Genomic DNA, 56,906 nt, shown 5'->3' with positions numbered 1-56,906 from the left:
CAACGGTGAAGAGGTCTACTCCGTGCCGATGTACGCAGCCGACCTCGCGCTTCCCTTCATCTATCCGCCTTTCGGCGCGCTGATTCTAGGCCCGCTCACACCGTCCTTTATCTCGGATGCTCTTGCCGGCGACATCATGGTCGTCATCTCCGATATCTTGCTGCTGGTGTGCGCCTACTTTGCTTTCAAAGCCCTGCTGCCGGAAGCGGACCGGGGCTTGCGCTGGTGCTTAACGACGATCGCCTGGGTCGCCAGCATGTTGATTGAGCCGGTGGTGCTCAACCAGGGATATGGACAGATCAATATCGTGCTGATGACGCTGGTGTTCATCGATCTGGTGCCGCGTAAGCGCTACCTGCCGCGTGGCTTCTGGATTGGAATCGCCGCCGCGATCAAAATCTCTCCACTGGCCATGTGCTTGTATTTCCTGCTGCGCAAGGAGTTTCGCGCCATCGTCGTCACCGCTGTCACCGCCGTGGGTGCCACTCTGGTTGCCGCTGCGGTGCGGTGGGATGCCACAGTGGAGTACTTCTCTGTCACGCTGCTGGGCATGAGTTCTGGGAACCAGTTTGGCGTAGATTCCGCCTACCAATCGAACAGCTCGATCAAGGGGCTGCTCATGCGCTTTGCGGAGTCCCAGGAGCAGCTGGAGGCCCACGGCCTGTTGCTCAACGTGGCGTGGCTAGTGCTATCGCTGGCCACGATCGGGCTGGGTGCGTGGTTGATGGTGGCCTTGATGCGCCGCGACATGCACGTGGACGCGATCTTGGTGAATTCGGTGATCATGCTGTTAATCTCGCCAGTATCCTGGTCGCACCACTGGGTGTGGATCGCGCTGATCCTGCCAGTGGCTACGTGGCGCCTGCTCACCATCCTCAAAGGAAACACCGCCCTAGCAGCGGTCACTGCACTGTGGGCGGCGCTGGTGCTCACCATTCCCCCGAAGTGGTGGTTCGGTGATGATATTGCCAAGTTCGAGCTGGCAATCTGGCAGAAGATTTTGGTCAGTGACTTCGTGTGGCTGGCTCTGGCCGCGCTGATCGCGCTGGCGGTGGCCATCAGGCAGGTGCCTTTACGCGACCGGGTTAAAGCCGGTGCCGAAGATCCACACGGCGATCAGGGCCACGATTCCTAGGACAATGAAGATCCAGGAGCTGGCCAGCGGACGACGCGCCCAGCTGCGGCCAGTATCAAAGGAGTAGAGGCCTGGGCCGGTGAACTGCAGAACCACGGACAGCCCCAGCAGAATGATGCCGAGCCAGACGCTCTCTGGCCAGGCGAAGACATTGAGTCCGCCGCCCTCCGACGCAATCGCGTGCAGGGCCATGAAACCGGTCGCCACCGTCGCCACCATCGCTGCCACCGGTGTGATTAAGCCAAGCAGCAGGAATACACCGGCTGCCAGCTGCGCGGTGGGAAGCGCGATGGCCAAGATATCGCCGTACGCATAAGCAGAAAAGTCCCGCTCCAACCCGGCCAGACCTTCGTTGCCACCCAAGCGGAAGAAGGTGGCCACCGAGGTCAGGATGAGGAATCCGCCGACAAGGATGCGCAGCAGCAGCAATCCCAGGTCGGTGGTTCCGCGGCGTGCATCGTCGACACGCGTATCGACGACCACCTCTTCCTCCTCATAAGCCGCGGGAGTCCCGGTAGCCACCGGCTCTGAGAGCAGTGGCTCACTGCTGAGCGCGGTGGATGGTGCTGGCTCCGCGGGCCTTTCGAACTGCGTGGTGTGCGCGTCGAACTGGGTGGTGTGCGCGTCCGCAGGATCGATCCGCTCGGGTGCTGCTCGGCCGGTGCGATCGTAAATGGATGTGGTCGGGTTCTGTGCATCGTAGGATGGCACGTCAAGGTCGTCGATCTCGTCGACGTACTCTGGTTGCGTCTTGCGGTCATTGTCGCGGGGAAGTTTGTCACTCATAAGCCCAAACTTAGGCGAGGTCGAGGCTAAGGTCCGGCAGCGTGAACGGCGCGCCGGAAAATTCAGTCATTGACAGTTCACCTTTTCACCCTTAGAATTGTTGACATAACACCAAATGAATGGAGTGAGCACATGTCTACCTCAGACCATGACGCACCTGCACAAAACGCCTCACCGGATGGCGAGTTCGTCCGCGACACCACCTATATCGAAGATCGTATCGTCGCCGATGTCCCTGCCGGCGCGGAGCCGCAGCAGCAGGAGAACGGAACTTTCCACTGGCCGGTCGAGCCAGGCCGTTACCGCTTGATGGCTGCCCGCGCCTGTCCGTGGGCACACCGCACCATCATTACCCGCCGCCTCCTCGGGCTGGAAGACGTGATTTCACTTGGGCTGGCCGGCCCAACGCACGGCAAGAGCTCCTGGAAGTTTGATCTTGATCCGGAAGAGAAGGACCCCGTCACAGGGCTGCACCGCCTGCAGGAGGCCTACTTCAACCGCTTCGCCGACTACCCGCGCGGAATCACTGTCCCGGCGATTGTTGAAGAGAACACCGCGAAGGTAGTGACCAATAACTTCCCCCAGATCCCGGTTGATTTCATCGATCAATGGTCCGAATTCCACCGCGAAGGCGCACCTGACCTCTACGCGGAGCACCTGCGCGAGGAGATGGAGCCAATCATCACCGAGATTTACCACGAGGTGAACAATGGCGTGTACCGCTGTGGCTTCGCCGGTTCGCAGGAGGCATATGATGCCGCCTACGAGCGACTCTGGAAGGCCCTGGACTGGCTGGAAGAGCGCTTATCGACGAGGCGCTTCCTCATGGGCGAGCACATCACCTTGGTGGATATTTACCTCTTCCCCACCCTGGTGCGCTTTGATCCCGTGTACTACTCCCACTTCAAGTGCTCCCGCCACAAGATCACCGAGATGCCCAACCTGTGGGGCTACCTCAAGGAACTTTTCCAGACTCCAGGCTTCGGGGATACCACCGACTTCCAGGAGATTAAGGAGCACTACTTCATCACCCACGCTGAGGTGAACCCGACGCAGATCGTCCCCGTCGGCCCCGACATGTCGTCGATCATGGAGCCACACGGACGCGACCACCTGCCAGGTTCCCCCTTCGCGGAGGGCACCGTCCTACCGGGACCGGTTCCTGCCGGCGAGGAAGTGAAGCACCCAGAGCCTTTCCAGCGCTCCTAGGCGAATGGTGCGCTTGCCGCGTCGAGGGCTTCCACGTCCTCCTTTGACAGTGGGAGCTCAGCGGCAGCCATCAGCGCGTCGAGCTGATCCACTCGCGATACCGATGCCACTGGGGCGGTGACTCCTTTGGCCAGTAGCCAAGCCAGCGCAACGGTGGCGGGTTCAGCTCCGGCTTCGTCGGCACGCTCGACGAGCGTATCGATCAGGGCAAAAGCCTCGTCGCTGACGTAACCTTCAGCCATTCCTTGTCGCGCGGCCCCACTGAGGTCGTCGGCGCTGCGGTACTTTCCTGTCAACATGCCCGAGGCCAGCGCGAAGTACGGGAAGACGGAAGCACCAAACTCTGTAGCGATCGGCTGATAGCCTTCTTCGAATTCCTTCCTGTGCAGCAGCGAGTACTGGTTTTGCATCGCCACCGGCTGCGCGCTGGTCCCCTCAGAAGCTTGGAAGAAAGCCCGCATCCGCTCCGGCGTGTAGTTCGACAGCCCTAGGTAGCGGATCTTTCCCGCCTCGATCAGGTCATTGGCGATGGCGACCTGCTCGTCGATCGCCACCTCTTCATCGTCCCAGTGGTAGTAGAACAGGTCAATCGCCTCGACACCGAGGCGGCGCAGCGACCCTTCGACGGCCTCCGTCGTCGCGCGACGAGAACGGCCGTTTACGCCATCAAGTCCGCCGGACTTTGTCGCGACGCTAAAGTTCTGCGGTTTACGCGACGCGAGCCACTGGCCGATGAGTTCCTCCGACTCTCCCCCGGAATTGCCTTCAGCCCAGTTCGAGTAGGAATCTGCCGTATCGACGAAGTTGCCTCCCCGCTCCTTGAAACCGTCCAGGATGGCGAATGTGGCATCTTTGTCCGCGGTCCAGCCGAAGGGGTTTCCGCCGAGATTGAGTGGATAAATGTCTATGTCAGTATTGGTGATATTAGCCATGCCCCCACCCTAACCACTATTATTTAAGATTCAACCGAATCCGGCTTATGATCTCTGTATGAACAAGACCCGCTGGTTAAACGAGAATGAAACCGACACCTGGCTTGCGCTCTGGGCCGTCTCATCATGGATGCCCACTCGCCTGGACGAGCAGCTCAAGGCCGACAGCGAGATGAACTTGCACGATTACTTCACGCTCGCGCAGGTATCGCTTGCCGACGAGGGACGCCTGACCATGACGGAACTGGCATGCCGCACCCAGATGTCGCCGTCTCGGCTGTCCCATGTGGTGGGCCGCTTAGAAAAACGCAACCTGATGCAGCGCACCCCGGATGAGGAGGATCGCCGCACAAATATTGCCTCGATCACTCCCCAGGGCTGGGATTTTCTAGACTCCGCGGCACCAGGGCATGTGGAACGTGTGCGCGAAATGGTGTTTGACGCGCTCACCGCCGAAGAAGCGCAGCAGCTTGGGTCGCTGCTGCACAAGATTCTGGAAAAGCTGAATCCGCCGACCCTCCCCCGCGCCTAGAGACTAATCTCCGTGGGTGCGTGAGCGTGTGGCACCAGCCCAAATATTGATACCAGCGTCTGTCGCCACCTCATCGATCGCGCTGAGCTCCTCCTCCGAGAAGTCTAGGTTGTCCAGCGCATCCAGGTTATGGTCGAGCTGCTCGGCGCTAGATGCGCCAACAAGAGCGCTTGTGACGGTTTCCTCGCCTTGGTCGCGCAGCACCCACGCGATCGCCATCTGCGCCAGCGACTGACCACGTTCCGCAGCAATATCGTTCAGCGAGCGCACCATGGTCAAGTTCTCGTCGCTCAGCATCTCCTCGGATAAGGACTTGCCGGCGGCTGCGCGCGAGTCCGCAGGCACGCCGTCCAAGTAGCGGTCGGTGAGCAGCCCCTGAGCCAGTGGCGAGAAGGCGATCACGCCCAGCCCGTTAGCGGCTGCCGATTCCAGCAAGGACTCATCGTCCTCACCAGGTTCCTCCACCCAGCGGTTCACCATGGAGTAGCTGGGCTGATGGATCAATAGTGGGCAACCTTCCTCGGACATGAATTCGGCAGCCTCCGCCGTCAGCTCAGGGCCATAGGAGGAAATGCCCACGTAGAGCGCCTTCCCGCTGGCCACGATATCGCGTAGCGCGTAGAGGGTCTCCTCCAGCGGGGTGTCCGGGTCTGGGCGGTGGTGGTAGAAAATATCCACATAATCCACGCCGAGGCGTTCGAGGGACTGAGCCAGCGAACTCATCAGGTACTTGCGCGACCCGCCGAAGCCGTAGGGACCATCCCACATGTTCCACCCGGCCTTGGAGGAAATGATCATTTCGTCGCGATGCGCCTTGAAGTCTTCGCGCAGGATCCGTCCGAAGTTGATCTCCGCGCTTCCGGCTGGCGGACCGTAGTTGTTCGCCAGATCGAAGTGGGTCACGCCGCGGTCGAATGCACGGCGGATCGTGGTGCGCTGCGAATCCAGCGTCTTGTCATCGCCGAAGTTATGCCACAAACCAAGAGACACCCCAGGCAGTTTGAGCCCGGAGTGTCCCACGGTGCGGTAGTCCATCTCGGCGTAGCGATCAGGGTGCGGGGTATAAGTAGTCATACCTCCATAGTGCCGAAAGATTACGACTTTTTCATCGAGGTGGAGCCTTCGTCGTCAAGCGCCATGTCCTCGGCAACATCCTGCTGGACAGACTCCCACAGCTGCTTGCCATCCACACGGGAATCGCGCGCAAGTTCGCGGACCTCCTGCTTTTCCTCACCACTGAGGTCTGGGGTCTCTGGGTCAAGCTTCTGCTCGGCCAGCTCGGTCAGGCGATCGCGCACGTCCGCCTCACGGTTGATGCGCGCGCGGTTCTTGATCCAAGAGATGGACGTGACGACGATCATCACCATGCCGATATAACCGATGACCGGGTAGACCCAGCCCAGCAAGTTGGAGAAGCCCAGGAACGAAACAACGAAGCCGGCCAGGGTCACCGCGAAGAACACGACGCGGAATTTTTCTGGCCTGTTCGTCGTAATGCGACGCGCCAGGGCGTAGAACATGCCGATCGCGGTGTTGTAGATCATCGCGTAGATGATCCAGGACACCACGAAGCCGACTGCTGGGTGCAGTGAATCGAACACGCCGAGCAGCGGCAGGTCCAAGCCACCAACCTCGTCGATGTTGAAAAAGATCACGAACGCCAAGACCAGCAGCATCGCGGAGAAGATGATGCCGCCCAGGATGCCACCGCGGAAAGCGGCGCGTGACGACGACTGGTTGCCGCCAATCACCAGCATCATGGAGACACCCAGCATAAGTGCCATGGCGGTGTAGTTCACAGCAGACAGGAGCCAGTGCCCCATCGCGGAGTCTTGCTGCATCGCAATCTCATTGAGGTGCGAGGTGTCGTCCGGGAAGTTCATCAAGGTGATCACGAACGCCACAATGATGGCGATGATGATAAACGGCGTAATCGCCGAAATCACGTTGGTGATCTTGTCCACGTCGAGCAGCCCCGAGATCAAGACGAGAACCGTCATGATGCAGGCGCCGATCCACGTCGGCCAGCCAAACTGCTGGTTCAGGTTAGAACCTGCGCCCGCCAACATGACGAAGCCGATTGCAAAGAGGGTGATCACGGTAGTGATGTCCAAGAACTTCGACACGTATGGGTGCGAAACGTTCTTGAACACCGTGTTGTGGTCACCCGCAAGGAAGTGTGAACCCAGCTGGAAAAGTACAGCACCGGAAAACACCATGACGATGCCGGCGATGACCACGCCGATCAAGCCTTTATAACCAAAAGAGACGAAGTATTGCACAACTTCTTGGCCGGTAGCGAAACCGGCACCAACGAGAAGTCCCACAAATGCCAGGGCAATAGTGATACTTCTTTTCACGAATTACCAATCCTTCGAAATAGAGAAAAATGAATTTTTAACGTTAACCAACGTACAGCTTTTCCTAAGACTTCGCGAATGATTAAAGCCCGTGCGCTGCTACGATCTTCTTTTTACAGGCTCATCAGGCAGTTCATCGACCTTTTCCAGACTGAACAAAGGCGCCAAGCGGACAGGTCCGCGGTGACTGGTTCGGGTCCCCGATCCAGTGGCGGGTGCAATGACCGGAGAAGGATGCTGATTGAAAACAAAAATCGCCCGCGGGTTTGAAAAATTACAGGAACCTTTAAGGCTTTCCGCAATTCCGCGGGCGATTTTCTTGATTGGTTAGGCCAATTTCTTCGCGATCAGCTCATTAACCTGCTTCGGATCGGCCTTACCCTTCGTCGCTTTCATCACAGCACCGACAATCGCACCGGTGACCTTCGTGTTTCCGGCCTTGTACTTTTCGACGATATCCGGGTTAGCGGCCAGCGCCTCGTCGACAGCAGCCTCGATAGCGCCGTCATCACGCACAACCTCCAGGCCGCGCTTAGCGACGACCTCATCAACGTTGCCCTCGCCCTCGATCACACCGTCGAGCGCTTGGCGCGCCAACTTGGTGGTCAACTTGCCATCCTTGACAAGTGCGACGACGCGGGCCACATCGGCCGGGGTCACGCCGAGCGCATCCAAGTCCTTATCCAGTTCATTGGCCTTACCCGACAAGTAGGACACCCACCACGCGCGTGCCTCATCCGGGGTGGTGCCAGCTTCGACCGTATCGACGACCAAGTCCAGCGCACCAGCATTGACCAGGTCGCGGAACTCAGCCTCTGGCAGCTGCCACTCCTCCTGAATGCGGGCGCGACGCACCCACGGCATCTCCGGCAGCGTGGCGCGAATCTCTTCGACCCACTCCGCAGGAGCAAATACTGGAGGCAGGTCGGGATCGTTGAAGTAACGGTAATCGTCGGAGTTCTCCTTCGGGCGGCCCTTCGAGGTCGTGCCGTCGGTCTCCTGGTAGTGACGCGTCTCCTGGACGATCTCCTCCCCATTGACAATGGCCTGGGCCTGGCGCTGCATCTCAAAACGCACCGCCTGCTCCACAGACTTCAAGGAGTTGATGTTCTTAGTCTCCGTGCGGGTACCGAACTCTTCCTGGCCGTGCGGGCGCAGGGACACGTTCGCGTCGCAACGCATCGTGCCCTGGTCCATGCGACCATCCGACACGCCGATAGCGCGCACGAGCTCACGGATCGCACCAACATAAGCGCGTGCGATCTCCGGCATGCGCTCACCTGCACCGAGGATCGGCTTCGTCACGATTTCAATCAGCGGCACACCGGCGCGGTTGCAGTCCACCAGCGATGCCGTCGCGCCGTGGATGCGGCCGGAGGTGCCACCGATGTGGGTGAGTTTGCCCGTGTCCTCCTCCATGTGGGCGCGCTCAATTTCGACGCGCCACTCGGTGCCATCATCAAGCAAAACGTCCAGGAAGCCGTCGTAGGCGATGGGCTCGTCGTACTGCGAAATCTGGTAGTTCTTCGGCTGGTCCGGGTAGAAGTAGTTCTTGCGCGCGAACCGGGAGGATTCTGCAATCTTGCAGTTCAATGCCAGTCCGATCTTGATGGCCCACTCGACGCCCTTGGCGTTGACCACAGGCAGCGCGCCGGGCAAGCCGAGCGACACCGGGTCAATATTCGAGTTCGGCTCTGCACCAAAGTGGGCGGAGGCGGTCGAGAACATCTTGGTCTCTGTTGCAAGCTCGACGTGCACCTCAAGGCCCATCACTGGGTCAAACTTTTCGAGGACGTCGTCGTAATCCATCAGGTCATACGCAGTCATGGCAGATAGTCTAGTTCCCGCCTACTCTGCGTGCTGCGTGAGGGTGCCACGTTTTGCGGCGCGGTTATCAATGCTGCGGAACACCATCGCCACCACCGCACCTGACAGGTTGTGCCACACCGAAAATACAGCGGCCGGCAGCGCGGCCAGTGGCGTCATGTACTGGGTGGCCAAGGACGCCGCCAAGCCGGAATTCTGCATGCCCACCTCCACGGCCATCGTGCGGCGTGTGGTTTCCGGTTGGCGTGTGAATTTGCCGGTGAGGTAACCCAGCAGGTAGCCGAAAGTATTGTGCAGAATCACCGCGATCAGCACCGTCAGCCCGGCGGTGGCCAGCTGATCACGCGAGCCTGCTACGACGATTGCAACGATCATCGAAATAGCGATCACCGATGCCCACGGCAGCACCGGCAACACAGCCTTGACTACACCAGGCAGCAGCAGGCGCACAACGAGCCCGGCAACGACCGGGATCAACACGACCTGCACGATCGACCACGCCATCGCGCTGGCAGAGACATCCATCATCTCCCCAGCCAGCCACAGCGTGAGCAGCGGGGTCAAAATTGGTGCGAGCAGCGTGGACACGGAGGTCATCGTCACCGACAACGCAACATCACCGCGCGACAGGTAGCTCACCACATTCGACGAGGTACCACCCGGAGAGCACCCCACCAAGATCACACCCACCGCTATCTCCGCGGGAAGCCGGAGCAGCCAGACGACGATGATCGCCAGCAGCGGCATGATCACGAACTGTGCCACCACGCCGATAAGCACCGGCAGGGGCCGCTTGAAAACGAGGGCGAAATCCACCGGCTGCAGGGTCAGCCCCATACCGAACATGATGATGCCCAGCAGCGGGGTCACCCAGCCCGAAATGGGTGCCACAACATCAGGCACGAGGTAGCCAATCAGCCCGCCGACGATCACGAGGGCCGGAAATCCTAACGTAGCGATATACGCCGAACGATCTTGCTGAGTATCCATGAGGTACTACCTTATCCCGGCGCGGACAACGCCCTACCTTGGCATCATGGCTACCTCTCTCCCAGCGCACATCATGCGCGGTGAGGTGTTCGTTTAGGAGAACATGGCCTTCGCGGTCTTGTACCGGTGCGCAGGTACAGTCTTAAGCTCGCCGACGGCCTCTTCCAAGGACACCAGCTCAATGTCTTCGCCGTGCAGTGCGACGGAGGTACCGAAGTTACCTTCGTGTGCTGCACGTGCTGCCGCGACACCATAACGGGTGGCAAGGACGCGATCATAAGCGGTGGGGGTTCCGCCGCGTTGGATGTGGCCGAGGACGGTGGTGCGCACGTCATAGCCGGTGCGCTTCTGGATCTCGTCCCCGATGATCTGGCCCATGCCGGTAAACTTCTTGTGGCCGAACTCGTCCTCTTCACCCAGGCCGGCGTCCATGGTGCCTTCCTTGGGCACAGCGCCTTCGGCGACGACGATAATGCCGTACTTTTCACCCATCTGGAAGCGACGTTCCATAGCCTTAGTGATATCAGCGATATCGAAAGGCTCCTCAGGGATCACCGTGTAGTGCGCGCCACCTGCCATGCCGGCGTGCAGGGCGATCCAGCCCACGTGGCGCCCCATAACCTCGACGATGAGGATGCGGTTATGCGATTCCGCGGTGGTGTGCAGACGATCGATCGCGTCCGTGGCGACCGACACTGCGGTATCGAAACCGAAGGTGTAGTCAGTCGCGTTCACGTCATTGTCAATCGTCTTTGGCACGCCGACCACGGGAATACCGTTATCGGAGAGCCACTTCGCGCCTTTCAGGGTGCCTTCGCCACCGATGGCGACGAGGGCGTCCACCTCTGCTTCGGCGAGGTTTTCCTTGATCTGGTCCAGTCCGGCTTTGAACTTGTCTGGGTGCAGGCGACCAGTGCCTAGAATCGTGCCACCGCGCAGCAGAATAGAGTCAATGAAGTGATCGTCGTAAAGCTGCATGCGCTTATCTTCCAGCAGACCTACCCAACCGTCGAGGTAGCCCACACAGGTGGACCCAAACTCGGTGTTGGCGGTGCGGACAACTCCGCGGATTACAGCGTTGAGGCCGGGGCAGTCGCCACCGGATGTAAGTGTAGCTAGTCGCATAAGTTCAACCCTAGCGCTTTCGGGGCTGAATGTCCGAGCGGAAGAAGAATGAGGCTATCAATCCCACAAACATCACAGCGGCCATGATCAACATGGTGTCCGCCGTCGCCTGTTCAACGCCAAGTTGCGGCAGCCACGCGCTCATGGCACCACCAATGATGGCCACACCCACGACACTGCCCACCTGCCGCACCGTGTTGTACGCGCCTGAAGCCGCACCCGCCATGTGTTCAGGAATCGTCCGCATGGTCGTCGCCGCGTTTGGCGCCCAGATGAACGCGCTACCCACGCCTTTGAGTGCGGTGATCCCGATCATCCACCACACCGATCCGCCAGTGCTCATGATCCACCACGCCCACACCATGGAGGCAGTCATCGTCGCAAAGCCAATCGCCCCAAGCACCTTGGGATCAACCCTGTCCGCGGCCTCGCCGACGAAGGGAGTGAGTATGAGGGCGACGATCGACATCGGCACGGTCAGCAACCCGGCCGTCACCGCGTCGACGCCACGACCGTCCTGGAGCCAGTACATGATGGGGATGAACTGCGCCGCCACGGCAAAGCCCATCGCGGCGATCCCCACCGAGCCGAGGGTGAAGTTGCGGTTGGCGAACAGTCCCAGCGGCAAAAGCGCTTGGTCTCCCCCGCTGCGCTGCAGCCAGAAAAATACCAACAATGCGAGCGTGCCGACGATCACTGTCACCCACGAGCCGTACTGGATCCCGTACACCACACCGCCAAGACCAACCAGCGACACGATTACGCTTGGAGCATCGATGCGCGCGGGTGTCGTCGATAAGCGAGGTACCCACGCAAAAGCCAAGCCAAGCGCAAGAATCCCGAAAGCCACCTGTGCGATGAACGTTGCGCGCCAGCCGGCGCCATCGACAACCGCGCCCGCAAAAACCGGCCCGATCAAGGAACCCACCGAGCCGACCACACCCCACACCGCATAGGCGGGCCCGCGCGCCTCTGCGGGAAATACGCGGCCAATCACGCCGAAAGCCTGCGGCAGGAAAGCGGCAGCGCCAAGGCCCTGGATGGCTCGTGCGATGATCAGAACGCTCAACGACGAAGAACCCGCCGCCAATGCCATCCCCACTAGATAGATCGACAACCCCAGAAGGTACATGCGGCGCTGGCCGACGCGGTCTCCCAACCGGCCGGTCACCAACATGGGAACCACGGTGAACAATAGGTAGACGCTGGTGATCCAGACGGAGTCGCCCACACCCGCCGGCAGATGTGGGGTGATAACGGGCACGATGGCTTGGTCGGCCATCACCAAGAAGTAACCGAGTGAGAGCGCACTCAGCGCCTTCCACCGGCTATTCTTCCTCTTCGTCGTCTGGGACATCCTGGGCCTGATCTTCTTCCTCCACGAGGACACCGTCGACATCCCATATTATGCGGTCCTCGGGAAGCAGCTCTGGGTGGGAGGTGCTGATGATCACAACCCCTGGGTAATCGGCCACAAAAGCGAAGAACTTCTCGATCCCCTCTTGGTCCAGCTGGTGATCCACATCCTCGAAGACCAGCAGCGGCGGGTCGTTGATGATGGCACGAGCCACCTTGAGCCGCATCACATCGCCAATGGTCCAGGGCGCGCCGTCGTTTTTCAGCTGGCGGGCCAAGCCCTTTTCGTCGTTAGCGACGGTCTCAGTCAGATCGACTTTCGCCAGGATATCGGCCACCTGCTCATCGGTGGCGGAAGGAAAACGGAACTTCAGCAAGCGGGAGACCGACCCGCGCTCCAGCGGAATGTGATCCGAGGCGAACCCGACGAGAGCACGCCGCGCCTTCTCCGGGGCCAGACCGAAATCGAACCCGTCCACATAAAACTGGTCCTCCACATGCGAGGAAAGGAGGGCGGAAAACACCATGCGAACCTGCGAAGGGTCCGAGGCCACGATCTCCACGACCTCACCCGCTTTGGCGTGCAGGGGGTCCACCAGATAATCGTTGACGACGAGGTGATCCACGTTCACTGGGCCGAAGTCCAACGTAGAAAGGTCCGCGCCCGTCTTATCCCAAGCGCGCTGACGGCGCTTCTCCCGGTCCTTGAGGCGATCGGCCTTCTCCAGGAGTGGGCCAAGGATGCGGGTGGCAGCCTTGTAGTTCTGGCGGTATTCGACAACGCGCCCAAGGTCTGTCACCGGCGTTGCCAGAACGCCCAGCAGAGTCATCGCGGAGGCCACCGTTGCGGCGTCCGCCAAACCCCGGTCGGCCACCAGCACGACGAGGACGGTGCAAAACGATGCCGCCATGGCCGTCAGCGCGCGCGTCAGCCCAGTAATCCACGCGCGGTCCACAGCCGCACCGACTACCTTGTCGGACTGCTTATCAATCTGCTTCAACTCGCGAGCAACCGCACCAGAGGCACGCACCGATTCGCTGGCCATGACCGTATCCGCGATGCGAGCAGAGAGTCGGCCACGCTGTCGTCTTAAAGCGCGCGAACGTTGGAAAGTCACCTGAGACAGGATCGGGATCGCGGCCCCGATCAGGATCAGCGGGATGGCCACACCAAGCCCGATCTCGCGGTCCAAGATCAGCAGGGCAATCACGACCACACCGATCAGCGGAATTCCTGTGACCAGCGGGACAATGCCCATGGCGATCCAGTTGCGCACTGCCGTGAGATCATTGGAGGCGCGCGTCACCGTCACGCCGAGCGAACCCGAATAATCGGAGCCGCCTACCGACGAGGTGATCAGACGATGCCTCTGCTCGAATACATAATCCTGGCCAAGGTCCTCGGCGACCACGCGTTCGATCCAGCGCGCCACGCCGATGCCCACAGCAGATCCGATCAAAGCGGCAATGTCCCACGTATCGGTCTGCACATTCGCGCTCAATAACGCGTCAACAGATAGCGCCATGATCAGCGCGAGAACGGCTTGCAAAACGCCGAGGGCAACCAAGGCAACAAAGAGTCCTCGGCGCCGCCCGGCCCAAATAGGAGGCATCTTAGTCACGGGACAGCAGCTTAGCAGCGACTTTCTTAATCGTCAGATCAAAAGTTCCATGCACGGGCACATTGAGGTCCTGCAAAACCTCTGCCGCTTCCTTGGTGGCCAATGGCGACGCGGTCATCACACCCGTCGCGCACGCCACCTCCAGCCCCGCCTCCTGAAGGGTCTGAACTCCGGCGCGAGCGCCCAGCGCGTCGACTGCCGAAAACACGACCTTATCGACGACATCGTGGAAGAGTTCGTCACGCACCAAGCGTGCGTTCTCGGTCTGGTAGACACCGTCAGCAATCTCGACGATCACGACGTCGCAGCCCTTCTCCTTGGCCAGCACCTCCACCATGTTCACTGTGAGGTCACGAATCTTTTCGAAGTCCATCTTGAAGGTGGTGCCGTAGCCGAAGTCCGTGAAGTCGATGACTTCTTTCGCGCCAGCATCGTGGTAGATCATGCGGTCATTGCCCGCACCGGTGCCGGTAATCTTGCCGGCGCCGACCTTCTTGCCAGCTTTGGTCAGGCCATTGGCAAGGCAGGCCATCGTGGTGGACTTGCCAGAGTTCATGGAGGTGCCCAGCACGGCGATGACCTCTGGCAGGCCTTCTGGCTTGCTGGTGCGGGTCTCATTGGAGTGCGGAGCATAATCCTTGATGTTGACCACGCCGTCCTCGGTAGCGAGCAGGCCCAGCGGCTCAATCAGGGTCGGGTCATCCATATTCGCATGGGACTCAGTGACCACGCCTGCGATGCCACCTGCCGCCACCAGATGGCAGTAGTCAAGGTTGTCGGGAACATGAGCCAGGAATTGATCCGCGGCGTAGCGGTGACCGTAGGCAAGCAGGATCAGGTTGCGGTCGAACAGGATGGCCTTGCGTGACACCTCGGTCTCCACACGCTTGTGGTTGTGGATCCCCACCACGCGTGCCAAGACAACGTCCCCGGCGCGCGGAGCGACATCTGCGCCCGCGATCAGGTGGTAGGCCTCACGGTTCGCATGGTACGGCTCTGTGATAAACCGGCACGTGTACGAGTTTTGGATGTGCTGCTTCGGCAGGGGCTCTGTGCGTCGCTCCCCCTGCGAGGCTGCCGCCGGGCCGGTGGGGAGGTTTTCCTCGTTGAGCGCTTCGTTCAGCGCGGCCGTCTGACGCTGGAGCACACCAGCCTGTACCAATTGAGCTGTCATGGACTTATTCCCTTCTAAACTTTTGCGGATTAACATAAATCTTAAAGGGCTTAAGTGAATGTGTAGTGAAACAAACATGAGAAATACTTCATCAAGCAAGCAGTACATTTACGCAGGTAAAACAGTAAATTGAGTACACGGCTACCTAAAGTTCACCTAGGTTTCACCCAAAAATAAACTCCGATAGACCCAGTCAAGGTCTATCGGAGTTCACAGCGCAGATTTTTACTTATGCGTTGCCTCATAGGCTGCGCCCACGCGGTAGAGGCGATCGTCATGGAACGCCGGCGCCATCAGCTGCAGGCCAACAGGCAGCTGGGTATCCGAAGCCAAGCCCACGGGCAGGCTCATGCCCGGCAGTCCGGCCAGGTTCAGGGGCAGCGTGTACAGGTCGAAGTTGTACATCGCCAGCGGGTCATCCACCTTCTCCCCCAGCTTGAACGCGGTCGATGGCGTAGTGGGGGCAGCAATGATGTCAACCTGCTCGAAGGCCTTCGCGAAATCGTTGGCGATCAGCTGGCGGACACGCTGTGCCTGCAAGTAGTAGGCGTCGTAGTATCCAACAGACAGGGCGTAGGTGCCCAGCATGATGCGGCGCTTCACCTCATCACCAAAGCCGGCTGCGCGCGAGAGCGCCATCACCTGGTCGGCGGAGTGGTTACCGTCGTCGCCGGCGCGCAGGCCGTAGCGCATGCCGTCGAAACGCGACATGTTCGAGGACACTTCAGACATCTGAATGATGTAGTACGCGCCCATGACATCGTCGAAATGCGGGCAGTCCACCCACACCAGCTCCGCGCCCTGCTTCTCCAGCTCCTCGAATGCCTTGACTACGGCCTCGCGCACGGACTTCTGGTTGCCCTCGCGGTCGAACTGACGCACCATACCGATCTTCACGCCGCTCAGGTCACCAGATGCGCCTTCACGTGCAGCCTGCACGACTGGTGCGATGGGCTTATCGACGCTAGTAGCATCGAAAGGATCCGCCCCAGCCGTCACCTCGTGCAGCATCGCCGCATCAAGCACGGTACGTGCCGAAGGTCCGCCCTGGTCCAGGGAGGAGGCAGCCGCGATCATGCCATAACGCGAGACGGTGCCGTAGGTCGGCTTCACACCAACAGTTCCGGTCAGGGCCGCAGGTTGACGGATCGAACCACCGGTGTCGGTACCGATGCCCAGCGGAGCCTGGCCGGATGCCACTGCTGCAGCCGTACCGCCACCGGAACCGCCCGGGCTGCGCTCAGTGTCGTGCGGGTTGCGGGTCACTTTGAACGCGGACAGCTCGTTAGAGGAACCCATCGCGAACTCATCCAAGTTGGTCTTGCCCAGAATCGGCAAACCAGCCTCGCGCAGCTTGGTGATCACCGTGGCGTCATAAGGCGAACGGTAACCTTCCAGCATTTTCGACGCTGCCGTGGTCGGCGCGTCGGTGGTGACGAACAGGTCCTTCACGGCCACGGGAACGCCAGCCAAAGCAGACGCAGGCTTATTGCCCGCCTTGATCTGCTCGTCGACCTTGTCAGCGGCAGCCAGCGCCTCTTCGGTACCGACGTGCAGGAAAGCACCCAAGTGGTCGTCGGTCTCCGTAATGCGGTCGAGGTGCGCCTGGGTAGCCTCACGCGAGGTGATCTCACCGGCGTGGATTTTTTCAGCTAGTTCGGAGGCGGAGAAGCTGGTGATTCCGGACGTTGGAACGGTGTACTCGGTCATTTTTATTCAGTCTCCCCCAGGATTTGTGGAACTACAAAGCGATCGTCTTCAACCTCAGGTGCTTGGTCCAATGCCTGCTCCTGGGTCAAGGTTTCGACAAAAACATCCTCCCGCATCGGCGCCTTAATGGCATGCGGGTGGCTCATCGGCTCAACACCGCTGGTATCCACTTGGGCCACCTTGGACATGGCTTCCATGATCTGATCCAGCTGGTCAGCGAATGTATCGAGTTCCTCGTCCGTCATGGCGAGACGAGCAAGGCTGGCGAGGCGATCAATATCCTCGCGGGAGATGTCAGACACGTGAATATCCTTCTTTGCACTTTGCTTCGGTTAACCGATCCTATGATACGGCACGAAAGAATATCTTCCTCTGTCGGGAGCACTGGTAAATTGGCTGCCATGTCTTATCTGATCCGAGTCGTGCTTCCCGACGAACCTGGCAGCCTTGGCGAATTGGCCCAGGCGTTTGGCATGTTGGACGCCAACATTGAGTCTGTCGATGTCGTGCAGACGCTTGACGACGAAGGCTCTGTACTTGATGACATTGTCGTATCCCTCCCGAAAGACGTCATGGCCGATGGTCTGATTACCGCAGTCGGGGCGGTCCCTGGAGCCGAAGTGGACTCAATCCGCCCCTTCACCGGGCGCGTGGACAGGCGCGGCCAAATTAAGATGTTGTCCCGTGTGGCACGCTGCGCCCACGACATCCCCGCGGCGATGGAAGAACTTGTCAACGTGATGCCGCAGGCAATGACCTCCTCATGGGCGATCGTCCTTGAGGAAGCCGCAGAGGGAGTGACACGTGTCGCTGCTTCCCAGGCTGCCCCCGCCGACGACGGGTCCTCCCCCGAACTCGCGCATGTAGAAACGGCCCGAGTCCTCGACGCAGAAGTCGAAGAATGGATTCCCGAGGGCTGGGGCATCCTGGACTCTGCGCTGGCTGCCACCCCGATTGCCCACACCGACATGATCCTGGTCATGGGCCGGATTGGCGGGCCAAGTTACCTCGCCTCCGAGGTCGCCCACATCGGCGACCTCGGGATGATTGTGGGAACGCTAGTCCGCAACGCCTGACTCTAAGAGTCGCTGGAACCCAGCCTCGTCGAGGATGGGCACGCCAAGTTCGAGCGCCTTATCTTCCTTCGACCCAGCGTTGTCCCCGGCGACCACATAGTTAGTCTTCTTCGATACCGAGCCGGCGGCCTTTCCACCCCGGCTCAGAATTGCTTCCTTCGCCGAATCACGGGTGAAGTTTTCCAAGGTACCGGTCACCACCACGGTCAGCCCCTCCAGGGTCTGTTCCGCCTGATCAGTGGTGTCGGCCTCCATCGTCACGCCATCTTTCGCCCAGGCGTCGACGATATTGCGGTGCCAGTCCACAGTGAACCACTCTTTGAATGCCTCCGCGATAATCCCGCCCACCCCGTCGGTCTCAGCGAGATCCTCCACGGGGGCGTCGATAAGCGCCTGCATGGACTTGTAGCGCCCGGCCAATGCCCGTGCGGCGGTGGGCCCGACGTGCCTGATGCTTAGTGCGACGATGACGCGCCACAGGTCCACTTCGCGTGCGGTGACCAAGTTCTCCAGCAGCTTCTTGCCGGTGGCGTTCAGCTTGCCTGCCTTGGTTGTGTATTGGGTGGTTTTCAGCAGGTCCTCTTCGGTCAGGGCGAACAGGCCGCCTTCGTCGATAAGCACACCCGAACGAATCAGGTCCGCGGCCGCCTTCTCACCCAACGCCTCGATATCGAAAGCTCCGCGCCCGGCGAGGTATTCCAAGCGACTGGCCAGCTGCGCGGGACAGGAGCGTGTGTTCGGGCAGCGCCAGTCCACGTCCCCTTCCTTCTGTGGTGCCAAGCGCGTGCCGCACGAAGGACACAGGGTGGGGAAAATGAATTCGCGTTCGCTGCCATCGCGCAGGTCGGCCACTGGCCCCAACACCTCAGGGATGATCTCGCCGGCTTTTCGCAGCACGACCGTATCGCCGATGAGCACGCCTTTGCGCTTCACTTCCTCCTGGTTATGCAGCGTGGCCATCGACACTGTGGAGCCAGAAACGAAGACAGGTTCCATCACTGCGAAGGGGGTGACGCGACCCGTACGCCCCACACCCACCTGGATGTCCAGCAGCTTCGTGGTCACTTCCTCCGGCGGATACTTATAGGCGATCGCCCAGCGTGGCGCACGCGACGTCGCACCCAACCCGCGTTGCTGCGCGATGGAATCGACCTTGACGACGACACCGTCCATCTCATGGATCGCATCGTGGCGATGATCGGCCCAATACTTCACGGCCTCCCGCACCTCTTCGGCTGTGGTGGCCTGCTTGGTGTACTCGCTGACCGGCAGCCCCCAGGACTGCAACGCTTCATAGGCCTCGTGCTGGGTGGCGGGTTCGAAACCCTCGCGGGCGCCGATGCCGTGGCAGATCATGCGTAGCTTTCGCTTCTTCACATCCTCCGGGTTCTTCTGCCGCAGTCCCCCGGCCGCTGTATTACGCGGGTTGGCGAAGGGCTTGCCGCCTTCCTCGATGCGCTGCGCGTTCAGCTCTGGGAAGTCTTCGGGGCGGATGAACACCTCGCCGCGCACTTCCACCAGCGGCGGGTAGTCTCCGCTGAGGTTGTGCGGGATATCGTCGATCACGCGCGCGTTAGCGGTGATGTCCTCTCCGGTGGTGCCGTCGCCTCGTGTCGCGGCACGCTCGAGCTGGCCGTCGCGGTACACCAAGTTGATCGACAGTCCATCAATTTTCAGTTCGGTCAGATACGGCCCCGGCGTGCGCGCCAGCCACTCGGTCAGCTCCTCGTCGCTAAACACGTTGTCCAAGCTCATCATGCGCTCGAGGTGTTCTACGTCGTCGAATGCACCGGAGACGGGCGCGCCCACTTCTTTCGTCGGCGAGTCGGGCACCGCCAGTTCTGGGTGCTCTTCTTCCAGCGCCTGAAGCTGGGCAAAGAGCTGGTCAAACTCGGCATCGGTGATGACGGGCTGGCCGTTGTAATACAGTTCGCGGTGGCGGCGGACGTCCTCAGCGAGATCGTCCCATTGACGGCGGAGTTCAGCAGATTGTTCGGTCACAGCGTCCAAGTCTAGCTAGAGTAGAACCCATGCCAACGTTTAATGCCTCCCGGATGCTCTCCTTCGACCTTGAGACCACATCAGCCAATCCGAATGAGGCGCGCATCGTCACTTCCGCGACCGTGAAGATCGACGGAAGTAACGTGGACGCGCGCGAAGAGCTTGCAGATCCAGGCGTAGAGATTCCCGAAGAAGCAGCCAAAATCCACGGCATTTCCACCGAAAAGGCGCGCGCGGAGGGGCGCCCTCACGACGAGGTTTTGGCCGAGACCGTCGAGATCATCAAGAAGGGGTGGGAGGATGGCCTCACACTCGTCGTTTTCAACGCCCCTTATGACCTGACGGTGCTGCGGCGCCTGACCGGCGATTTCACAGTGACCGGCCCGGTGTTCGACCCGTACCTGATAGACCGCATGATGGATCGCTACCGCAAGGGCAAGCGCACCCTCACCGCGTTGTCGGAGTTTTATGGGGTGGAGTTGGGCAATGCTCACGAGGCTACGTCGGATGCGTTGGCTGCCGCGCGCATCGCATGGAAGCAGGTGAACAAGATGTGGCCTGAGCTTTCACAGGTTGATACTGACAAGCTCATGGAGGAGCAGGCCGTCAAGCACTATGAGCTTCAGGATGACCTGCGCAAATACCTCGAGTCCCGCGGCCGCGATGCATCAAACGTCTCCCTTTCATGGCCGATGATTAACTAAGGAAATCCCTGCGTAGCACCTCATCGCACTCGCGCGCCCGCGCAAAATTCCGTGCCGTCTCCTGCAACGTCTCCCCCGACTCGGCATATACGTCCAGCAGGGTATTTGTCGGGTCTAGCTGAAGCTTATCGACGAATTCTCCTACCTGCTTCGGTTCTTTCGGGGCAATGGCAAACTTGTGACCTCCCGCCAACGCGGCACCAGCCCGGTCGAGTACCTCCGTGGAAGTAAGTTTGTCGAGGTCCACCGTCAGCCACGCGGCGTCGAAAAGCGGCGCACTGGTGTGAAGCAGATGCTCCCCGAAACGGTCGAGCCGGCCTAGGATGTCGTCGTCACGCACTGCCTTGATCGTGTCGAAGTCCGTTGTGCCCTTGATCTTGCCGGCGCGGATTTCAGGTAGCCGTGGTTCGTCGAGCTGCAAGATGACGGCGGCGTCGAAGCGGCGCGTGAGGTCGTCGATATGCGCCCGCGCCGTCTCAATTAGTGCGGAGGTGAGGTCCTCGAGCGCGCCATCGTCGGATAGCATGCGGTGACCGTTGCCCATCTCGATCTCGGCTGCGAGCGTCCACGGGCCAACCAGCTGTGTTTTGATCTGCGTGAGTTTTCCGGCCCAGAGCTCCTCGAGCAGGTCTAAATCCCGCTCCATCTGGTCCGCCGCGCGACGAGTAAGCAATTGCGGGCGCTTCGTCACCCGCCACGAGCGCGGGCCTCGATCCACATGGATCGGCAGCAGAGAGGCGGTGCGTCCCACCAGGTCCGAACCCAGGCCACGCGCCGGCAGCTGCGGAATATGAGGCAGAGGCGTCTCCGAAAAAGCGATATCCGCCGCATGCGCCAAATTTGTTCCGGGCATCTCCCCCAGGCCGAAAGAAGTCATGGTGTGCAATCCTAGCAATTTTTGGCGATTCGAACACGTTTTCGAAGGTATGTCAGGCCATGTCCGAGGCATGTTTTATAGTGATAACGAAACATCCACAAGACACCTAAAACACCGCATGAACAGGGCATTCTCGGGAGGGCCTCATGCTTAAGACACTAGAAAAACCGCCTTTAGAACACTCACCAACACTCATTGACCAGTACGGCCACGAGCTCAACGAGTTATCCGCGCGCATAAACGACGAAGAGGACTTCGGTGATCTCGGAGAGCTCCTCGAATCCGTGGGCTCGCTGAAAAAGTTTCTTGACCAACTCATCTGCGTGGTGCTCGTGCGCTGCGAAGACCAGGGCAACGCCGATTTTTCCGATGCCCAGAGCCGCGGCGCTGCAGCCCTCGCTCTGGGAGTCACCAGCCATCGCGTATCGACGATGGTCAACGTGGCCCGCGACGTCACGCAACCGACACGATTCCAGAAACAGTTTCTCGAAGCTGAGCCCAACTTCCCTGCCACCACGGAGGCTTTCCAGCGGGGCGCCATTAGCTTTGATGCCTGCAAAACCATCCGGGACATCCTGGGCGATGTCGAACGCAGCCCTGAGTGGTACGCTCTCGAAGCCCAATTCGCCGCGATGGCCGTGCACATGCGTCCCGATCAGCTCCGGGCTCACGCCAAAATGATGATCATGGCCCTCGGCATGGGCACCAACAAAGAAGACCGAGAGGCACGCCGCAGCGTCGGCATCGGTGAGCAGAAGGCCGATCTCATGTCTACTCTCTTTGGAGAGGTGGACGACCAATTGGCAACGCTGTTGAAGAGATTGTTCTTGGACTACGGCAAGCCCGGCGCGCTCCTCGAGGAGGGAGCTGACGACACTCGCACCAAGGTCCAGCGCCAGCACGACGCCCTCAAGGCTGCCCTCATGGTCGCCTTGGAACAAGGCGGCCCAATGGCACCGAAACGTGGGGCCGCTTCGGTTGTAGCAACAATGACCGTCGATCAGCTCGCCGCACTCAACGGGGTTGCCATGACTGATGTCGGCACCGTGGTCAGCGTCGAGGAGCTCCTAGAAATGGGGGCGGCGAAGCATTGGTACTTAGCGGTCCTCGACGGAACCACAGGTAACTTGCTCCACCTGTCACGCACGCGAAGGGGCGCGGACATGGCCATGTACCTAGGCTTGCTTGCCTCTCAGGGAGGTGATCAAACTCCAGGTTCCAACGTTCCCGCTGCTCAGTGTGAAATCCATCATGCGATTGCCTACGCCATGGGTGGAGAAACTTCCGAGGACAACCTCATCTTCATCTCCCCCTGGACGCACCGCAAGGTCGATGACAAAAAGGAAAATGAGAACAAGTACTGGACTGTCGTCGAGGACGGAAAGATCTACTTCCGCGAACCACGCTATGTCAACCGGGATCGGCCGTTAGCGACGAACTGTGCGCCTTGGTTGTACCTCAACCCCGGCCAGCAGATCCGTTACGCGGCCAAGGGACAATCACGCAGTTGGTTTGCCCACATCACCGACGATATCGACCCGTTAAGCCGTTCCGCAGATCGTGCCTGATCCCAATACGATATCGCCCTTACCGTCCGGGTCTGGCAAGTACAACACTGCTGCCTGCCCTCGAGCAACACCAGAAAGGGGTTCCTTCAAGTCCAGTACCATCGAATCCTCGTCGATACGCGCCCAGCATGGGACGACTGATCCGTGCGCGCGGATCTGCACGTGTGCTTCGAATTCACCGCGCATGTCTGGGTGCAGCACTTTGAGGCGATCGGCCTTGATCTGACTGACCTGCAGAGCCGAACGTGGCCCCACAGTCACGGTGCCGGTGGCTGCATCAACATCGGTGACGTACCGCGGCTGCCCGTCAGCTGCCGGGACTTTGATGTCCAGGCCGCGGCGCTGCCCAATCGTGTACTGGAACGCGCCATCATGTTCCTTCAGCTTGGTGCCGTCTTGGTCCACGACCATGCCGGGGCGCATACCGATCGAGCGCCCCAGAAAGGCTTGCGTGTTTCCATCAGGGATGAAGCAGATGTCATAGGAGTCCGGCTTCGAGGCAGTCGCGAAACCATGTTGCTTCGCTTCCTCTCGGATCTCGGGCTTCTCTGTATCCCCGATCGGGAACAGGCAATGGTCAAGTTCGTCGCGCGTCATCACACCCAGCACGTAGGACTGGTCCTTATTCGGGTCGACGGAGCGCCGTAGGTTGCCTTCATCGTCGACAATCGCATAATGGCCGGTGGCGACAGCGTCGAAGCCGAGTGCCCGGGCGCGTTCCAACAGCGCCGAAAACTTGATCTTTTCGTTGCAGCGCAGGCACGGGTTCGGTGTTTCGCCCGCGGCGTAGGACTCCACGAAGTTATCGATGACTTCGAGCTTGAACCTGTCCGAAAAGTCCCACACATAAAAAGGGATGCCAAGGTGGTCGCACACTCGGCGTGCGTCGGCCGAATCCTCCAGCGAGCAGCAGCCGCGGGCGGATTCGCGCGTTTGTTGTGCGTCCTGGGACAACGCCATGTGCACGCCGACGACATCGTGGCCGGCTTCCACGAGACGGGCGGCCGCCACTGAGGAATCGACGCCGCCTGACATAGCTACAAGAACACGCATGTCAGGCAGTGTACCCTTTGTTGCCATGGCCCGAAAACAGCAGGAAAACCAGACTTATGAGATCGATACTGGCATCGCCGAGGTGGTGGAAGAACCCGACGGGTCGGTCACCCTGCTGGTCAACGGGGTCCCCTCGTCGAACAATGTACCGGGTGATCCGGAGCGTCTTGAGTTCGAATATATGCGGTGGATCGTCGCGGCCATCGAGGAGCTGCCCCCTTCACAAGCGAAGCCGCGGCTGACCCACTTGGGTGGCGCGGGTTGCTCCCTGGCGCGTTACTTCGCGCACCTGTGGCCGGCTTCGCGCAATACTGTCGTCGAGATTGACATGGAGTTGGCGCAGCTGGTGCGACAGATTTTCGACATCCCCAAGTCCCCCGCAGTGAAGATCCGTGTCGGCGATGCGCGGGAAGAGACCGATAACTTCTATCCGGCAAGTAGAGACATCCTCATCCGCGACGTGTTCGCCGGCGCTACCACACCCCGCAGCCTCACGACGGTCGAGTTTTTCGCAGCCGCGCGGGCATCGCTTGCCGACGAAGGCCTCTACGTGGCCAATTGTGGTTCGCATGCGGATCTCACCAATGCCAAAGATGAGCTGGCTGGAATGCTGGAAGTGTTCCCCCATGTGGCAGCCATTGCCGATCCACCCATGCTGAAGGGACGCCGCTACGGCAACATCATCTTGCTGGGGGCGAACTACCCGCTAGAAGATACGGGTGCTCTTACTCGGCGGCTTCTCCAGGGCGCGGTGCCGGCTCATTTTAAGGGTCACGCTTGGGCACGGAATCTCGCGGCAAAAGGCACGGCACGACGAGATATAAAGTCACGCTAATGCATATTTAGTCAACTTAGATGAAACCAAGATTAAACTCTATTCATTTAAGCCATTTCAAGTAGACATGTCATTTCGGCAGGGATACAATCCAGATTGTCCTGAATAATATCTATATACAAGGTAAGAATTACCATGCCTTTAGTCCTTTCGACGCTGGTTCTAGTGATCTCTTTGGTCTCTCTTGGAATGCTTTCCCGCCAGCGTTTTCGTCGCACGTTCAAGCGCTCTCTCCGAAAGCCGGAGCAACACTTGTGGCTACTTAATACAGGCTTTCTCATCGCAGCCGTCTGCAGTGTCCTTCACCTGATCACAGAGAATGGCTGGTTGGTTGTCGCCGCGGTGCTGGTCTTGATCCTCACGCTTGCCGCCTTCGCCGTCATCAACCTAGAGTTCCGCATCCCGGAGCGTGCGCCTAGCCGTCGCACCAGCATCCTCTTCGTAGCCGCGCACCCAGATGACATGGAGATTGCGTGCGGATCGACGATCGCAAAGCTGGTGGATACCGGCCACGAGGTCCACGGCATTATCATGTCGGACGGCTCCGACGGCGGGGACGCGTCGTTACGCCCCGACGAGGCACGCGAAGGCGCGAACTTCCTTGGCTTATCAACGCTGAGGATCATGCACATGACCGACCGCGCGCTCAATTCGCACATGAATGAGATGATCGCCGTGATTGAAGAGAGCATCGTGCACCACAACCCGGATATCATTTTCACCCATTCGAAGAACGAAGTGCACCAAGATCACCTAGCCGTGCATCAGGCCGTGATGCAGGCTGGGCGTAATCATCACTCGATTCTGTGCTTCGAGTCCCCCTCCGTCACCACTGATTTCAAGCCGACTGTCTTCATCGATGTCATGGATTATTCGGACGTCAAAGCGGAAGCAATCGCTGCGCACGCTAACCAGTCCGGAAAGCCGTATATGACGCGCGAGATTACCGATTCGATCACCACATTCCGCGGACGCCAAGCACGTGTGCGCCGCGCGGAAGGCTTCGAGCCGATGCGCCTGAACTTGAACGACCCACTGCCCCTCTAAGAAAGAATTTTTGTGACTACTTTTCTCATTACTGGTGTTGGTGGGCCGGCGGGCTCGTCGTTAAGCGCACAGCTGCGCGAGCGCGGGCATGATGTTGTGGGCGTGGACATGGTCGAGCTTGAAGGCGTCCTGCAGGGCCCGCGCGCCGATTCGCCGGAACTGATCCCTTTTCTGCGCCGCGTGATCGAAGAGCACAACGTGGATGTCTTCATCCCCACCGTGCAGGACGAGCTACCTTTTGTCGCCGCCGCGGCCCCACTGCTGCCCTGCACGGTGGTGTTGTCGGATCCGCTGGCTATCGGGTTGGCCCACGACAAGTGGTTCACCGCCCAGCACTGCGCGGACCATGGCCTATCGGTGCCTGAGACAGTGACGGGCAGCGCCGATTTCCCGCACTTCCCCCATGTGGTCAAGCCGCGGGTAGCTCGCGGCGGTCGCGGGGTTATCGTCGTCGATACGCCTGAGGAGGTCGGCCCTGATCGTGATGACGCGCTGATCCGCCAAGCTTTCGCCCCTGGCGAGGAGTACTGCCCGCAGCTCTACATCGGACGCGACGGCGAGATCGTGTGCAGCAATCTGCGCAAGACCAAACTGCGCGACGGCCGGGTAGGCAATGCTGACGGTGTGGAGCGGGCTACGCACGGCGCCGTCGAAGACCTTGCAAAACAGGTAGCGGTCCTGTTCAACCTGCGTGGGCCGGTGGATATGGATATCCGGCTGAACGACGACGGCACCCCATTACTCTTAGAAATTAACGCGCGCTTCGGCGCAAACTCTGCCCATGCCCCGGAGATTCTGGACGCACTGCTGGCGGAGGTGCTGTAGCCGATGATGGCTTTCTATATCTTCACGATGGGGCTGCTGCTGTTCCGCCTCCTGTTCGTGCCTTTGTCCTTGGCTCATGAGTATTTGGCGCGTCGTCGGCAAGCCCGTGGCAACTTGGGCGTGCTTGACGACGAACCGACCGTCTCTGTGGTGGTGCCTGCCCACAACGAGGAAACGGTGCTGGAGGCGTGCGTGCTGTCGATTCTGGGCTCCGGCTACGAGAACATGGACGTAGTCATCGTGGACGATGGCTCAACCGATCGCACCCGCGAGATCGGCGAAGCACTTGCCGCCGAGCACGAGAAGGTGCGCTACATTTACCAGGAGAACGCGGGTAAAGGTGCTGCACTTAACCATGGGTATCGGGAGTCGACCGGCAAATTCTTGATGTTTATCGACGCCGACAGCGTCTTCACCCCGAATACCGTCCCAGAGATGCTCAAGGCATTCCACAACGTCAACGTCGGCGCAGTATGTGGCGATGACCGCCCTTCTAACTTGGACCGCATCCTCACCTGTTTCCTCGCGCTGATTACACACGTAGGAACGGGCTTGGTCCGCCGCGCTTTCGATATCTTACGCGTGGTGCCCGTCATTTCAGGCAATTGCGGTGCTTTTCGACGATCGTGCCTGGACGAGGTCGCTCTCACTGATCCGGGCAGGCCGCTGCGTGAGGACACAATCGGTGAAGACCTTGAACTGACGTGGAAAATTCACCGCACCAGCTGGCGCGTCGTCTTCGCGCCCTACGCTTTGGTGTACGCAGAATCGCCATCGAAGGTGAAGGCCCTGTTCAAGCAGCGTGTGCGGTGGGCACGTGGTTTCCTCCAGAGCTTCAGGTATCACTGGAAGTGCATGTTCACCTTGCGCTATGGCTCCTTTGGACCGTTCCTCTGGTTCTCTGTAGCGACGATGGTGCTGCTGCCGATCACCCAGGTTGTGCTCCTGGTGTGGGCTATTTGGGATTTGCAGAACGTCCAGTGGGCGACGTCCGCCGGGGAGTTCTGGGCCGGGGCGTGGGGTGTGCTGGTGGCATCTGGTTTGGTGTTGTCCGTCATCCTGTTGGTTATCGCAATGGCGCTGTCGAATTCGCTGCGAGACCTGCGCCATGCGTGGGCGCTTCCGCTGTGGCCCTTCTATTCCGTGCTGATGTCGTTTACGATGATCCGGGCGCTGCATTTAGAGATTACCAATGCAGAGCAAGTCTGGAATAAGCCAGAACGTACAGGCGTGATTTCCCATACGAACACCACGCAACTGCCCGCGAATGCCGTGGCAGCTTAAGCCTGAGGAGGCTCCCACAACTTGAGTAAAAACGTAATTGCTGCAATCGCCGTAGCAGGTCTTGGCCTTGCCTCGTGCGCCTCTCCAAGCCAAGCGGTCGCCAACGAGCTGACCATCGGGATCGGGTGGGAGTCAATCTCCGACGATTCGGTGGACTGGACCAAGGTGCGCGAGCACCTCGACGCTTCCGACGCCGACGCGATCACGGTTGGGGTGGGGCGTTCGGACTTCATCGGTTTTCCCGCCGCCGGCCAGGAAGAGTACTGGGCCGCCGATGTGGAGGCTGGCGAAGACAGGGTCCGCGATGTCGTCGATACGCTTACTGCGGACACTGACCGGACGGTGACCCTCACGATCGACGTGATGGCCCCAACGATCGTCGAAACCAACCCCGATTATGTCGGGGCTTTCGCTGATAGCTCGACGTCGGAAGATTTCCCGTCGGCGACTGCGCTGCACTCAGGCGAGGTGGGTGACCGAATCGAGTCCATGTGTGCGGCGGTCGACGAGCGCTACTCCCCTGACGCGATTGCGTTGACCGAACTGATTGGCGATACGTTCTTCTCTTCTGCGGACGAGCAACTCTACCGCGAAATGACGGGCGAGCCAGAGTTTCCCCGCAACGATGATGGTGAGGTCAACACTTCTGATGACACCCTGAATGATTGGCAGTCCGGGATCATCACTGATGTGATCGAGCGTTGCCAGGACGCTTCGGGCAACCAGGTAGTGATGGACGCGCGAGTTAATTGGGATGCGCCGGGCGAGAATCGCTTCGACTCCGGCCACCGTTACGACGATATCTTGGCCACCGGCGCCGACCTCAGCCTGTGGGCGTACACGAGCTTGTCGGACGAAGAGCCGGAGACGGTTGAGGCAATCGCCGCGGGTTTGAGGGAGCGTTTCGACGAGAGCGAACAGGACCGCATTACTCTCTCGCTAGGCCTGTGGGGTGACTTGACGCCGAGGCAGCTAGAAACGGCAGTGGGATCCACCGGTGATTTTCACACTTCGGTGACTCCCCTGTCCCTGATGACGGATCGGCACTGGGCCGTGCTAGAAAACTAGCGCATCGCCTTATTTGCGTTCTCGAGCAGGATCAGCAGGTCGCCCACGGTGTAATTGCCGACTGCCATGTTCTCGAGATCGTCGAGCGGCAGCGCGCCACTTTCGATTTGCTCCACCACGGTGGCAGTGATATTCGAAGCGTCTTCTGCATCGAAGCCGACGGACTGCGCGGCTTCCTGCAAGGCTGGCGAGGCGACGATGCCCAGACCTACGGCGACGATCGCAGCGACGAGCGCGGTGTTGTCTTGGCCTAAGACCTCTAGCGAGGGGTTTTCCGGTGCCTGAACAGTTTCTAGGACACCGCCTGGCGAAGCCAGGTTTCCAGCAGAGAACGAGTTCAGCTGCGAATCGTTACCGTTGAACAGGTTCATATCCACCGGGGTGTCAATACCGGCGACACGGCCGTTTCCGGAGCGCTGCCAGAATGAGACTGTATCCCAGCCGCCCACCGGATTGGGCGCGTGGTTCTGGTACGCCGCGAGCCATAGCGGATACTCCGAAAATTCACTGGTATTGCCCATGTCGACCTGCCAGAAGTAGCGGTAGGTGTAGATCATCGGGGTCTTGCCAGTCAAAGTCTTCAGTTCGGTGAGGAAGGTCCGGGTCCAGCCGCTCAGCTGAGAAGGTGACAGGCCTTCGGAGACCTCAATATCCAACACTGGTGGCAGGCTTGTCTCTGGTGCTTGTGCCATGACAGATGCGAAGTGCGCAGCCTGCAAGCGAGGATCCGTTGCCGGGCGGGCGTAGTGGTAAGCGCCCGTGAGCAAACCTGCGTCATTCGCGGCCTCGACATCTTGAGCGTAGAAGTCATTGGTGAAGTCAGAGCCCTCGGTAGCCTTGACGAAGGCGTAGCGCTGGCCGTCGGCAGCAACGGTGGACCACCTGATGGGGTTTCCGCCAGGGTGCTGATGGCCAGCGACGTCCACACCGGAGGCCGCAAAGGGGTTGGCAATCGCTTCGGCACGTGGGGCGAATGGGACCGCGATTAGGGCAAGGGCCATCGCGACTGCGACGATGACTGAGTTCAGCTTAAGGGAAATGCGCATGCGTCAACCCTAAACGAGTTATGTCACATCTGCCACTTACGAAACACCTGTAACTTTATAAGCTTCCAGCAACACGCGCCTTCGCCACAATGTCCGCGATATGGTCCACCACAAAGCGCACGTCTTCCACGGTGGTCGTCCGGCCCAACGTGAGGCGCAGGGCCCCCATCCCAGTCTGGGCATCCACCCCCATCGCCTCCAGAACATGACTCATCCGATTCACGCCACTAGCGCAGGCAGAGCCTGTCGACGCTGCGATCCCTGCAGCATCCAGCAACATGATCAGCGAGTCACCATCTGCGCCCGCGAACATGAAGTGGGCGTGGGTCGGAAGCGCTGGTTCACTGGTAGTTACGATCACATCGTCGATACGCGAGGTGACACCGGAAATGAGCTGATCACGCAGAGTCCCAATCCGTTCCATGTCGGCGGCCATGGAGTCTGTCGCCTCCCGCAATGCGGCAGCCGTCGCGGCCGCGGAGGCGACATCAACGGTGCCGGGACGAATGCCGCGCTCCTGTCCCCCACCAAACAATGTGGCGGCAGGGACTGGGGAGCGTCGCGCCAGCAGCAGCCCCGTGCCGCGCGGTCCGCCGAATTTGTGGGCACTAATTGCCAAAGTCGTAGCACCTAAGGCATGAAAGTCGATGGGCAGCCGACCGGCCACTTGGACGGCGTCGATATGCACGGGTGTGCCGACAGTCGAGGCGCGCGCTACTACCTCTTCGACGGGTTGGATGGCACCAGTCTCATTATTTGCCCACATGCACGTCGCCACGGCGGCCGGCAGATCAAGTGCCGCGAGGTCTGAGACATGCCCGGATTCGTCGACAGGCAGCCACTCTACGTTCGCCCCCTCAAGGGACTGCACAGTTTCCAGGGCTGCGGGGTGCTCGATAGGCGTCGAAACCACCCGGTCAAGGCTAGAGGCCTGATATAGGCCTCTGATCGCGATGTTATCCGCCTCGGTACCGGAGCCAGTGAACACTACCTCTACCGGGTCTGCGCCCAAAAGCTGCGCGATTTCCTCGCGAGCCTCGGCCAGAACCTTATTGGCATGCCGGCCGTCGGCATACTGTCCCCCTGGGTTTAAAGCGCCAGCATGTTCCACCCATGCGTCAATCGCGGACTGGCGCATGGGTGTGGTGGCCGCGTGGTCGAAATAGTGACTCACTTGCGCTTGTTGAGCTCCGCGATCAGCGCGGGCACGATCTCTTCGACATCGCCCACAACACCGATGTCAGCGATCTGGAAGATGGCTTCGTCGGAATCCTGATTCACAGCGACGATGGTGCCGGACGTCTGCATGCCGGAAGTGTGCTGGATCGCGCCGGACACACCCAGCCCGATGTACAGGTCCGGGGAAATGGTCACGCCAGTCTGGCCGATCTGCGCACTCGCGGGTGCCCAGCCCTCGTCGACAGCATCGCGGGTCGCGCCCACGGCAGCCCCCAGGGCGTCAGCTAGCGGCTCGACATACTCTTCGAAACCGCTCTCTGAAACACCGCGCCCGCCAGCGACCACCACGGTGGCCTGGTTCAGGTTCGGGCGATCGCCGCGCTCAGCAGGGCTGAAGGACGTGACGACGACATCCTTGCCCGTCGCGGTGGGGAGAGGCATCGGCGCCACCTGACCGGCTGCCGCCTCCGGCACCGGCTTCACGGAGCCTGGGCGCACAGTGTAGACGGGGCACGCACCACCGGCTGCGGCCGTGGTCACCACGGAACCGCCGAAGATTTCGTGGCGGGCAGCGCCGCCGGCCTCGATGCCGACGACGTCGAGCAGCACGCCCGACGCAAGCCGGGCAGCCAAGCGGCCAGCGATTTCATTGCCGCTAGCGGTGGCCGCGATGACGATGGGAGCCGGGTTCGCCGCGCCCAGCGCGTGCAGGGCGTCGACCTCAGGCAGGATCAAACGCTGGCTGTAATCCTCCGCGGTAGCGTCAATGACCTGGGCGGCGCCGGCCTCTGCCAGCGCGGGGGCAAGCGCTTCGGCCTGCCCGGCCTCGCCGACAACCACGGCGGACACAACACCCAAGGGGCGCGCTGCGGTGATCAGTTCGTTAGTAACAGGGTCAAGCTGGCCGGAGTTGTGTTCGACCAGAACATATACGTGCGACATGTGGCCTCCTAAACCAGGTTCTTTTCGACGAGCTTGGACACAATCTGAGCTGCAATATCTTCCGGCGAACCGGAATCAATAATCTCGCCCGCGGTACGTGCTGGCACCTCAGTGGTGGCCTGCACGACGGTGGCAGAGTTGTGCAGGCCGACCTGGCCCGCATCCACACCAATCGCAGCCAGATTCAGCTGCTGGATCTCTGCCTTCTTGGCAGCGGCCAGGCCCTTAAAGTTCGGAAAGCGCGGGCTGGCGGCCTTCTCCGAAACGGAGAGGACTGCAGGCAACTGGGCCTCGAGCTGCCAGGTGCCCTTCTCGTCGTAACGCGTGGCGGTGACCTTATCGCCTTCGATAGCCACCTCGCCGAGCTCGGTCAACGCCGGGATCTGGCGGTACTCGGCGAGCAGGCCGGCCATCACGCCGCCCTGACCGTCCGAGGACTGGTTGCCACTGACGATGAGCACGACATCCTCAATGGTGTTAATCGCCTTGGTCAGAGCCCACGCGGTGGCAACAGCATCGGAGCCGGCCAGGCCCTCGTCGGAAAGCAAGATCGCGTCATCGGCACCCATCGCAAGCGCTTTACGCAAAGCCTCGTCGCTGCCCTCAGGCCCCATGGATAGGGCAACGACGCGGTAATCGCCGGCCTCCTTGAGCTGCAGGGCAGTCTCGACTGCGTATTCATTAATCTCATCGATGATCGAATCAACATTCGTGCGATCGAGCGTATGGTCCGGCTCCAGGACTTTCTCAGACCAGGTATCCGGAACATTCTTCACCAGCACCACGATGGTGGCCATGAATGCTTCACCTCTCCATTGTTGCTTTATTTTGTAACGCCCTACAGTAGCCTAGTCCGAAAGTTGGGAAGAACGCTCCCCCGCCCATTCGCGCGGCCCACACACGAAGGCCGCGGCCGAATTTCCGATCCGAGCGATCACCACCGCCATCGGCTTCTTTCCTTTAAGTTTCATCTTTTTCCGCAGCTGATCGGGGTCAACGTCCACCCCCCGCACGAGGATTTCCACGCTCCCGGCGCCGTGCGCTTGCAAAGCCGAGCGAAGCTTCTTCAGCGGCACCTCCTCGATGAATGGAAATCCGCTCCAACCCTCCGGGATCGCGTCGCCGGACACAAACGCGATGTGTTCATCGAGCATCCACAAGCTGTGGCGCGCCGCCCAGCCACGCACCAGCCCGGCGCGAATCACGGCACCGTCCGGCTCGACGATATAGCGTCCGGGGGCTGCCACGTCCACGTCGTCCGGATCGCGGTCGGTGACTTTTTCTTGGCGCGCGCCGAGCATAATCGCTTCACGACGATCGCCCGTGCCCAACCCTGGCGTGTAGAGGCAGGCCTCTTTCACCGCGCCGTCGACGCTGACCACGCTGACCAAACCATCCCACTCGGAGTAGTCGAGGCCGGGCGCGCACTTAACGGCAAGTTCGCGGCCCGGGTAGGCGTTGAGCAGATCAGGCAGTGGCGGTAAAAGCTGGGCGGGATCGGTGATGCGGCGCCCACCTGCGCGGCGGGCGGGGTCAGCGACGATGACGTCGGCGGTGCTGGTCGGTGTCAGTGCGTCGGCGCGCAGCAGCCAGGCCTGGTCGCCGAGGTTGTGGCGGGCCATGTGCAGCCGTTGTGGGTCGAGGTCGCTGCCGATCCACTCCATGCCGCGCTCCAGGATGGGTGGGGCTTCCGTGCCGATGGAACAGGTCACGTCGTGTACTAATCGCGCCCCCGTGGCGTGGAGCTGTGCGGCCCGATATTCCGCAACGGCGTGTGGTGTGGCCTGCTGGGCTGTGTCGGAATCTACCAGCCAGTGGTCCGGGAACTTTCCAGTTCCCGCGCGGCGGGCTGTCGCTAGCTCGATGACGGCACGGGTGTAGTCACCGAAGTGCTCGCGGGCCACTTTGTGGTCGGCCAGCATCGATTTCTTTGTCAGGTCAAGATCGCCGGTGACCTCGTCGATAAGCGTGCTGTGCTCGCGCAGGAAGCGAATTTCGTTGTCAGTGAAAGCCACCGATTTTGCCAATTCTGTCTACGGGGGTGTGGGTGAAAAAGTCAGCGTAGCGCGGGATGTGGGTGGGGTCGCCAACAACGGGGCTTAAGTCCTGTTCGCGCGCCGCGGCCTGGACCTCGGCGACGGTTTCGAAACGCGACAGGTCCAGCAGCTGTGCCCACGTCGATACGGCGAAGCGCACAAGACCCACGCGCCAGCCCTCGATGAGCAGGCTGGGAGGGAACCAATTCGCGTCATCGGCCTCCCCGGTGTCGCCGTCCGGGGTCTGGCCCTCCGGCACCGTTGCTACAAAAGAGAAGGTGTCAAACCAGTTGCCCACCTCAGACTGGCCGACCCACCGGCCCCACGGCTCAAGCTTGTCGGCGTTGACCTTCAGGTTGTTGGCGCGCAGCACGTCGGTCAGGGACGCCTGGTGGGAGACGAGCTTGTCGCGCGCGTCCGAAAAAGGTCGGGTGTCGGACAACATGGTGCCGTCGGAATCGGCCACCAGCAGCGTGCCGGTCTCCTCATAGATTTCGCGTACGGCGGCAAACACCAAGGCGTGCGCCTTGTACTTGTTTAGGCCAAGGCGACGGGCCATGGAGACCACGCTGCGCCCCATCCACAGGTCGCCCGAGTCCCAGGACCGGGGCGGGAAATCGCGGCTGTCCACGCCTCCGCCGGGAAACACAGTCATCCCCGGATAGTTCCGCATGGTGCGCACGCGCTCTTGGGCCCACACTTCGAGCCCGTTGTCCCCGTCGCGCAGCAGCATCACCGTGGCGGCCAGACGCCCGCCGTTGAAGCCGGTAGTTTCAGTGGGGTCGATGCGGTCGACATTGTCCGCCGAAAAGGCGCCGCGTGATCTGTGCATTCACCCACCTCCTCTTCCTATGCTCGGTGCGCTCCTCCCCGACGTGACCTACGGGCGAAGTACCGGCCGTCTATGCGCTCCAGCTGAATGGGCTGGTGGTAGGCGGTGGTCAAGTTTTCGCTTGTGAGAACGTCGTCGATAAGGCCTTGGGCCACCACGTTACCTTCATCCAGCAACATGGCGTGGGTGAAACCATACGGAATCTCCTCGACGTGGTGGGTGATCATCACGATTGCGGGCGCGTCTGGGTCCAGGGCGAGGTCGCCGAGGTAAGCCACCAAGTCCTCGCGCCCTCCTAGGTCCATGCCGGCGCCTGGCTCGTCGAAAATGAGCAGCTCCGGGTCGGTCATGATGGCGCGGGCCACCAAGACGCGCTTGCGTTCACCTTCGGACAGTGTCCCCCAGCGCCGGTCGATCAGGTGCAGCGCGCCGATCTGTTCGAGCTTCTCCGCCGCCTGGTCATAATCCATCTCGTCGTACTGCTCGCGCCAGCGCCCCAAGATCGAATAACCGGCGGAAATCACCAGGTCGCCGACCTTTTCATCGCCGGGGATGCGGTTGCCTATCGACGAGGAACTCACACCGATCGAGGCCCGCAGGTCGCGCATATCGGTGCGTCCAATCTGCTCTCCAAGCACGAAAGCGGTGCCAGAAGACGGGTGGACTTCCGCCCCCGCCATCCGGATCAGACTGGTCTTGCCAGCCCCATTGGGGCCGACGATCACCCAGCGCTCATCAAGTTCCACCTGCCAGTCCACGGGACCTACCAAGGTGTTGCCGCCGCGACGCAGTTCGACACCGCGGAAGTCGATCATCAAATCGGGATCAGTTTCGAGCTGGATGTCATTCATGTCTCCTATTGTGACCTATTTTCCATCACCACGGTGTAAGTGACACGTTTTGACTAGGATAGAAGACGAATCATTTCCTAGAGATGGAGTTATGAAAAATGACTGGACGACTTGGGATCGATGACGTACGGCCACAGATTTCTGGCCGCACCCTACCGGCGAAAGCGGTAGTCGGGGAGGTTGTACCGATCTCCGCGCTGGTCTGGCGCGAAGGGCATGATGCAGTGGCCGCCACCGTGGAGATCACGGGCCCGAATGGCGAACGTGATTCCATCCTCATGCAGCAGGAGACGTTCCGCCCTGACAACGTCCATGCCGTGTTTGTACCCGAGTCTGTCGGCCTCTGGCGCTTCTGCATCGATGCGTGGTCGGACCCCATGTCCACGTGGCGCAACGCTGTGACGAAGAAGCTGGACGCCGGCCAGTCTGCCGAGGAAATGGCTAATGACTTGCACCATGGCGCCGAACTGTTCGAGCGCGCGGCGGAGAACGCCCCGGATGCGGACGCTGGGGTGTTGCTGGAGGTTGCGCGCACGCTTGACGACGATTCCCTGTCCGTCGAAAAGCGCGTGCAAGCAGGGCTGACTGAGGAAGTATTGGACATCCTGACCGACTACCCGCTGCGCGAGCTTGTCACCCGCGGCCCCATCTGCGATATCGCGGTGGAGCGTCGCGATGCCCTTGTGAACTCCTGGTACGAACTCTTCCCTCGCTCGACTGGCGGCTGGGACGAGGACGGCAACCCAGTCCACGGCACCTTCGAGACCACTGCCGCTGCGCTGGACCGGGTCGTCGCAATGGGCTTTGACACCGTCTACTTCCCACCAATTCACCCGATCGGCGAGATCAACCGCAAGGGCAAGAACAACACCCTGACCACCGTGGAGGGCGACGTCGGTTCCCCGTGGGCGATCGGTTCGTCGGCAGGCGGCCACGATGCTGTCCACCCAGAGCTGGGCACCGAGAAGGACTTCGCCCGGCTGATCGAACGCGCCGAGGAGCTGGGCCTAGAGATCGCGCTCGACCTCGCCCTGCAGGCTGCGCCGGACCACCCATGGGCCGTCAACCACCGCGAATTCTTCACCGAGCTGGCGGACGGGACCATCGCCTACGCCGAGAACCCGCCGAAGAAGTACCAGGACATCTACCCCATCAACTTCGACAATGATCCGAGGGGCATCTACAACGAGGTCTATCGCGTCGTCATGCACTGGGTGAACCTGGGTGTGACCACCTTCCGCGTGGATAATCCACACACGAAGCCGGTGAACTTCTGGCAGTGGCTGATTAAGCGCGTCCACGAAACCCACCCCGAGGTCATTTTCCTGGCAGAGGCCTTCACCCGCCCTGCGCGCATGTTCGGCCTAGCCAAGAGCGGCTTCTCCCAGTCCTACACCTACTTCACGTGGAAGACGTCCAAGGAAGAGCTGACGGACTTCGCGCTGATGGTCGCAGGTCTTGCCGATGTGTCCCGCCCGAACCTGTTCGTGAATACCCCAGATATTCTGCACGAATCCCTGCAGAAGGGTGGCCGCGCCATGTTCGCCATCCGCGCCGCGTTGGCTGCGACCATGAGCCCGCTGTGGGGTGTGTACTCCGGATATGAGCTCTACGAGCATGTTCCGGTACAGGAGGGCAGCGAGGAGTACATGAATTCCGAGAAGTATGAGCTTCGCCCACGCGATTACGAGGCAGCCCTGGCGAACGGCGACTCCCTGCAGCCGTATATCACTCAGCTGAATCAGATCCGCCGTGACAACCCGGCCCTGCAGCAGCTGCGCAATATCCACTTCCACGAGATCGACAACCCGAACTTGATCGCCTACTCCAAGGTGGATGCCGTCACTGGCAATGCCGTCTTGGTCGTGGTCAACCTGGATTCTTATGGCATGCAGGAAGGCATGATCAACGTGGACATGGAGGCAATTGGCCTTCGCCAAGGCGACTCTTACCTGGTGCGTGACGCCGTCAGCGGAGCTGAATACGCCTGGAGCGACCGGAACTTCGTGCGCCTCGAGCCGTTGAAGGATGTTGCCCACATCTTCGTCCTGCCGGATGTGCTCCCTGAGCGCCGCGAAAAGCTGGCGTGGCGCGAGATCCCTGAGCACGACTATCGACCATAGAAGTGTCCCCGGGGGCATTGGGGCTTCACGCCAATGCCCTCGGGTAACTTCATTATTGAATACCTTTCACTATCGACCATCGAAGGAATACCCATGACTGAGGGCCAGAACATCGACCCCGCTCTGTTGATCCCGGACGCGGACCGTGAGCGACTGCGCAATTGCAGCCACCACGCACCACATGATTTCTACGGCTGGCACTCCACCTCCACTGGGTCGGTCGTGCGAACCCGCCAGTTGGGCGCGGAACATGTGCAGCTGCTCATCCACAATCAGGCGTTCGACATGACCCCCATCGGCGACGATATCTGGGTCTACGGGCTTGACGACGAGCTCACCCCGGACTACCGCCTGAGGATCAAGTACCCGGATGCAGAACCCGTGATCATCGCGGATCCCTACCACTTCCTCCCCACCTTGTCGTCTTTTGACCTGCACCTGATCGCAGAAGGCCGCCATGAGCGGCTGTGGGAAGTTCTCGGCGCAAACGTACGCTCCTACGAGACCACGATGGGCTCGGTCAGAGGCACCTCGTTTGCCGTGTGGGCACCTAATGCCCAGGGTGTCGCCGTGATCGGCGACTTCTGCGCCTGGAACCCTAACCAGTACCCGATGCGCGTGCTGGGTTCCACCGGCATTTGGGAGATTTTCATCCCTGGTATCGAGCCGGGTGCCACCTACAAGTTCGCTATCCAGACCAAGGAAGGTCATCGCCGCGATAAGGCCGACCCGATGGCAAAGCAGACTCTTGCCCCACCAGAGACCGTCTCCCAGGTTGTGGACCAATCCCTCTACCAGTGGGGCGACGCAGAGTGGGTCAAAAACCGCGATGCCTGCGACACCATCAACGCCCCGATGAGCATCTACGAGGTCCACTTGGGCTCGTGGAAGATCGGTAAGGGCTACCGTGAACTTGCCGACGAGCTTGTAGATTACGTCTCCGAGCAGGGCTTTACCCACGTGGAGTTCCTCCCCGTGGCTGAGCACCCCTTTGGTGGCTCCTGGGGCTACCAGGTCACCGGCTACTACGCCCCTACCGCGCGCTGGGGTTCTGCCGACGATCTCCGCCTCTTGATCGACAAGCTGCACCAGGCAGGCATCGGAGTCATCATCGACTGGGTGCCTGCGCACTTCCCGAAGGATGATTGGGCTCTGGCGCGTTTCGACGGCACCGCGCTCTACGAGCACCCTGACTGGCGCCGTGGCGAGCAGAAGGACTGGGGCACCTACGTCTTCGACTTTGGCCGCAATGAGGTGCGCAACTTCCTCGTCGCCAATGCCCTGTACTGGCTGGAGGAGTTCCACATCGACGGCCTGCGCGTGGATGCTGTGGCGTCCATGCTCTATCTCGACTACTCCCGCGACGACGGCGAGTGGCTGCCTAACCAGTACGGTGGCCGCGAGAACCTCGATGCCGTGCAGTTCCTCCAAGAAATGAATGCTACCGTCCACCGCGAGCATCCAGGCGTTGTCACTATTGCAGAGGAATCCACCTCTTGGCCAGGCGTGACTACCCCCACCGAGCAGGGTGGCCTGGGCTTCAGCCTGAAGTGGAACATGGGCTGGATGAATGACACCCTAGAGTTTTTCAAGCTGGATCCAGTCCACCGTTCCTACCACCACAATGAGATCACGTTCTCCATGGTGTACGCCTTCTCGGAGAACTTCGTCCTGCCGTTCAGCCACGACGAAGTCGTCCACGGCAAGGGTTCTCTGTGGGGACGTATGCCGGGTGATGATTGGAACAAGGCCGCCGGCCTGCGCACCTTGTTTGGCTACATGTACTCCCACCCAGGCAAGCAACTGCTGTTCATGGGCCAGGAGTTTGGTCAGACCGGTGAATGGGATGAGGCACACTCCGTCGACTGGTCCAATCTGGAAGGCTGGGGCTCCGAATTCCACCTGGGCATTCAGCGCCTAGTTCGCGACCTCAACGTCATCTACAAGGCCCAGCCGGCACTGCACTCGCAAGACAACACCCCGATGGGTTTCCAGTGGGTCAAGGGCGACGATGCCGCCAACAACCTGCTGGCGTACATCCGCTGGGGAACAGACGGCACCCCGATCTTGGTGACGATCAACCTGGGCGGCACCTCCCAGCAGAATTACCGCCTCGGAGTTCCTCGCACGGGTGCGTGGGAGCTGCTGCTCAACTCGGATGACAAGGTCTATGAGGGCGCAGGCAATGACCTGCCCCATACCGTTTACACCTCACCCGAGGCGTGGGACGGCCAGGACCAGTTCGTAGAACTGCACATCCCAGCGATGAGCGTGCAGTACTACATTTTCAAGGGTTAAAACAGTGAAGAGGCCAGGCGCGTCCTGGCCTCTTTTACGCGCTCATCAGCAGAATCAAACAGGCTGAACAGCTCGAGAAGGCGCGCCTTCGCAGCCTCTTTCTCATCGCCAGCGCTGCGCTCCATGAAGGACAGCAGGCGATCAAAAGCCTTTTCAGGGGCGCCAGCGACGACCTCCGCGTCGGCAGCATCGAGTTGCTTATCGACGACATCTGGGTCCGCCTCCGCCTCTGCAATCGGATCCGTCGTACGGTTTTGAGGGTCGAGGCGCTTCACCACCGCAACAGTTGCCTTGGCCTGCTTGACCTCTTTGTTCGTCGGGTCTTCGGCGAGGATCTCGTCGTAAATGCGCGTGGCCGCGTCAAAATCGCCAAGGTTCAGCGCTGAGGTTGCTGCATCCAAGCGCGGATCCTGCGGTTCCTCCTCCTCGGCAGCGCCTGGCAGTCCTTGGAGCTGCGGGCCAATCTGCTGGACCAGGGTATCGACCCACTGCTTCAGCATGTCCGCAGGCTGGCCGCCTTCGAAAGAGGTCACCGGGCGGCCTGCAGCAAGCGCCAGCACGGTGGGCACGCCACGCACGCCAAGTGCCTGGGCGATCTGCGGGGTGGTATCAGAGTCGACGTAGCCCACGACGAAAGAATTATTGCCCTGCGCGGCAAGCTGCTGGAAGGTGGCCTTCAGGTCCTCGGAGTCCTCAGAGCGTGCCGAGCCGACGAGCACTACTACGGGCACTTGGACGGAGCGCTGCAAAACGTGCGACTCCAAGTTTTCTTCCGTAACAGTGAAAAAGCTCTCCACAGCACTTGAGGCCAACTTTTCGCGGGCCTCTGCCTGCTGCTGGAGGCGGCCAAGGTCAACGGCACCATGCGGGGTAGTCATCTAGTTCTCCTTCTTCATAGCTTTTTCGAGCGAGTCCATTTTCTGATGCAGCTGGTCCGTGTACCCTTCGCGAATATCGGCCTTGATCACCAGCGAAACCCGCGGGGAGACAGCGCGAACCGCGTCGGTTGCGCGCTTGATCACGTCCATGACCTCGTCCCATTCCCCCTCGACGATGGTAAACATCGCGTTAGTCTCGTGCGGCAGGCCGGAATCACGCACGACGGCGACCGCTTGGGCCACGGCATCCGCCATTTCGGCGCGAGGGTTATTGGTCACGGTGGGAGCTACAGAAAATGCAACGATCATGCAGACCAGTGTAACCAGTTCTGCTTATCGACGATCCCAGCAGTGCCGATGCCAGTGGCGACGGTCATCTCCCCTACCGCCGTAGTCACGCGGCCACGCCACGATGTGCGCCACACCTGGCGGAATGTTCTGGTTGCACCCCGGGCACACATAAAACTTGGTTGCCCGCGAGGAACCAATGTGTCGCATCAAGAAGATCTCACCGTGCGTCCAGCGCGGGCCTTCCACCTCTTGGGTGCCCAAATAGGAGGCGCCGTCGCGTGGCAGTTCGCGAGCGGGCCGTGGGGAGACTCCCCTGCCCCGCCTGCGTGAAGGACGATTACGACGAGGCACTTAAAACAGCCTCAGCTCATTAGTCTCGATCCCCCGCAGGTCATCATAATCCAGCACAACGCAACGGATCCCCCGGTCCTCCGCCAGTGTCCGCGCCTGTGGCTTAATCTCCTGGGCCGCAAATACACCGGACACGGGCTTTAACAACTCGTCGCGGTTGAGCAACTCAAGATAGCGCGTGAGCTGCTCAACGCCATCAATACCGCCACGACGTTTCACCTCGACGGCGACGTTTGTGCCGTCAGCTGCCTGCGCCAACAGATCGACGGGGCCGATCGCCGTCGGGTACTCCCGGCGCACGAGGGAATAGCCTTCCCCCAAAGTCGTGATGTGTTCAGCCAGCAGTTCCTGCAGATGGGCCTCAACACCATCTTTCACCAGCCCAGGATCCTCACCGAGGTCGAAGGATTTCTCATGGTACATCTCCTCGATGGTGATGCGCAGCTGCTCCCCTTTGGGGTTTTCGACGATCCATAGCACCTCGCCAGTATCGTCCCCATCGATATCCATGATGGCTTCTTCAACCACGGTGCACGGCGGAGTCATCCAGTTCAAGGGTTTGTAAGCGCGATCGTCGGCATGCACGGACACGGAACCATCGGCTTTGACCATGATCAATCGATCAGCCATGGGCAAATGGGCATCCAAACGGCCGACGTAATCCACAGAGCAACGGGCTATGACAAGACGCATGTCCTCTACCTTAACCCTGCTGGCGCGCCCGCCCAATCCGCTGGGATAACACGCGGTGGTCTTCCTTTTCTTTACGCACATCAGACGCCGATTCCAGCCACGAAGTCAACGCCATAATGCCCCGGCGATCCGCAGCGATCTCATAGGAGCGGTCTTCGACCAACAACTGCGTGATACGTGTATCCCGAGGCATGATTTCAAATTCTTCCGCCGTTGGCGTCCGATGCGCTTCTACGACGGTGTGGCGGCGATCGATGACCAAGTCAGCGCGCGGGGCAATGGAGCGCAGCTTGTAGAAATAGACCAAGTCGGTCTTGTACCGGATAGAACCGTGCCGCCATGAGTAGGTGTTTTTCGCTGGATAGGGACGAACCAGCACAGTCGTGCCACGGGACCGAAGCGCGAGAAACCGCCACGCAGCGAGAGCTAAGCAGGCTACTGCGAGGATGAGCAACACCCAACCGACTAACTCCATGACGGTTCTCCTGAAAGTCCCATTGAAGGTTCTATAAAATTCAATTACAAAAGATACTACCCTCCCCGCGTCAACACTCCAATCGCCTTTTTGGTGTATGTCCTAAAGCACATCTGGGGAGAGAAAAACCCGGGCCCTACCGCACTCTGTGGCGCGGTAGGGCCCGGGTCAAATCTATCCGAGAAGGAAGAAAGGCTTACTGCCTTTAGTTATTGCTGCTGCGACGAACAGCGGCCAGCTCTGCTTCGGAACGGGCCTTGAGGGTGTCGTCGTCACTGTCCAGAGCAGACTCTGCCTCAGCGGTGTCAACCTCTTCGGCGAAGATGGCGTAATCCGCGAGGATCGTCACCTTTTCCGCAGTGACCGACAGGAACCCACCCTGGACGGCGGCAATGATCTTGTCGCCGTCGACAGGGGTGATGGTCACGACGCCGTTGTCCTTGAGCTGGCCCAAGATTGGCTCGTGGCCTGGCAGCACACCGATCTCACCCTCGGTGGTCTGAGCGGTAACGATGCTGGCCTGACCAGACCAGAGCAGGCGCTCCACTGCAACCAATTCAACGGTGATTTCAGCCATGTGCTTCTCCTACTTCTCCTGCATTGCTTCGTACGCCTTCTCGACGTCGTCCAAGCCACCCAGACCATTGAAAGCCTGCTCTGGGTAGTGGTCGAACTCGCCATCGCAAATGCGCTCGAAAGCTTCGATGGTCTCCTCGAGAGGAACGAAGGAACCAGGGTTGCCGGTGAACTTCTCTGCAACGAAGAAGTTCTGGCCCAGGAAACGCTCCAGGCGGCGGGCGCGCTGAACGGTGAGCTTATCTTCCTCACCGAGCTCGTCCATACCCAGAATTGCGATGATGTCCTGAAGTTCCTTGTTCTTCTGCAGAATGTTGATCACGCGCTGCGCGACCTCGTAGTGCTTCTCGCCAACAATCGACGGCTCGAGGATACGAGACGTGGAGGTCAGCGGGTTCACTGCCGGGTAAATACCCTTGGAAGCGATACCACGGTCAAGCTCGGTGGTCGCATCCAAGTGGGCGAAGGTGGTCGCTGGAGCCGGGTCGGTGTAGTCGTCGGCAGGCACGTAAACGGCCTGCAGAGACGTAATCGAACGGCCCTTGGTGGAGGTAATGCGCTCCTGCAGCACACCCATCTCGTCAGCCAGAGTTGGCTGGTACCCCACAGCTGAAGGCATACGGCCCAGCAGGGTCGACACCTCCGAACCTGCCTGGGTGAAACGGAAGATGTTGTCAATGAACAGCAGAACGTCCTGGTCCTGCACATCGCGGAAGTACTCCGCCATGGTCAGGCCCGACAGAGCGACACGCATACGCACGCCTGGTGGCTCATCCATCTGGCCGAAGACAAGCGCGGTGTCCTGCAGCACGCCCATCTCTTCCATCTCGAGGAACAGGTCAGTACCTTCACGGGTGCGCTCGCCCACACCAGCGAACACGGAGGTACCGGAGAAGTTACGCGCAATACGGGTAATCATCTCCTGGATAAGAACGGTCTTACCCACACCTGCACCGCCGAAGAGGCCAATCTTGCCACCCTTCATGTACGGGGTCAGAAGGTCAATGACCTTAATGCCCGTCTCCATGATCTCGGTGGAGCCTTCAAGGTCCTTGAAGGCTGGTGGCTCGCGGTGGATGCCCCAGCGCTCACCGTCGACGCCCACGGATGGGTCGTCGAGGCAGTCGCCGAGGGCGTTGAATACGTGGCCCTTGACCTGGTCGCCCACCGGAACGGTAATCGGGCGGCCGGTGTCAACGACCTGGGCGCCGCGGACCATGCCGTCGGTTGGGCCCATTGCAATGGTGCGCACGAGGTTGTCACCCAGGAACTGGGCGACCTCAAGCGTCACGGTCTTTGCGACTGCCTCGAGAGTGATCTCGACATGCAGCGCGTTGTAAAGTTCGGGCATCTCGTCGCGTGGGAACTCCACGTCAACGACTGCACCGATGACGCGAACAACGCGACCGGCAGAGGAACCTGCCTGGCCCGTGTTCTGCTCATCAATCTGAGCTGTAGTCATGATTTAGTCACTTTCTCCGCTGTCGGACAGCGCGCCAGCGCCGCCGATAATTTCGGTGATTTCCTGGGTGATCTGTGCCTGACGGGCCTGGTTCGCCTCACGAGACAGGTCGTTGACCAGTTCGTTAGCGTTATCCGTTGCCGCCTTCATCGCAGTACGACGTGAAGCCGACTCACTTGCCGACGACTCAAGCAGGATCGCGTACAGCGTCCTCGAGACGTAGGTCGGCAATAGAGCGGTCAGCAGCGTGTCTGGATCCGGCTCGAATTCCATGTCAGCCTGTACCTCGCCGGAAGACTCCAGCAAGGACTCCTGGCGGACATCGACTTCTTCGATAACCGGCTCGATCGGCAGAATCTGGTTCACGGTTGCTTCCTGCGTCAACATGGAAACGAACTTGGTGTACACCACGTGCACCTGGTCGAAACCAGGTACCGGGGTGCCTTCCTCAGTGAACAGACCTTCACGCCACTTGGCTTCACCTTCGGAGCTCGCTTGGAACCCGTCGATGAGGTGACGACGCACATCGTGTGTCGCCTCCCAGGTTGGATCCTGTGACCAACCGGTCCAAGCACCAGCAATATCCATGTTGCGGAATTTATAGTGCCCGACGCCCTTGCCACCGGTGACGTAACGAACGACCTCGTAGCCACTTTCCTCGAGAAGCTTCTCGAGTTCTGCGGCCTTCTTCAGGACGTTGTGGTTGTATCCGCCGGCCATACCGCGGTCAGAGGTGACCACGAGAACGGCAGCGACCTTTCCATCCTCACGCTCACGGAGCATGGGGTGGTCCAGGGAGCTGGCGGCTGCGAGCCGCTCCATGACGTCTTGCAGTTCGTTCGCGTAAGGCTTGGATGCCTCAACACGCTGCTGGGCCTTGGTGATGCGCGAAGTCGCGATCAGCTCCTGGGCCTTCGTAATCTTCTTCGTGGAGTTCACGGACCTAATGCGGTCACGCAATTCGCGAAGTGTTGCCATGGTTTACTCTCCTCCCTTCCTTGTGCTTAAGACGGTGAGTAACAAATTTCTTACTTCTTGACAGTCTTACGCTGGACGGAGAGTTGAGACCTTTCGATGTCCTGTTCATCCAGTGCCTCAGCCTCTGGCTCGCGCACGATGCGCTCGCCCGAAGTGGTCTGGAAGGTCTTCGCGAAGTCTGCGTTGGCCTTCTCGATCGCGTCCTTGGACTCGTCGGAAAGCACTGCGCCACCAGCGATCTGCTCGTATACCTCTGGGTTAGAGGAACGCAGATGCTCCTGGAAGTCACGCTCGTAACGACGAACGTCCTCGACGGGAACGGAGTCGAAGCCGCCTTCGTTAGCGAGGTGAATGGACACGATCTGGTACTCCACCGGCTGCGGGGAGGACTCAGGCTGCTTCAGCAGCTCAACCAGGCGCTCACCGCGCTCCAGCTGACGCTTGGAAGCGGGGTCCAGATCGGAAGCGAAGGTAGCGAACGCCTCGAGGTCGCGGTAAGCCGCTAGGTCAAGACGCAGGTTACCTGCAACCTTCTTCATGCCCTTGGTCTGTGCTGCACCACCGACACGGGACACAGAGATACCCACGTCGACTGCAGGACGAACGCCCTGGTTGAACAGGTCGGACTGCAGGAAGACCTGGCCGTCAGTAATGGAAATGACGTTCGTCGGGATGAAGGCACCCACGTCATTCGCCTTGGTCTCAATGATCGGCAGAGCGGTCAGGGAACCTGCGCCCAGCTCATCATTCAGCTTTGCAGCACGCTCCAACAGGCGAGAGTGCAGGTAGAAAACGTCACCTGGGTATGCCTCACGGCCTGGAGGACGACGCAGCAGCAGCGAAATAGCACGGTAGGCCTCTGCCTGCTTGGTCAGGTCATCGTAGATCACCAGAACATGCTTGCCCTGGTACATCCAGTGCTGTCCCAATGCCGCACCAGAGAAAGGCGCCAGCCACTTGAAACCAGCGGAGTCAGATGCCGGAGCTGCCACGATGGTGGTGTACTCCAGCGCGCCATTGTCTTCAAGGGTCTTGCGCACACCAGCGATGGTGGAACCCTTCTGGCCAATAGCGACGTAGATGCATCGGACCTGCTGGGATGGGTCACCGGTCTCCCAGAAAGACTTCTGGTTCAAGATCGTGTCAATACAGATTGCGGTCTTACCGGTCTTACGGTCGCCAATGATCAGCTGACGCTGACCGCGACCGATTGGGGTCATCGCATCGATGGCCTTGATGCCGGTCTGCATTGGCTCTTCGACCGGCTGACGGTCGAGAACACCTGCAGCCTGCAGCTCAAGTGCACGCTCTTCGGTGGAATTGATTGGGCCCAGGCCATCAATTGGCTGACCCAGTGGGTTGATTACGCGGCCAAGGAATTCCTCCCCGACCGGGATGGACAGGACCTCTCCGGTCCTGCGTACCTCGTCACCCTCTGCAAGGGTCTCGAATTGCCCCAATACCACGACACCGATGGTGTCGGTCTCAAGGTTCTGTGCGACGCCGATGACGCCATTGGGGAACTCGAGCAGCTCATTCGCCATGCAGCCTGGTAGCCCGGAAACTTGGGCAATACCGTCTGCTGCCGAAATGACCACGCCGACCTCCTCTCGGGAGGCCTCCGCGGAGTAGCTCGAGGTGTAGTTCGCTATCGCGCTACGGATCTCATCGGAGGAGATCGTCAGCTCCGCCATGTTCTTCCTGCTCTCGGTAGATTCTTCCAGCATATGTGTTCTATTGGTCCTTAGTAGTTGGTGGAGGCGAGGTTGTTGCGGAGACGTGTGAGCTTGCCACGCGTCGAACCGTCGATTACCTCGTCACCCACCCGGATGATTATCCCTCCGAGGAGGCTGGGGTCAACCTCGGAATGAATGGCCATCTCTTGACCATAAATGCGTCCAAGCTTCTCGGCGAGTGCCGAACGCTGTCCTTCGTTCAGTTCCTCCGCAGTCTTCACGTGCGCCGCCGTACGCCCAGTCAAGGCTGCTGCCTCGACGGCGAGGTTCTTCACGTCGTCTACGGGGTTGTGCTCTGGTCGGCCAATGACCTGCAGAGCCAGTGCTTCAGTAACGGTAGTTACTTTTCCGTAGAGGACGTTAGCCAAAAGGCCACGACGACGCTCTGCGGTTTCTGTGCGATCGGACAGCAGCTGCGTGAGCTCGCCTTCGCGGTCGAGGATTCGAGACAGCTGGAAGAGTTCCTCTTCCACCTGCTGAAGCTGACCTTCGGCTTCGGCGCCGCGCAAAAGTGCTCGACGGCCAAGCTGGATTAGTCCGGTGCGCATTTCGCGCGGTGTGGACCACTCACTTTCGGCCGCTGTACGCAGCACCTCGAGGGTGCGGTCTGCAACCTTGCCCTGGAACACTTCGGTCATAATGCCTGTGCGCTCGTTGCTCTCCGCGGAGGAGTTGGCAACTGCGACGCGCAGCTGGCGGTTCTGATCGAGCTGTTCCACAGCGAGGAAGAGTTCGGCGCCAAGTTGCTTAGCCAGCGGCACGTTGTTCTCTGAATTCCAGAGCATCGTGTCAATGTGCTCGCTGACCTTTGCTAGTGCTTCGCGACTTGCTGCTCGCATATCGCCTACTTTCGTGCCTGTGAGACGTTGTCGAGCTCAGACAGGAACTGGTCGATCGTGCCGGAGCGACGGCTGGAGTCCGAAAGTTCGGAGCCCAGCAGCTGCTCTGCAAGGTTGATCGAGTTCTGTCCGAGTTCGGTACGCAGTTCTGCAACAACCTGATCACGGGATGCCTGCAGCTGCTTCTCACCGGCTTCGACGATGCGACGGGACTCTGCTTCTGCCTCTGCACGCATATCAGCCTGGATCTGCTTGCCCTTTTCACGGGCTGCTTCGCGGATCTCAGCGGCTTCAGCGCGTGCTTCTGCCAGTTGCGAGTTGTTCTTTTCCAGGGCAGCCTTTGCTTCAGCCTGAGCGGCTTGAGCACGCTCAATGCCACCCTTGATCCGGTCTTCGCGCTCAGCCATCATTTCCTGGAAACGTGGAAGAACGAACTTCCACATGATCAGAAGGATGATGACGAAAACTACGGCAGACCAGACGACATCGTACAGCTTAGGCAAAAGGATGGAGTTGCCGCCTTCGAGTGGCAACGTCTCAGCCTCCTGCGCAAGGTAATAAATGACGTTCGTCATAGGTTGCTCCTGTTTCTAAAAAATGGACTGTTACGGCGTTTTTTAGAACAGGAAGCCTGCAACGAGGCCGATCAGGGCAAGAGCCTCAACGAAGGCGATACCCAGGAACATGGTGGTACGCAGCTGGCCGGCCATCTCAGGCTGGCGAGCCATGCCTTCGACGGTCTTGCCGACGAGGATGCCGATGCCCAGGCCTGGGCCGATGGTTGCGATGCCGTAGCCGATTGCGCCAAGGCCAGTCACGGAGGTTTCTGCAGCCTGTGCCAGGATGATCTCGTTCATGTGAAAGTCGTTCCCTTTCTAGATGTCCGATAGCGATTTGATTGTTAGTGCTTCGGACGATTGTGACGAAGTGGTGTGGGGTATTCAGTTGGTCACGCGCGAACGCGTTTTGTTAATGCGAATCTGCGTGTAGCGAAAGCTCAATATATACAGCCGTCAGCAGTGCGAAAATGTACGCCTGCAGGAAGATAATGATGAGCTCGTACACAGTGAACAGAACCGCTGCGAAGATGGTCACAGCCGACATCGCAGTCCAGCCGTTGAGCTGCCAGAAGAAGAAGTTCGTAGCAGAGTACAGCAGGACCAGAATGATGTGGCCGGCCAGGAAGTTCGCCATCAGACGAAGAGCCAGGGTGACCGGACGCAGGATGAATGTCGAGAAGAACTCGATCGGTACCACCAGCAGGTGAAGTGCTGGAGGCAGGTTCGGGATAACCACCGAAGACTTAATGTACTTGCCAAAGCCATAGCGCTGAGCGCCGGCATAAATCATTGCAATATAAGCCACTACCGCGAACACAATCGGCGCACCGATACGTGCGTTCGGGGAGATATTTAGGCCTGGAATGATCGTGGCAACGTTCATGATGATGATCGTGAAAAACAGCGTTGCGATAATCGGAAGGAATCGCTTGCCATCCTTCTTGCCGAGGATGTCCTCAGCAATGTGCACCCTCACAAAGTCAACTGCGATTTCGCCAAAGTTCTGCAGACCTTTAGGAACCAGCTTCGGGTTCCTAAAAGCAAGAACAAAAAAGATCACCAAGATTGCCGCCATCAGTAGGCGAACAATCATGATGCGATCTAGTGCGAACGCACCACCGAGGAAGTCTTCCCCGATGATGTGACCGTAGTATTGCCCCGGGAAAAATTCTGGGTCCAGTTGGGGTGGATGGAACTCACCCTTCATGGCCAAAGTCATAACGCTCAGCGTTCTCTCCCGTTCTCGGGCCGCACCGAAGGTATCGATGCGGTGCGATGGACGTCTTCAAATCGTCTGCCCCCGCGGCGGACTCCGTCGCACATCAGCGTCCGCGGTGGCAGGGGATGTTCCTTGGCGAACTATTTCGCCTTAGTAACCCGCAGAACAGCCTATCAGCCCACATCAATTTAGACGTTGGCAAGGGGTGGAAAATGCGCTCCGCGTTCGAATGCCATCCCCCTTTTCAGGGGACCATGCAAATATTCGCAGCTCAGCGACAGTTGTAAGTTCCATCACATCGTCAATCTGGCAAGTGAAATTACCCTCAAAACGCACAAAAATACCCCCCGATCTTTGGATCGAGGGGTCAACCTTTTGGTGGAGATCCTCTCGGATCGGCACGCTTTCGCCTAACTTACGTACGTCACTCGGGTTGTAATGATGCCCCACACTTCGGTGGCCAAAACGACTACTAGTGCTGCGATCGTCGTCACGCCCAAGGCCGTCGCGTCATAAAAAGACATGGTGCGCAGCCAGGCAAGCAACAGCAACAACACGAGAATCTTGAGAAGCCACCCGCCTAGGACCACGGCCAACGTCGTTGAAGGCGAGGTGTTCGACGTCGCCAGTACGGAGATGACGGTGGCCAGCACGAAGCCGCCACCGATCGCAGCCCCGATCAGCACGCCCCAGATCCCGGGCAGGTCACGGATGCTGCCCCAGACAATCAGGGAGATGATGGTCAACACCACAAGCGCCCAAGAACCGAGGCGCAGTGCGCGCATCAGCGGGCGTTTTGGGTCTTCATAATCTACCCCGTCGGGAGATGAAGAATCTTTGGAATCAGTCACAGCGGTGATCCTACCGAGATTTATGCCGGCCACCTAGTCGCCTGTGCTATCCCCCGCCGTGGCACGTCGTGGACTCTGCCGACCGATCTTCCCCTGGGCCACGGGTACTGCCGTGGCTACGGCGGCTATCACCAGCAGGACCACGGAGAGTCCAGCCGCAAATCTTGACGGAAAGATGGAGAAGCTGACCGCGCCAAAAGCGATCGCTGAAACCCACAGGTATAACACCAGCACGGTACGACGATGCGTGTGGCCAAGGGCCAGCAGTCGGTGATGAATGTGCTGCCGGTCCGCTGTGAAGGGGCTCTTGCCCTGAGAGACGCGCCGCACCACCGCCATGATCAAATCCAGCACGGGCAGAGCAACAGCCGCGGCGACCACGATAATCGGGCTCATGAGCGCGAAGAGGTCCGCCGTCCCATAGAGCGAAATGTTGATCTTGCCGGAAGCCGAGATACTCGCCGCAGCCAACAGGAGCCCGATCAACATTGAGCCAGAGTCGCCCATGAAGATACGCGAGGGCTCAAAGTTGTGGGGCAAGAAGCCCACGCAAATACCCACTAGGGCCGCACAGATGATCGCCGGAGGGTAAGCCGACACTGCTCCGCCCTGGTCGTGGAGCACCGTCAGTGAAAAGATCAGGATAGCGCCGCCGGCGATGGCGCCCAGCCCTGCGGCCAGCCCGTCGATACCGTCGACGAAATTGATGGCGTTGATTAACAGCACCGTGAAGATCGTGCTGAACACCACTCCTTGGACTTGGTCGAGGATCAAGGTCGTGCCTTCACCAAAGGGGACGAATAGTGACGTCATTGAAAGGCCCAGGATGCTCATCAGGACCGCAGCGAAAATCTGGCCGATCAGCTTCGTAAGCGCATTTAATTCGTAGAGGTCATCGAGCACGCCGACGATGACAATGGCGAAACCACCCCACACCACCGCGGTCATCTCCGGGGTCACCGGCGCAAAACCCCGCGTCAGCGCTGGGAGCTGGTTTGCCAAGTAGACGGCCGCGAGGAATCCCGAAAACATCGCCAACCCACCCACACTCGGGGTGGGTTGGGTGTGGACATCGCGTTGGCGGATCTCAGCGACCTTTCCTGTGCGAATCAGGATCGAGCGCACCGGCCCAGTGGCCAAATAGGTGATTGCCGCGGCGACGAGCAGGACAAGACCGAGCTCGCGCAGCGGGACGCCGGCGCCGCCCATCTATTTCCTCCGCAGCTGCTCCGCGGGAAGGTCTAGAACTTCCCCGATGCGTTCAGCACTGATCGCCCCCTCGCGCAGGATCAGCGGTTCGCGGCCAGAGATATCAATAATGGTCGAGGGTTCACCCAGTGAGGCTTCTCCCCCATCCAGGTACACACCCACGGCGGAGCCGAACTGTTGCTTCGCCGCAATCGCGGTGGTGGGCGGCTGCTTCCCGGAGATATTCGCGCTGGACACAGCCATCGGCCCGGTCTCGCGCAGTAGCTCAATGGCTATGGGCTGCAGCGGCATGCGCAGCATCACCGTGCCACGAGTATCGCCCAAGTTCCACGGCAAGCTGGGAGCTTCAGGCACCACGATGGACAGCCCGCCCGGCCAAAACGCCTCCACGAGAGTTTCAGCGGTCGTCGTAAATTCGCGCACGAGCCCCTGGATCGTGTCCCAGGACCCGACGAGCACCGGCACCGGCATATCTGGCCCGCGGCGCTTCGTCGCAAGCAAACTTGCTACGGCATCATTATTGAAAGCGTCGGCGCCGATGCCGTAGACGGTGTCGGTGGGCAGCACAACGGTACGTCCTGCGCGGACGGCGTCAACCGCACGCGCAATACCTTCCTGGCGTCCTGCTGGTTCCAGGCAGTTGTAGATCTTGCTCACCATAACCGGGTTGTCTCCTTGAGGTCTCTCTATTCCTGTGCAAGCTTACTCGTAATCACAAACCGGTCGCGACCGGCCAGATCAGCCATCGTTTCCGTAGCCTCGAAACCGCCGTGCTTATCGACGACGTCCTGCACATCCTGTGAGGTCGAATCGTCATGTTCGATGCCTAGTCCCCCGCCAGGCGCCAAAAGGGACGCGGCCACGGGCACCAGCCCTTGAATCGCATCCATCCCATCGGCACCCGAAAACACGGCCTCGTGCGGGTCCTCGTAGACCTCGCGCTGCAAGTCCTCAGTCTCTGGCACATACGGCGGGTTAGTGACTACCAGATCCACCGCGCCGTGGAGCTCCTCCAACAGGTCGGGGTCGGTCATATCGCCGTCGATAAGCGTGATCTTAAGGCCAAGCCGCTCCGCATTGCGTTGGGCATAGGCCCGCGCTTTCGCTGATTTCTCCACGGCGTACACGCGTGCGTCCGGCCGGGCGTGCGCGATATAGAGCGCTAGCGCCCCAGTTCCAGTTCCTAGGTCGACGACGACGGGTTCGTCGGCCAGCGCGATGCGGCCCACGGCCCAGTCGGCCAAGGATTCGGTCTCCGGACGTGGGATGAATGCACCAGGACCAACCTCAAGTTCGAGCGGACCGAAAGGTGCGGTGCCCACGATGTGCTGCAAAGGTTCGCGCGCTTCACGACGAGAAACCCACTGCTCAAATTGAGCGAGAAACTCGTCGTCAAGCGTGTCCACTTGACGCAGCTGGATCGGCCTCACGCCCAACAGTTCTGCGGCGAGCCATTGGGCGTCGACCTCCGGGCTGTCCACGCCGGCGGCGGCGAGGCGGGCGGAGGCATCGTCGAGAAGCTGCTTCAGCCTATTCTGCTTCGAGTCGTTCTGCGCGCTCATGTGCCTGCAATGCGGTAATCAGATCATCCATCTCACCGTTCAACACGGAGTCCAAGTTATTGGCCTTGTAGTTGATGCGGTGGTCGCTGATCCGGTTCTCTGGCCAGTTGTAAGTACGGATGCGCTCCGAACGATCCATGGTGCGCACCTGGGATGCACGGCCTTCCGATGCCTCCGCTTCAGCTTCTTCACGCTTCATTTGGTCCAGACGTGCCTGCAGCACCTGCATTGCACGTGCGCGGTTCTGGATCTGTGAGCGTTCATTCTGGCAGGTGACCACGATATTCGTCGGCAAGTGAGTGATGCGCACAGCCGAGTCCGTCGTGTTCACGCCCTGCCCGCCCTTACCGGAGGAACGGTAGACGTCGACGCGGATGTCCTTCTCGTCGATCTCCACTGTCTCAATTTCCTCGGGCTCTGGGTAGACGTAGACACCGGCGGCAGAGGTCTGGATGCGGCCCTGCGACTCAGTGACCGGCACGCGCTGGACGCGGTGCACGCCACCCTCAAACTTCAGCTTCGACCAGGCGCCATCGCGCGAAGGGGTCTTCGCCTTGATCGCAACGGTCATGTCCTTCACGCCGTCCAGGTCAGATTCGGACAAGCCCAGCACGTCCCAGCCGAGGTCATGCTTCTCGCAGTAGCGACGGTACATGTTGGCCAGATCGCCGGCGAATAACGCGGCCTCTTCGCCGCCTGCGCCGGCCTTGATCTCCATGATCACGTCATCGCCATCGTGCTCGTCGCGAGGCGCCAGCAGGTCCGCCAACTCCTCCTCCAAGCGCACGATTTCAGCTTCAAGACGCGTGGCCTCCTCGGCGAACTCTTTGTCTTCGCTGGCCATCTCAGCCGCGACTTCGTGATCCTCACGGGCCTGCACCAACGCGTTATTCACATTGATGATCGGCTGGATCTCTGCATAGCGCTTCGACAGCTTGCGGAAAGCGTTCTGGTCGCCCGTGATTTCCGGGTCGGCCATTTGGGCCTGGATGCCCTGGTATTCGGCGACGTAGTCGTCGACAAGCGAAACTTCATTAGCCATTAGAAGTAATCCTCCGCTTCTGCGTCAGCAGCCATCGGCGCGGACTGTGCAACCTGCACCATGAACTCGGCATTGGACTTCGTCTTCTTCAGCTGCTTGATCAGCAGATCAATTGCCGCCTGGGAGTCCAGCGCGGACAGGATGCGGCGCAGCTTGTGCATGATGCGCGCCTCTTCGGGGGCAAGTAGCAGCTCATCCTTACGGGTGCCGGAGGGGTTGACGTCCACGGCCGGGAACACACGGCGCTCCGAGATCTTGCGATCCAGCTTCAGTTCCGCGTTGCCGGTGCCCTTGAACTCCTCGAAGATCACGGTATCGCCGGCGGAACCGGTTTCGACCATGGCGGTGGCGATGATGGTCAGCGAGCCACCGTCTTCGATGTTGCGGGCAGCACCCAAGAAACGCTTTGGCGGGTACAGCGCGTTGGAATCCACACCACCGGACAAGATGCGGCCCGAGGCTGGCGAGGAGTTATTGTACGCGCGGCCCAGACGAGTAATGGAGTCCAGCAGGACGACGACGTCCTGGCCCATCTCCACCAGGCGCTTCGCGCGCTCGATTGCCAGCTCAGCGACCGCGGTGTGCTCTGAAGGCGGGCGGTCAAACGTGGAGGCGATGACTTCGCCTTTCACGCTGCGCTGCATGTCCGTGACTTCCTCGGGGCGCTCGTCGACAAGCACAACCATGAGGTAGCACTCAGGGTTGTTGGTCGAAATCGCGTTGGCGATGTTCTGCAGAATCGTCGTCTTACCAGCCTTAGGTGGAGAGACGATCAAGGCGCGCTGCCCCTTACCGATCGGCATGACCAAATCGATCACGCGCGTGGTCAGGATGTTCTGCTCTGTCTCCAGGCGCAGGCGCTGATTCGGGTAAAGCGGTGTCAGCTTGTGGAACTCTGGACGATTCTTCGCCTCTGCTGGCTCCTGCCCGTTGACAGAATCGACGCGGACCAGCTTGTTGTAACGCTTGCGGTTGCGGCCGTTGCCGTGGGACTGGCTCTGCCCGTTGGCACGGACCTGGCCGATCACGGCGTCGCCGGAGCGCATGCCGAACTGGCGCAGCAGGTTATTCGGAACGAACACGTCGTTCTGGCTGGCCTTGTAGCCGGTGGTCCGGATGAAGGCTGCATTGTTATCGACAATATCGAGAATGCCGGCGACTTCCTGCAGCTCTGCAGGGTCTAGCTCCTGGTTGTTCTGGTTATTGTCGTTGCGGTTGTCGTTGTGACGATTGTCCCGATTGTCCCGGTTGTCATTGCGGCCGCGACGGTTGCGACGACCACGGCGGCCGCGGCGGCCCCCGCCCTCGCGGTTGTCATTGCGGTTGTCGTTGCGGTTTCCGCGCTGGTTGTTGTCGCGATTATTGTCACGCTCGCCATCACGATCTTTGTCGCGATTGTTGTCTCGGTCGTGGCCGCGGTCATTATCGTGGCCACGGTCGCCACGGTCGCCCCGGTCGCCCCGGTCGCCATGGTCATCGCTGTCCTGCTGGCCGTGCTGGTCATCCTGGTTGTTATGGCGAGCACGGTTCCGGCGCGCACGACGGGCTGCGGAGCGCGATTCGTAACGCTGATCGCCCTTGTCATCATTGTCGTGCTTGTCTTCCTGGGCATTATGGTCGCTCTGCTCAGACTTGTTGGTGTCGGCAGAGTCGCTCGGGCGGGTCGCGCGGCGTGGCTTGTCTTCCGCTGGCGCAGCCTCATCGGCCTTGGGTGCCTTGGACGCCGCGGCCTTCCTATTAGGCACCTTGCCGGTCTTGATGGCCTCAATCAGCTCGCCCTT

General features: G+C 60.1%; 54 protein-coding genes (1 of these 54 running past the window's edge). 13 read left to right on the top strand and 41 right to left on the bottom strand.

What is annotated here, in order from left to right; translation table 11 throughout:
* A protein-coding gene (locus tag ACHFGA_RS00670; protein ID WP_394280554.1) for a glycosyltransferase family 87 protein crosses the window boundary here: on the top strand, window positions 1–1,135 show its 3' portion. Its footprint begins 158 nt before the window's first position; 1,135 of the gene's 1,293 nt are visible here — the last part of the coding sequence; its start codon lies beyond the left edge, outside the window; the stop codon is at window positions 1,133–1,135.
* On the opposite strand, the gene ACHFGA_RS00665 is transcribed toward ACHFGA_RS00670, so the two are convergent.
* Window positions 1,073–1,921, bottom strand: coding sequence for a DoxX family protein (locus ACHFGA_RS00665; RefSeq protein ID WP_394280553.1), 849 nt, complete (start codon window positions 1,919–1,921; stop codon window positions 1,073–1,075). The genes ACHFGA_RS00670 and ACHFGA_RS00665 overlap by 63 nt on opposite strands.
* A 132-nt stretch (window positions 1,922–2,053) precedes the next feature.
* Here ACHFGA_RS00665 and ACHFGA_RS00660 point away from each other — a divergent pair, with 132 nt between their 5' ends.
* The gene (locus ACHFGA_RS00660) at window positions 2,054–3,130 is read left to right on the top strand and encodes a glutathione S-transferase family protein (RefSeq protein WP_394280552.1); all 1,077 of its coding nucleotides are present in this window, start codon (window positions 2,054–2,056) and stop codon (window positions 3,128–3,130) included.
* Here the strand turns inward: ACHFGA_RS00660 and ACHFGA_RS00655 are convergent.
* A complete protein-coding gene (locus ACHFGA_RS00655) occupies window positions 3,127–4,062 on the bottom strand; it encodes an aldo/keto reductase (RefSeq protein WP_394280551.1) in 936 nt (311 codons plus the stop codon). The two genes, ACHFGA_RS00660 and ACHFGA_RS00655, sit on opposite strands and share 4 nt — an antisense overlap.
* Before the next feature lie 58 nt (window positions 4,063–4,120).
* Between ACHFGA_RS00655 and ACHFGA_RS00650 the strand changes: the two genes are divergently transcribed.
* Complete coding sequence (locus ACHFGA_RS00650; protein ID WP_394280550.1) at window positions 4,121–4,594, top strand: MarR family winged helix-turn-helix transcriptional regulator; 474 nt, start codon at window positions 4,121–4,123, stop codon at window positions 4,592–4,594.
* A 3-nt stretch (window positions 4,595–4,597) separates the two neighbouring features.
* On the opposite strand, the gene mgrA is transcribed toward ACHFGA_RS00650, so the two are convergent.
* The 10 genes from mgrA to gatC all read right to left on the bottom strand — a co-directional run bounded on the left by mgrA (window position 4,598) and on the right by gatC (window position 17,060).
* Window positions 4,598–5,668, bottom strand: coding sequence for an L-glyceraldehyde 3-phosphate reductase (gene mgrA, locus ACHFGA_RS00645; RefSeq protein ID WP_394280549.1), 1,071 nt, complete (start codon window positions 5,666–5,668; stop codon window positions 4,598–4,600).
* 20 nt (window positions 5,669–5,688) lie between these two features.
* On the bottom strand, window positions 5,689–6,954 hold the full coding sequence (locus ACHFGA_RS00640) for a hypothetical protein (RefSeq protein ID WP_394280548.1): 1,266 nt from the start codon (window positions 6,952–6,954) through the stop codon (window positions 5,689–5,691).
* 327 nt (window positions 6,955–7,281) lie between these two features.
* The gene (gene gatB, locus ACHFGA_RS00635; protein WP_394280547.1) at window positions 7,282–8,781 is read right to left on the bottom strand and encodes an Asp-tRNA(Asn)/Glu-tRNA(Gln) amidotransferase subunit GatB; all 1,500 of its coding nucleotides are present in this window, start codon (window positions 8,779–8,781) and stop codon (window positions 7,282–7,284) included.
* A 21-nt stretch (window positions 8,782–8,802) separates the two neighbouring features.
* The gene (locus ACHFGA_RS00630; protein WP_394280546.1) at window positions 8,803–9,771 is read right to left on the bottom strand and encodes a bile acid:sodium symporter family protein; all 969 of its coding nucleotides are present in this window, start codon (window positions 9,769–9,771) and stop codon (window positions 8,803–8,805) included.
* A gap of 93 nt (window positions 9,772–9,864) precedes the next feature.
* Window positions 9,865–10,896 (bottom strand): 6-phosphofructokinase, encoded by a 1,032-nt coding sequence (locus ACHFGA_RS00625; RefSeq protein WP_394280545.1) that lies wholly within the window; start codon window positions 10,894–10,896, stop codon window positions 9,865–9,867.
* 10 nt (window positions 10,897–10,906) lie between these two features.
* Window positions 10,907–12,253, bottom strand: coding sequence for an MFS transporter (locus tag ACHFGA_RS00620; RefSeq protein WP_394280544.1), 1,347 nt, complete (start codon window positions 12,251–12,253; stop codon window positions 10,907–10,909).
* Complete coding sequence (locus tag ACHFGA_RS00615; RefSeq protein WP_394280561.1) at window positions 12,225–13,865, bottom strand: ABC transporter transmembrane domain-containing protein; 1,641 nt, start codon at window positions 13,863–13,865, stop codon at window positions 12,225–12,227. The genes ACHFGA_RS00620 and ACHFGA_RS00615 overlap by 29 nt, the downstream gene beginning before the upstream one ends.
* 1 nt (window position 13,866) lies before the next feature.
* The gene (locus tag ACHFGA_RS00610; protein ID WP_394280543.1) at window positions 13,867–15,048 is read right to left on the bottom strand and encodes a DUF1611 domain-containing protein; all 1,182 of its coding nucleotides are present in this window, start codon (window positions 15,046–15,048) and stop codon (window positions 13,867–13,869) included.
* 225 nt (window positions 15,049–15,273) lie between these two features.
* Window positions 15,274–16,758, bottom strand: coding sequence for an Asp-tRNA(Asn)/Glu-tRNA(Gln) amidotransferase subunit GatA (gene gatA / locus ACHFGA_RS00605; RefSeq protein ID WP_394280542.1), 1,485 nt, complete (start codon window positions 16,756–16,758; stop codon window positions 15,274–15,276).
* A 2-nt stretch (window positions 16,759–16,760) separates the two neighbouring features.
* Window positions 16,761–17,060 (bottom strand): Asp-tRNA(Asn)/Glu-tRNA(Gln) amidotransferase subunit GatC, encoded by a 300-nt coding sequence (gene gatC, locus ACHFGA_RS00600; RefSeq protein WP_018580813.1) that lies wholly within the window; start codon window positions 17,058–17,060, stop codon window positions 16,761–16,763.
* Between the two features lie 99 nt (window positions 17,061–17,159).
* Between gatC and ACHFGA_RS00595 the strand changes: the two genes are divergently transcribed.
* On the top strand, window positions 17,160–17,834 hold the full coding sequence (locus tag ACHFGA_RS00595) for an amino acid-binding ACT domain protein (protein ID WP_394280541.1): 675 nt from the start codon (window positions 17,160–17,162) through the stop codon (window positions 17,832–17,834).
* Here the strand turns inward: ACHFGA_RS00595 and ligA are convergent.
* On the bottom strand, window positions 17,817–19,835 hold the full coding sequence (gene ligA / locus ACHFGA_RS00590; protein WP_394280540.1) for an NAD-dependent DNA ligase LigA: 2,019 nt from the start codon (window positions 19,833–19,835) through the stop codon (window positions 17,817–17,819). The two genes, ACHFGA_RS00595 and ligA, sit on opposite strands and share 18 nt — an antisense overlap.
* 29 nt (window positions 19,836–19,864) lie before the next feature.
* Here ligA and ACHFGA_RS00585 point away from each other — a divergent pair, with 29 nt between their 5' ends.
* Complete coding sequence (locus ACHFGA_RS00585; RefSeq protein WP_394280539.1) at window positions 19,865–20,539, top strand: 3'-5' exonuclease; 675 nt, start codon at window positions 19,865–19,867, stop codon at window positions 20,537–20,539.
* Here ACHFGA_RS00585 and ACHFGA_RS00580 read toward each other — a convergent pair.
* A complete protein-coding gene (locus ACHFGA_RS00580; RefSeq protein WP_394280538.1) occupies window positions 20,532–21,416 on the bottom strand; it encodes a methionine synthase in 885 nt (294 codons plus the stop codon). The two genes, ACHFGA_RS00585 and ACHFGA_RS00580, sit on opposite strands and share 8 nt — an antisense overlap.
* A gap of 146 nt (window positions 21,417–21,562) precedes the next feature.
* On the opposite strand from ACHFGA_RS00580, the gene ACHFGA_RS00575 reads away from it, so the two are divergent.
* Window positions 21,563–22,984, top strand: coding sequence for a DUF222 domain-containing protein (locus tag ACHFGA_RS00575; RefSeq protein ID WP_394280537.1), 1,422 nt, complete (start codon window positions 21,563–21,565; stop codon window positions 22,982–22,984).
* Here the strand turns inward: ACHFGA_RS00575 and mnmA are convergent.
* Window positions 22,958–24,037 (bottom strand): tRNA 2-thiouridine(34) synthase MnmA, encoded by a 1,080-nt coding sequence (gene mnmA, locus ACHFGA_RS00570; RefSeq protein WP_394280536.1) that lies wholly within the window; start codon window positions 24,035–24,037, stop codon window positions 22,958–22,960. The two genes, ACHFGA_RS00575 and mnmA, sit on opposite strands and share 27 nt — an antisense overlap.
* Window positions 24,038–24,062: 25 nt before the next feature.
* Here mnmA and ACHFGA_RS00565 point away from each other — a divergent pair, with 25 nt between their 5' ends.
* The 5 genes from ACHFGA_RS00565 to ACHFGA_RS00545 all read left to right on the top strand — a co-directional run bounded on the left by ACHFGA_RS00565 (window position 24,063) and on the right by ACHFGA_RS00545 (window position 29,096).
* Complete coding sequence (locus tag ACHFGA_RS00565; protein ID WP_394280535.1) at window positions 24,063–24,872, top strand: spermidine synthase; 810 nt, start codon at window positions 24,063–24,065, stop codon at window positions 24,870–24,872.
* Window positions 24,873–25,007: 135 nt separating this feature from the next.
* Window positions 25,008–25,919: a PIG-L deacetylase family protein gene (locus tag ACHFGA_RS00560; RefSeq protein ID WP_394280534.1), complete on the top strand. Its 912-nt coding sequence runs from the start codon at window positions 25,008–25,010 to the stop codon at window positions 25,917–25,919.
* Between the two features lie 12 nt (window positions 25,920–25,931).
* On the top strand, window positions 25,932–26,744 hold the full coding sequence (locus ACHFGA_RS00555; RefSeq protein WP_394280533.1) for an ATP-grasp domain-containing protein: 813 nt from the start codon (window positions 25,932–25,934) through the stop codon (window positions 26,742–26,744).
* 3 nt (window positions 26,745–26,747) lie between these two features.
* Window positions 26,748–28,028, top strand: coding sequence for a glycosyltransferase (locus ACHFGA_RS00550; protein ID WP_394280532.1), 1,281 nt, complete (start codon window positions 26,748–26,750; stop codon window positions 28,026–28,028).
* 21 nt (window positions 28,029–28,049) lie between these two features.
* Window positions 28,050–29,096 (top strand): hypothetical protein, encoded by a 1,047-nt coding sequence (locus tag ACHFGA_RS00545; RefSeq protein ID WP_394280531.1) that lies wholly within the window; start codon window positions 28,050–28,052, stop codon window positions 29,094–29,096.
* Here the strand turns inward: ACHFGA_RS00545 and ACHFGA_RS00540 are convergent.
* The 7 genes from ACHFGA_RS00540 to ACHFGA_RS00510 are packed head-to-tail and all read right to left on the bottom strand — an operon-like array spanning window position 29,093 to window position 35,982.
* Window positions 29,093–30,142: a glycoside hydrolase family 25 protein gene (locus tag ACHFGA_RS00540; protein ID WP_394280530.1), complete on the bottom strand. Its 1,050-nt coding sequence runs from the start codon at window positions 30,140–30,142 to the stop codon at window positions 29,093–29,095. The two genes, ACHFGA_RS00545 and ACHFGA_RS00540, sit on opposite strands and share 4 nt — an antisense overlap.
* A gap of 55 nt (window positions 30,143–30,197) precedes the next feature.
* Window positions 30,198–31,316 (bottom strand): cysteine desulfurase family protein, encoded by a 1,119-nt coding sequence (locus ACHFGA_RS00535; RefSeq protein ID WP_394280529.1) that lies wholly within the window; start codon window positions 31,314–31,316, stop codon window positions 30,198–30,200.
* Window positions 31,313–32,263 carry an electron transfer flavoprotein subunit alpha/FixB family protein gene (locus tag ACHFGA_RS00530; RefSeq protein WP_394280528.1) on the bottom strand — a complete coding sequence of 317 codons (951 nt, stop codon included), beginning with the start codon at window positions 32,261–32,263 and terminating at the stop codon, window positions 31,313–31,315. Before ACHFGA_RS00530 ends, ACHFGA_RS00535 begins: the two co-directional genes overlap by 4 nt.
* Window positions 32,264–32,271: 8 nt before the next feature.
* Complete coding sequence (locus tag ACHFGA_RS00525) at window positions 32,272–33,060, bottom strand: electron transfer flavoprotein subunit beta/FixA family protein (RefSeq protein WP_394280527.1); 789 nt, start codon at window positions 33,058–33,060, stop codon at window positions 32,272–32,274.
* Window positions 33,061–33,111: 51 nt separating this feature from the next.
* Window positions 33,112–34,278 (bottom strand): SAM-dependent methyltransferase, encoded by a 1,167-nt coding sequence (locus ACHFGA_RS00520; RefSeq protein WP_394280526.1) that lies wholly within the window; start codon window positions 34,276–34,278, stop codon window positions 33,112–33,114.
* Window positions 34,265–35,131 carry an NUDIX hydrolase gene (locus ACHFGA_RS00515; protein ID WP_394280525.1) on the bottom strand — a complete coding sequence of 289 codons (867 nt, stop codon included), beginning with the start codon at window positions 35,129–35,131 and terminating at the stop codon, window positions 34,265–34,267. Before ACHFGA_RS00515 ends, ACHFGA_RS00520 begins: the two co-directional genes overlap by 14 nt.
* Before the next feature lie 17 nt (window positions 35,132–35,148).
* Complete coding sequence (locus ACHFGA_RS00510) at window positions 35,149–35,982, bottom strand: ABC transporter ATP-binding protein (RefSeq protein ID WP_018580832.1); 834 nt, start codon at window positions 35,980–35,982, stop codon at window positions 35,149–35,151.
* A gap of 98 nt (window positions 35,983–36,080) precedes the next feature.
* Between ACHFGA_RS00510 and ACHFGA_RS00505 the strand changes: the two genes are divergently transcribed.
* Entirely contained in the window at window positions 36,081–38,105 is a 2,025-nt protein-coding gene (locus ACHFGA_RS00505; RefSeq protein WP_394280524.1) for a maltotransferase domain-containing protein, read from the top strand.
* Window positions 38,106–38,198: 93 nt separating this feature from the next.
* Window positions 38,199–40,403: a 1,4-alpha-glucan branching protein GlgB gene (gene glgB / locus ACHFGA_RS00500; protein WP_394280523.1), complete on the top strand. Its 2,205-nt coding sequence runs from the start codon at window positions 38,199–38,201 to the stop codon at window positions 40,401–40,403.
* Here glgB and ACHFGA_RS00495 read toward each other — a convergent pair.
* From ACHFGA_RS00495 to rho, 19 genes are all read right to left on the bottom strand, one after another.
* Window positions 40,400–41,281 (bottom strand): co-chaperone YbbN, encoded by an 882-nt coding sequence (locus ACHFGA_RS00495; RefSeq protein ID WP_394280522.1) that lies wholly within the window; start codon window positions 41,279–41,281, stop codon window positions 40,400–40,402. The genes glgB and ACHFGA_RS00495 overlap by 4 nt on opposite strands.
* Window positions 41,282–41,590: an MTH1187 family thiamine-binding protein gene (locus ACHFGA_RS00490; protein WP_394280521.1), complete on the bottom strand. Its 309-nt coding sequence runs from the start codon at window positions 41,588–41,590 to the stop codon at window positions 41,282–41,284.
* Window positions 41,591–41,614: 24 nt separating this feature from the next.
* Complete coding sequence (locus ACHFGA_RS00485; RefSeq protein ID WP_394280520.1) at window positions 41,615–41,923, bottom strand: hypothetical protein; 309 nt, start codon at window positions 41,921–41,923, stop codon at window positions 41,615–41,617.
* Complete coding sequence (nucS, locus tag ACHFGA_RS00480) at window positions 41,924–42,616, bottom strand: endonuclease NucS (protein ID WP_394280519.1); 693 nt, start codon at window positions 42,614–42,616, stop codon at window positions 41,924–41,926.
* Window positions 42,617–42,626: 10 nt separating this feature from the next.
* Window positions 42,627–43,091 (bottom strand): DUF2550 domain-containing protein, encoded by a 465-nt coding sequence (locus tag ACHFGA_RS00475; RefSeq protein ID WP_394280518.1) that lies wholly within the window; start codon window positions 43,089–43,091, stop codon window positions 42,627–42,629.
* 205 nt (window positions 43,092–43,296) lie between these two features.
* Window positions 43,297–43,668, bottom strand: coding sequence for a F0F1 ATP synthase subunit epsilon (locus tag ACHFGA_RS00470; RefSeq protein WP_394280517.1), 372 nt, complete (start codon window positions 43,666–43,668; stop codon window positions 43,297–43,299).
* Between the two features lie 9 nt (window positions 43,669–43,677).
* Window positions 43,678–45,129: a F0F1 ATP synthase subunit beta gene (gene atpD, locus ACHFGA_RS00465; protein WP_018580840.1), complete on the bottom strand. Its 1,452-nt coding sequence runs from the start codon at window positions 45,127–45,129 to the stop codon at window positions 43,678–43,680.
* Window positions 45,130–45,132: 3 nt separating this feature from the next.
* Window positions 45,133–46,107: a F0F1 ATP synthase subunit gamma gene (locus ACHFGA_RS00460; protein ID WP_394280516.1), complete on the bottom strand. Its 975-nt coding sequence runs from the start codon at window positions 46,105–46,107 to the stop codon at window positions 45,133–45,135.
* Window positions 46,108–46,157: 50 nt separating this feature from the next.
* Window positions 46,158–47,834 (bottom strand): F0F1 ATP synthase subunit alpha, encoded by a 1,677-nt coding sequence (atpA, locus tag ACHFGA_RS00455; RefSeq protein ID WP_394280515.1) that lies wholly within the window; start codon window positions 47,832–47,834, stop codon window positions 46,158–46,160.
* A 17-nt stretch (window positions 47,835–47,851) separates the two neighbouring features.
* Entirely contained in the window at window positions 47,852–48,682 is an 831-nt protein-coding gene (locus ACHFGA_RS00450) for a F0F1 ATP synthase subunit delta (protein WP_394280514.1), read from the bottom strand.
* 5 nt (window positions 48,683–48,687) lie between these two features.
* Window positions 48,688–49,257 carry a F0F1 ATP synthase subunit B gene (locus tag ACHFGA_RS00445; protein WP_394280513.1) on the bottom strand — a complete coding sequence of 190 codons (570 nt, stop codon included), beginning with the start codon at window positions 49,255–49,257 and terminating at the stop codon, window positions 48,688–48,690.
* Window positions 49,258–49,299: 42 nt separating this feature from the next.
* Window positions 49,300–49,539 carry an ATP synthase F0 subunit C gene (locus ACHFGA_RS00440; RefSeq protein ID WP_018580845.1) on the bottom strand — a complete coding sequence of 80 codons (240 nt, stop codon included), beginning with the start codon at window positions 49,537–49,539 and terminating at the stop codon, window positions 49,300–49,302.
* A 112-nt stretch (window positions 49,540–49,651) separates the two neighbouring features.
* Window positions 49,652–50,449: a F0F1 ATP synthase subunit A gene (gene atpB / locus ACHFGA_RS00435; RefSeq protein WP_026254232.1), complete on the bottom strand. Its 798-nt coding sequence runs from the start codon at window positions 50,447–50,449 to the stop codon at window positions 49,652–49,654.
* 422 nt (window positions 50,450–50,871) lie between these two features.
* Entirely contained in the window at window positions 50,872–51,246 is a 375-nt protein-coding gene (locus ACHFGA_RS00430) for a hypothetical protein (RefSeq protein WP_394280560.1), read from the bottom strand.
* A gap of 99 nt (window positions 51,247–51,345) precedes the next feature.
* A complete protein-coding gene (locus ACHFGA_RS00425; RefSeq protein WP_394280512.1) occupies window positions 51,346–52,521 on the bottom strand; it encodes a glycosyltransferase family 4 protein in 1,176 nt (391 codons plus the stop codon).
* Window positions 52,522–53,181, bottom strand: coding sequence for an L-threonylcarbamoyladenylate synthase (locus tag ACHFGA_RS00420; protein WP_394280511.1), 660 nt, complete (start codon window positions 53,179–53,181; stop codon window positions 52,522–52,524).
* Between the two features lie 26 nt (window positions 53,182–53,207).
* Entirely contained in the window at window positions 53,208–54,083 is an 876-nt protein-coding gene (prmC, locus tag ACHFGA_RS00415) for a peptide chain release factor N(5)-glutamine methyltransferase (protein WP_394280510.1), read from the bottom strand.
* The gene (gene prfA, locus ACHFGA_RS00410) at window positions 54,052–55,125 is read right to left on the bottom strand and encodes a peptide chain release factor 1 (protein ID WP_394280509.1); all 1,074 of its coding nucleotides are present in this window, start codon (window positions 55,123–55,125) and stop codon (window positions 54,052–54,054) included. Before prfA ends, prmC begins: the two co-directional genes overlap by 32 nt.
* Window positions 55,125–56,906: transcription termination factor Rho (rho, locus tag ACHFGA_RS00405; protein ID WP_394280508.1), on the bottom strand; the 1,782-nt coding region annotated here is incomplete at its 5' end. The genes rho and prfA, both read right to left, overlap by 1 nt.

It is taken from the genome of Corynebacterium sp., from assembly GCF_043426755.1.
Classification (GTDB): Bacteria; Actinomycetota; Actinomycetes; order Mycobacteriales; family Mycobacteriaceae; genus Corynebacterium.
Note: the sequence above shows the minus strand (reverse complement) of the source record. Positions and strands in the feature narration are given on the sequence as shown.

Excerpts from the sequence above, each read along its gene's own strand:
- ACHFGA_RS00595 (WP_394280541.1), top strand. The coding sequence starts at position 17,160 with ATGTCTTATCTGATCCGAGTCGTGCTTCCCGACGAACCTGGCAGCCTT.
- ACHFGA_RS00580 (WP_394280538.1), bottom strand. The coding sequence starts at position 21,416 with ATGACTTCTTTCGGCCTGGGGGAGATGCCCGGAACAAATTTGGCGCAT.
- ACHFGA_RS00630 (WP_394280546.1), bottom strand. The coding sequence starts at position 9,771 with ATGGATACTCAGCAAGATCGTTCGGCGTATATCGCTACGTTAGGATTT.
- mgrA (WP_394280549.1), bottom strand. The coding sequence starts at position 5,668 with ATGACTACTTATACCCCGCACCCTGATCGCTACGCCGAGATGGACTAC.
- ACHFGA_RS00445 (WP_394280513.1), bottom strand. The coding sequence starts at position 49,257 with ATGACGAACGTCATTTATTACCTTGCGCAGGAGGCTGAGACGTTGCCA.
- ACHFGA_RS00505 (WP_394280524.1), top strand. The coding sequence starts at position 36,081 with ATGACTGGACGACTTGGGATCGATGACGTACGGCCACAGATTTCTGGC.
- ACHFGA_RS00660 (WP_394280552.1), top strand. The coding sequence starts at position 2,054 with ATGTCTACCTCAGACCATGACGCACCTGCACAAAACGCCTCACCGGAT.
- ACHFGA_RS00450 (WP_394280514.1), bottom strand. The coding sequence starts at position 48,682 with ATGCGAGCAGCAAGTCGCGAAGCACTAGCAAAGGTCAGCGAGCACATT.
- ACHFGA_RS00460 (WP_394280516.1), bottom strand. The coding sequence starts at position 46,107 with ATGGCAACACTTCGCGAATTGCGTGACCGCATTAGGTCCGTGAACTCC.
- ACHFGA_RS00510 (WP_018580832.1), bottom strand. The coding sequence starts at position 35,982 with ATGAATGACATCCAGCTCGAAACTGATCCCGATTTGATGATCGACTTC.
- ACHFGA_RS00420 (WP_394280511.1), bottom strand. The coding sequence starts at position 53,181 with ATGGTGAGCAAGATCTACAACTGCCTGGAACCAGCAGGACGCCAGGAA.
- glgB (WP_394280523.1), top strand. The coding sequence starts at position 38,199 with ATGACTGAGGGCCAGAACATCGACCCCGCTCTGTTGATCCCGGACGCG.
- ACHFGA_RS00665 (WP_394280553.1), bottom strand. The coding sequence starts at position 1,921 with ATGAGTGACAAACTTCCCCGCGACAATGACCGCAAGACGCAACCAGAG.
- ACHFGA_RS00495 (WP_394280522.1), bottom strand. The coding sequence starts at position 41,281 with ATGACTACCCCGCATGGTGCCGTTGACCTTGGCCGCCTCCAGCAGCAG.
- ACHFGA_RS00425 (WP_394280512.1), bottom strand. The coding sequence starts at position 52,521 with ATGGGCGGCGCCGGCGTCCCGCTGCGCGAGCTCGGTCTTGTCCTGCTC.
- ACHFGA_RS00530 (WP_394280528.1), bottom strand. The coding sequence starts at position 32,263 with ATGTCGCACGTATATGTTCTGGTCGAACACAACTCCGGCCAGCTTGAC.
- ACHFGA_RS00490 (WP_394280521.1), bottom strand. The coding sequence starts at position 41,590 with ATGATCGTTGCATTTTCTGTAGCTCCCACCGTGACCAATAACCCTCGC.
- mnmA (WP_394280536.1), bottom strand. The coding sequence starts at position 24,037 with ATGCGTGTTCTTGTAGCTATGTCAGGCGGCGTCGATTCCTCAGTGGCG.
- ACHFGA_RS00475 (WP_394280518.1), bottom strand. The coding sequence starts at position 43,091 with ATGGAGTTAGTCGGTTGGGTGTTGCTCATCCTCGCAGTAGCCTGCTTA.
- ACHFGA_RS00430 (WP_394280560.1), bottom strand. The coding sequence starts at position 51,246 with ATGCGCGCACTGCGCCTCGGTTCTTGGGCGCTTGTGGTGTTGACCATC.
- prmC (WP_394280510.1), bottom strand. The coding sequence starts at position 54,083 with ATGAGCGCGCAGAACGACTCGAAGCAGAATAGGCTGAAGCAGCTTCTC.
- ACHFGA_RS00655 (WP_394280551.1), bottom strand. The coding sequence starts at position 4,062 with ATGGCTAATATCACCAATACTGACATAGACATTTATCCACTCAATCTC.
- ACHFGA_RS00585 (WP_394280539.1), top strand. The coding sequence starts at position 19,865 with ATGCCAACGTTTAATGCCTCCCGGATGCTCTCCTTCGACCTTGAGACC.
- ACHFGA_RS00470 (WP_394280517.1), bottom strand. The coding sequence starts at position 43,668 with ATGGCTGAAATCACCGTTGAATTGGTTGCAGTGGAGCGCCTGCTCTGG.
- ACHFGA_RS00440 (WP_018580845.1), bottom strand. The coding sequence starts at position 49,539 with ATGAACGAGATCATCCTGGCACAGGCTGCAGAAACCTCCGTGACTGGC.
- ACHFGA_RS00615 (WP_394280561.1), bottom strand. The coding sequence starts at position 13,865 with ATGCCTCCTATTTGGGCCGGGCGGCGCCGAGGACTCTTTGTTGCCTTG.
- ACHFGA_RS00610 (WP_394280543.1), bottom strand. The coding sequence starts at position 15,048 with ATGACAGCTCAATTGGTACAGGCTGGTGTGCTCCAGCGTCAGACGGCC.
- ACHFGA_RS00515 (WP_394280525.1), bottom strand. The coding sequence starts at position 35,131 with ATGCACAGATCACGCGGCGCCTTTTCGGCGGACAATGTCGACCGCATC.
- atpD (WP_018580840.1), bottom strand. The coding sequence starts at position 45,129 with ATGACTACAGCTCAGATTGATGAGCAGAACACGGGCCAGGCAGGTTCC.
- atpB (WP_026254232.1), bottom strand. The coding sequence starts at position 50,449 with ATGAAGGGTGAGTTCCATCCACCCCAACTGGACCCAGAATTTTTCCCG.
- gatB (WP_394280547.1), bottom strand. The coding sequence starts at position 8,781 with ATGACTGCGTATGACCTGATGGATTACGACGACGTCCTCGAAAAGTTT.
- nucS (WP_394280519.1), bottom strand. The coding sequence starts at position 42,616 with ATGCGTCTTGTCATAGCCCGTTGCTCTGTGGATTACGTCGGCCGTTTG.
- ACHFGA_RS00525 (WP_394280527.1), bottom strand. The coding sequence starts at position 33,060 with ATGGCCACCATCGTGGTGCTGGTGAAGAATGTTCCGGATACCTGGTCT.
- prfA (WP_394280509.1), bottom strand. The coding sequence starts at position 55,125 with ATGGCTAATGAAGTTTCGCTTGTCGACGACTACGTCGCCGAATACCAG.
- ACHFGA_RS00565 (WP_394280535.1), top strand. The coding sequence starts at position 24,063 with ATGGCCCGAAAACAGCAGGAAAACCAGACTTATGAGATCGATACTGGC.
- ACHFGA_RS00550 (WP_394280532.1), top strand. The coding sequence starts at position 26,748 with ATGATGGCTTTCTATATCTTCACGATGGGGCTGCTGCTGTTCCGCCTC.
- gatA (WP_394280542.1), bottom strand. The coding sequence starts at position 16,758 with ATGACCGAGTACACCGTTCCAACGTCCGGAATCACCAGCTTCTCCGCC.
- ACHFGA_RS00650 (WP_394280550.1), top strand. The coding sequence starts at position 4,121 with ATGAACAAGACCCGCTGGTTAAACGAGAATGAAACCGACACCTGGCTT.
- ACHFGA_RS00620 (WP_394280544.1), bottom strand. The coding sequence starts at position 12,253 with ATGTCCCAGACGACGAAGAGGAAGAATAGCCGGTGGAAGGCGCTGAGT.
- ACHFGA_RS00625 (WP_394280545.1), bottom strand. The coding sequence starts at position 10,896 with ATGCGACTAGCTACACTTACATCCGGTGGCGACTGCCCCGGCCTCAAC.
- ACHFGA_RS00540 (WP_394280530.1), bottom strand. The coding sequence starts at position 30,142 with ATGCGCATTTCCCTTAAGCTGAACTCAGTCATCGTCGCAGTCGCGATG.
- atpA (WP_394280515.1), bottom strand. The coding sequence starts at position 47,834 with ATGCTGGAAGAATCTACCGAGAGCAGGAAGAACATGGCGGAGCTGACG.
- ACHFGA_RS00575 (WP_394280537.1), top strand. The coding sequence starts at position 21,563 with ATGCTTAAGACACTAGAAAAACCGCCTTTAGAACACTCACCAACACTC.
- ACHFGA_RS00560 (WP_394280534.1), top strand. The coding sequence starts at position 25,008 with ATGCCTTTAGTCCTTTCGACGCTGGTTCTAGTGATCTCTTTGGTCTCT.